General features: G+C 43.5%; 80 protein-coding genes and 1 tRNA gene (2 of these 81 cut by a window edge). 76 read left to right on the top strand and 5 right to left on the bottom strand.

Annotated elements, in window-relative coordinates:
- From L1028_RS00660 to L1028_RS00675, 4 genes are all read left to right on the top strand, one after another.
- A protein-coding gene (locus L1028_RS00660) for a sugar ABC transporter substrate-binding protein (RefSeq protein WP_234529963.1) crosses the window boundary here: on the top strand, positions 1 to 725 show its 3' portion. Its footprint begins 610 nt before the window's first position; the window shows 725 of its 1,335 coding nt (coding positions 611–1,335); its start codon lies beyond the left edge, outside the window; the stop codon is at positions 723 to 725.
- Between the two features lie 107 nt (positions 726 to 832).
- Positions 833 to 2,146, top strand: a complete 1,314-nt coding sequence (locus L1028_RS00665) for a sugar ABC transporter permease (RefSeq protein ID WP_042125830.1) — start codon at positions 833 to 835, stop codon at positions 2,144 to 2,146.
- Positions 2,143 to 2,985, top strand: coding sequence for a sugar ABC transporter permease (locus tag L1028_RS00670; protein ID WP_234529966.1), 843 nt, complete (start codon positions 2,143 to 2,145; stop codon positions 2,983 to 2,985). The genes L1028_RS00665 and L1028_RS00670 overlap by 4 nt, the downstream gene beginning before the upstream one ends.
- Positions 2,986 to 3,078: 93 nt before the next feature.
- The gene (locus L1028_RS00675) at positions 3,079 to 5,133 is read left to right on the top strand and encodes a methyl-accepting chemotaxis protein (protein WP_234529968.1); all 2,055 of its coding nucleotides are present in this window, start codon (positions 3,079 to 3,081) and stop codon (positions 5,131 to 5,133) included.
- Positions 5,134 to 5,297: 164 nt separating this feature from the next.
- Here the strand turns inward: L1028_RS00675 and L1028_RS00680 are convergent, their stop codons facing one another.
- Positions 5,298 to 5,867 (bottom strand): DUF444 family protein, encoded by a 570-nt coding sequence (locus L1028_RS00680; protein ID WP_279306819.1) that lies wholly within the window; start codon positions 5,865 to 5,867, stop codon positions 5,298 to 5,300.
- 64 nt (positions 5,868 to 5,931) lie between these two features.
- Between L1028_RS00680 and L1028_RS00685 the strand changes: the two genes are divergently transcribed.
- The 39 genes from L1028_RS00685 (at position 5,932) to L1028_RS00865 (ending at position 32,980) form a co-directional block, all read left to right on the top strand.
- Positions 5,932 to 6,270 (top strand): hypothetical protein, encoded by a 339-nt coding sequence (locus L1028_RS00685; protein ID WP_234529972.1) that lies wholly within the window; start codon positions 5,932 to 5,934, stop codon positions 6,268 to 6,270.
- 373 nt (positions 6,271 to 6,643) lie between these two features.
- Positions 6,644 to 6,715 (top strand) — tRNA-Thr (locus L1028_RS00690).
- A gap of 145 nt (positions 6,716 to 6,860) precedes the next feature.
- Positions 6,861 to 6,962 carry an Acb2/Tad1 domain-containing protein gene (locus tag L1028_RS31580; protein ID WP_423802993.1) on the top strand — a complete coding sequence of 34 codons (102 nt, stop codon included), beginning with the start codon at positions 6,861 to 6,863 and terminating at the stop codon, positions 6,960 to 6,962.
- Between the two features lie 78 nt (positions 6,963 to 7,040).
- Positions 7,041 to 7,439 carry a hypothetical protein gene (locus tag L1028_RS00695; RefSeq protein WP_234529974.1) on the top strand — a complete coding sequence of 133 codons (399 nt, stop codon included), beginning with the start codon at positions 7,041 to 7,043 and terminating at the stop codon, positions 7,437 to 7,439.
- A 58-nt stretch (positions 7,440 to 7,497) separates the two neighbouring features.
- Positions 7,498 to 7,716 (top strand): hypothetical protein, encoded by a 219-nt coding sequence (locus tag L1028_RS00700; RefSeq protein ID WP_234529976.1) that lies wholly within the window; start codon positions 7,498 to 7,500, stop codon positions 7,714 to 7,716.
- A gap of 109 nt (positions 7,717 to 7,825) precedes the next feature.
- Positions 7,826 to 8,176: a hypothetical protein gene (locus L1028_RS00705; protein WP_234529977.1), complete on the top strand. Its 351-nt coding sequence runs from the start codon at positions 7,826 to 7,828 to the stop codon at positions 8,174 to 8,176.
- 89 nt (positions 8,177 to 8,265) lie between these two features.
- The gene (locus L1028_RS00710) at positions 8,266 to 8,628 is read left to right on the top strand and encodes a hypothetical protein (protein ID WP_234529979.1); all 363 of its coding nucleotides are present in this window, start codon (positions 8,266 to 8,268) and stop codon (positions 8,626 to 8,628) included.
- A gap of 19 nt (positions 8,629 to 8,647) precedes the next feature.
- Positions 8,648 to 8,974, top strand: coding sequence for a hypothetical protein (locus tag L1028_RS00715; RefSeq protein WP_234529980.1), 327 nt, complete (start codon positions 8,648 to 8,650; stop codon positions 8,972 to 8,974).
- 6 nt (positions 8,975 to 8,980) lie between these two features.
- Entirely contained in the window at positions 8,981 to 9,625 is a 645-nt protein-coding gene (locus L1028_RS00720) for a hypothetical protein (protein WP_234529982.1), read from the top strand.
- Positions 9,626 to 9,747: 122 nt separating this feature from the next.
- Positions 9,748 to 10,107: an HNH endonuclease gene (locus tag L1028_RS00725; RefSeq protein WP_234529984.1), complete on the top strand. Its 360-nt coding sequence runs from the start codon at positions 9,748 to 9,750 to the stop codon at positions 10,105 to 10,107.
- Positions 10,108 to 10,401: 294 nt separating this feature from the next.
- Positions 10,402 to 10,776, top strand: a complete 375-nt coding sequence (locus tag L1028_RS00730) for a P27 family phage terminase small subunit (RefSeq protein WP_234529987.1) — start codon at positions 10,402 to 10,404, stop codon at positions 10,774 to 10,776.
- The gene (locus L1028_RS00735) at positions 10,754 to 12,460 is read left to right on the top strand and encodes a terminase large subunit (RefSeq protein ID WP_423802994.1); all 1,707 of its coding nucleotides are present in this window, start codon (positions 10,754 to 10,756) and stop codon (positions 12,458 to 12,460) included. The genes L1028_RS00730 and L1028_RS00735 overlap by 23 nt, the downstream gene beginning before the upstream one ends.
- A gap of 9 nt (positions 12,461 to 12,469) precedes the next feature.
- Positions 12,470 to 13,687 (top strand): phage portal protein, encoded by a 1,218-nt coding sequence (locus L1028_RS00740; RefSeq protein WP_234529991.1) that lies wholly within the window; start codon positions 12,470 to 12,472, stop codon positions 13,685 to 13,687.
- On the top strand, positions 13,680 to 14,429 hold the full coding sequence (locus tag L1028_RS00745; RefSeq protein WP_234529993.1) for a head maturation protease, ClpP-related: 750 nt from the start codon (positions 13,680 to 13,682) through the stop codon (positions 14,427 to 14,429). Before L1028_RS00740 ends, L1028_RS00745 begins: the two co-directional genes overlap by 8 nt.
- The gene (locus L1028_RS00750; protein WP_234529995.1) at positions 14,422 to 15,561 is read left to right on the top strand and encodes a phage major capsid protein; all 1,140 of its coding nucleotides are present in this window, start codon (positions 14,422 to 14,424) and stop codon (positions 15,559 to 15,561) included. The genes L1028_RS00745 and L1028_RS00750 overlap by 8 nt, the downstream gene beginning before the upstream one ends.
- Entirely contained in the window at positions 15,504 to 15,839 is a 336-nt protein-coding gene (locus L1028_RS00755) for a hypothetical protein (protein ID WP_234529997.1), read from the top strand. The genes L1028_RS00750 and L1028_RS00755 overlap by 58 nt, the downstream gene beginning before the upstream one ends.
- A gap of 18 nt (positions 15,840 to 15,857) precedes the next feature.
- Positions 15,858 to 16,124 (top strand): head-tail connector protein, encoded by a 267-nt coding sequence (locus L1028_RS00760; protein WP_234529999.1) that lies wholly within the window; start codon positions 15,858 to 15,860, stop codon positions 16,122 to 16,124.
- A gap of 6 nt (positions 16,125 to 16,130) precedes the next feature.
- A complete protein-coding gene (locus tag L1028_RS00765) occupies positions 16,131 to 16,343 on the top strand; it encodes a hypothetical protein (RefSeq protein ID WP_234530001.1) in 213 nt (70 codons plus the stop codon).
- Positions 16,340 to 16,669 (top strand): phage head closure protein, encoded by a 330-nt coding sequence (locus L1028_RS00770; RefSeq protein WP_234530003.1) that lies wholly within the window; start codon positions 16,340 to 16,342, stop codon positions 16,667 to 16,669. The genes L1028_RS00765 and L1028_RS00770 overlap by 4 nt, the downstream gene beginning before the upstream one ends.
- Positions 16,669 to 17,094, top strand: a complete 426-nt coding sequence (locus tag L1028_RS00775) for an HK97-gp10 family putative phage morphogenesis protein (RefSeq protein WP_234530005.1) — start codon at positions 16,669 to 16,671, stop codon at positions 17,092 to 17,094. The genes L1028_RS00770 and L1028_RS00775 overlap by 1 nt, the downstream gene beginning before the upstream one ends.
- Positions 17,094 to 17,474 (top strand): tail completion protein gp17, encoded by a 381-nt coding sequence (gene gp17 / locus L1028_RS00780; RefSeq protein WP_234530006.1) that lies wholly within the window; start codon positions 17,094 to 17,096, stop codon positions 17,472 to 17,474. Before L1028_RS00775 ends, gp17 begins: the two co-directional genes overlap by 1 nt.
- A gap of 5 nt (positions 17,475 to 17,479) precedes the next feature.
- Positions 17,480 to 18,274 (top strand): hypothetical protein, encoded by a 795-nt coding sequence (locus tag L1028_RS00785; protein WP_234530008.1) that lies wholly within the window; start codon positions 17,480 to 17,482, stop codon positions 18,272 to 18,274.
- Between the two features lie 5 nt (positions 18,275 to 18,279).
- Positions 18,280 to 18,627 (top strand): hypothetical protein, encoded by a 348-nt coding sequence (locus L1028_RS00790; protein ID WP_234530010.1) that lies wholly within the window; start codon positions 18,280 to 18,282, stop codon positions 18,625 to 18,627.
- Between the two features lie 23 nt (positions 18,628 to 18,650).
- Positions 18,651 to 18,923 (top strand): hypothetical protein, encoded by a 273-nt coding sequence (locus L1028_RS00795; protein WP_076275385.1) that lies wholly within the window; start codon positions 18,651 to 18,653, stop codon positions 18,921 to 18,923.
- The gene (locus L1028_RS00800) at positions 18,920 to 23,383 is read left to right on the top strand and encodes a phage tail tape measure protein (protein ID WP_234530012.1); all 4,464 of its coding nucleotides are present in this window, start codon (positions 18,920 to 18,922) and stop codon (positions 23,381 to 23,383) included. Before L1028_RS00795 ends, L1028_RS00800 begins: the two co-directional genes overlap by 4 nt.
- On the top strand, positions 23,380 to 23,973 hold the full coding sequence (locus tag L1028_RS00805) for a phage tail domain-containing protein (protein WP_234530014.1): 594 nt from the start codon (positions 23,380 to 23,382) through the stop codon (positions 23,971 to 23,973). Before L1028_RS00800 ends, L1028_RS00805 begins: the two co-directional genes overlap by 4 nt.
- Positions 23,974 to 23,986: 13 nt before the next feature.
- A complete protein-coding gene (locus tag L1028_RS00810) occupies positions 23,987 to 24,385 on the top strand; it encodes a phage tail fiber protein (protein WP_234530016.1) in 399 nt (132 codons plus the stop codon).
- A gap of 15 nt (positions 24,386 to 24,400) precedes the next feature.
- Positions 24,401 to 24,805, top strand: a complete 405-nt coding sequence (locus L1028_RS00815; RefSeq protein WP_234530017.1) for a hypothetical protein — start codon at positions 24,401 to 24,403, stop codon at positions 24,803 to 24,805.
- A 15-nt stretch (positions 24,806 to 24,820) separates the two neighbouring features.
- On the top strand, positions 24,821 to 25,714 hold the full coding sequence (locus L1028_RS00820) for a hyaluronate lyase N-terminal domain-containing protein (protein ID WP_234530020.1): 894 nt from the start codon (positions 24,821 to 24,823) through the stop codon (positions 25,712 to 25,714).
- Between the two features lie 11 nt (positions 25,715 to 25,725).
- Positions 25,726 to 26,925 carry a hyaluronate lyase N-terminal domain-containing protein gene (locus tag L1028_RS00825; RefSeq protein ID WP_234530022.1) on the top strand — a complete coding sequence of 400 codons (1,200 nt, stop codon included), beginning with the start codon at positions 25,726 to 25,728 and terminating at the stop codon, positions 26,923 to 26,925.
- A 14-nt stretch (positions 26,926 to 26,939) separates the two neighbouring features.
- Entirely contained in the window at positions 26,940 to 27,332 is a 393-nt protein-coding gene (locus L1028_RS00830) for a hypothetical protein (RefSeq protein WP_234530024.1), read from the top strand.
- 1 nt (position 27,333) lies between these two features.
- Positions 27,334 to 27,441 (top strand): CD1375 family protein, encoded by a 108-nt coding sequence (locus L1028_RS31170; RefSeq protein ID WP_253074700.1) that lies wholly within the window; start codon positions 27,334 to 27,336, stop codon positions 27,439 to 27,441.
- 299 nt (positions 27,442 to 27,740) lie between these two features.
- Complete coding sequence (locus L1028_RS00835; protein WP_234530026.1) at positions 27,741 to 27,947, top strand: hypothetical protein; 207 nt, start codon at positions 27,741 to 27,743, stop codon at positions 27,945 to 27,947.
- Positions 27,934 to 28,815: an LPO_1073/Vpar_1526 family protein gene (locus L1028_RS00840; protein ID WP_234530027.1), complete on the top strand. Its 882-nt coding sequence runs from the start codon at positions 27,934 to 27,936 to the stop codon at positions 28,813 to 28,815. The genes L1028_RS00835 and L1028_RS00840 overlap by 14 nt, the downstream gene beginning before the upstream one ends.
- Positions 28,816 to 29,092: 277 nt before the next feature.
- On the top strand, positions 29,093 to 29,338 hold the full coding sequence (locus tag L1028_RS00845; RefSeq protein WP_234530029.1) for a hemolysin XhlA family protein: 246 nt from the start codon (positions 29,093 to 29,095) through the stop codon (positions 29,336 to 29,338).
- 1 nt (position 29,339) lies between these two features.
- Positions 29,340 to 29,615, top strand: a complete 276-nt coding sequence (locus tag L1028_RS00850) for a phage holin family protein (RefSeq protein ID WP_234530032.1) — start codon at positions 29,340 to 29,342, stop codon at positions 29,613 to 29,615.
- Positions 29,612 to 30,346, top strand: a complete 735-nt coding sequence (locus tag L1028_RS00855; RefSeq protein WP_234530034.1) for an N-acetylmuramoyl-L-alanine amidase — start codon at positions 29,612 to 29,614, stop codon at positions 30,344 to 30,346. Before L1028_RS00850 ends, L1028_RS00855 begins: the two co-directional genes overlap by 4 nt.
- 73 nt (positions 30,347 to 30,419) lie before the next feature.
- On the top strand, positions 30,420 to 30,938 hold the full coding sequence (locus L1028_RS00860; RefSeq protein WP_234530035.1) for a phage distal tail protein: 519 nt from the start codon (positions 30,420 to 30,422) through the stop codon (positions 30,936 to 30,938).
- Between the two features lie 11 nt (positions 30,939 to 30,949).
- Positions 30,950 to 32,980, top strand: a complete 2,031-nt coding sequence (locus tag L1028_RS00865) for a phage tail spike protein (RefSeq protein WP_234530037.1) — start codon at positions 30,950 to 30,952, stop codon at positions 32,978 to 32,980.
- Here the strand turns inward: L1028_RS00865 and L1028_RS00870 are convergent.
- Positions 32,974 to 33,558 (bottom strand): stalk domain-containing protein, encoded by a 585-nt coding sequence (locus L1028_RS00870; RefSeq protein ID WP_234530039.1) that lies wholly within the window; start codon positions 33,556 to 33,558, stop codon positions 32,974 to 32,976. The genes L1028_RS00865 and L1028_RS00870 overlap by 7 nt on opposite strands.
- A 112-nt stretch (positions 33,559 to 33,670) precedes the next feature.
- Here L1028_RS00870 and L1028_RS00875 point away from each other — a divergent pair, with 112 nt between their 5' ends.
- Complete coding sequence (locus L1028_RS00875; RefSeq protein ID WP_234530041.1) at positions 33,671 to 33,889, top strand: hypothetical protein; 219 nt, start codon at positions 33,671 to 33,673, stop codon at positions 33,887 to 33,889.
- A 35-nt stretch (positions 33,890 to 33,924) separates the two neighbouring features.
- Here the strand turns inward: L1028_RS00875 and L1028_RS00880 are convergent, their stop codons facing one another.
- Positions 33,925 to 34,788: an ATP-dependent DNA ligase gene (locus L1028_RS00880; protein ID WP_234530043.1), complete on the bottom strand. Its 864-nt coding sequence runs from the start codon at positions 34,786 to 34,788 to the stop codon at positions 33,925 to 33,927.
- Positions 34,789 to 34,954: 166 nt separating this feature from the next.
- Here L1028_RS00880 and L1028_RS00885 point away from each other — a divergent pair, with 166 nt between their 5' ends.
- Positions 34,955 to 35,428 carry a YhjD family protein gene (locus L1028_RS00885; RefSeq protein WP_234530046.1) on the top strand — a complete coding sequence of 158 codons (474 nt, stop codon included), beginning with the start codon at positions 34,955 to 34,957 and terminating at the stop codon, positions 35,426 to 35,428.
- Between the two features lie 39 nt (positions 35,429 to 35,467).
- Here the strand turns inward: L1028_RS00885 and L1028_RS00890 are convergent, their stop codons facing one another.
- Complete coding sequence (locus L1028_RS00890; RefSeq protein ID WP_234530048.1) at positions 35,468 to 35,692, bottom strand: transcriptional regulator; 225 nt, start codon at positions 35,690 to 35,692, stop codon at positions 35,468 to 35,470.
- Between the two features lie 185 nt (positions 35,693 to 35,877).
- On the opposite strand from L1028_RS00890, the gene L1028_RS00895 reads away from it, so the two are divergent.
- The 10 genes from L1028_RS00895 to L1028_RS00940 all read left to right on the top strand — a co-directional run bounded on the left by L1028_RS00895 (position 35,878) and on the right by L1028_RS00940 (position 41,144).
- Complete coding sequence (locus L1028_RS00895; RefSeq protein WP_234530050.1) at positions 35,878 to 36,675, top strand: ParM/StbA family protein; 798 nt, start codon at positions 35,878 to 35,880, stop codon at positions 36,673 to 36,675.
- Complete coding sequence (locus tag L1028_RS00900; protein WP_234530052.1) at positions 36,668 to 36,901, top strand: hypothetical protein; 234 nt, start codon at positions 36,668 to 36,670, stop codon at positions 36,899 to 36,901. Before L1028_RS00895 ends, L1028_RS00900 begins: the two co-directional genes overlap by 8 nt.
- Positions 36,901 to 37,104: a hypothetical protein gene (locus L1028_RS00905; RefSeq protein ID WP_234530054.1), complete on the top strand. Its 204-nt coding sequence runs from the start codon at positions 36,901 to 36,903 to the stop codon at positions 37,102 to 37,104. The genes L1028_RS00900 and L1028_RS00905 overlap by 1 nt, the downstream gene beginning before the upstream one ends.
- 184 nt (positions 37,105 to 37,288) lie before the next feature.
- Positions 37,289 to 38,389 (top strand): FtsK/SpoIIIE domain-containing protein, encoded by a 1,101-nt coding sequence (locus L1028_RS00910; RefSeq protein WP_234530056.1) that lies wholly within the window; start codon positions 37,289 to 37,291, stop codon positions 38,387 to 38,389.
- Positions 38,390 to 38,995, top strand: a complete 606-nt coding sequence (locus tag L1028_RS00915) for a replication-relaxation family protein (RefSeq protein WP_234530058.1) — start codon at positions 38,390 to 38,392, stop codon at positions 38,993 to 38,995.
- Positions 38,996 to 39,157: 162 nt separating this feature from the next.
- The gene (locus L1028_RS00920) at positions 39,158 to 39,469 is read left to right on the top strand and encodes a hypothetical protein (protein ID WP_234530060.1); all 312 of its coding nucleotides are present in this window, start codon (positions 39,158 to 39,160) and stop codon (positions 39,467 to 39,469) included.
- Positions 39,470 to 39,493: 24 nt separating this feature from the next.
- Positions 39,494 to 40,117, top strand: a complete 624-nt coding sequence (locus L1028_RS00925; protein ID WP_234530061.1) for a hypothetical protein — start codon at positions 39,494 to 39,496, stop codon at positions 40,115 to 40,117.
- On the top strand, positions 40,114 to 40,641 hold the full coding sequence (locus tag L1028_RS00930; RefSeq protein WP_234530063.1) for an accessory gene regulator ArgB-like protein: 528 nt from the start codon (positions 40,114 to 40,116) through the stop codon (positions 40,639 to 40,641). The genes L1028_RS00925 and L1028_RS00930 overlap by 4 nt, the downstream gene beginning before the upstream one ends.
- On the top strand, positions 40,638 to 40,754 hold the full coding sequence (locus tag L1028_RS00935; protein WP_234530065.1) for an AgrD family cyclic lactone autoinducer peptide: 117 nt from the start codon (positions 40,638 to 40,640) through the stop codon (positions 40,752 to 40,754). Before L1028_RS00930 ends, L1028_RS00935 begins: the two co-directional genes overlap by 4 nt.
- Before the next feature lie 18 nt (positions 40,755 to 40,772).
- Positions 40,773 to 41,144 carry a LytTR family DNA-binding domain-containing protein gene (locus tag L1028_RS00940; RefSeq protein WP_234530067.1) on the top strand — a complete coding sequence of 124 codons (372 nt, stop codon included), beginning with the start codon at positions 40,773 to 40,775 and terminating at the stop codon, positions 41,142 to 41,144.
- 671 nt (positions 41,145 to 41,815) lie between these two features.
- On the opposite strand, the gene L1028_RS00945 is transcribed toward L1028_RS00940, so the two are convergent.
- A complete protein-coding gene (locus tag L1028_RS00945) occupies positions 41,816 to 42,193 on the bottom strand; it encodes a helix-turn-helix domain-containing protein (RefSeq protein WP_234530069.1) in 378 nt (125 codons plus the stop codon).
- Positions 42,194 to 42,373: 180 nt separating this feature from the next.
- On the opposite strand from L1028_RS00945, the gene L1028_RS00950 reads away from it, so the two are divergent.
- The 21 genes from L1028_RS00950 to L1028_RS01050 all read left to right on the top strand — a co-directional run.
- Positions 42,374 to 42,610: a hypothetical protein gene (locus tag L1028_RS00950; RefSeq protein ID WP_234530071.1), complete on the top strand. Its 237-nt coding sequence runs from the start codon at positions 42,374 to 42,376 to the stop codon at positions 42,608 to 42,610.
- A 319-nt stretch (positions 42,611 to 42,929) separates the two neighbouring features.
- Positions 42,930 to 43,574, top strand: a complete 645-nt coding sequence (locus L1028_RS00955; RefSeq protein ID WP_234530073.1) for a Rha family transcriptional regulator — start codon at positions 42,930 to 42,932, stop codon at positions 43,572 to 43,574.
- 14 nt (positions 43,575 to 43,588) lie between these two features.
- Positions 43,589 to 43,759 (top strand): hypothetical protein, encoded by a 171-nt coding sequence (locus L1028_RS00960; protein ID WP_234530075.1) that lies wholly within the window; start codon positions 43,589 to 43,591, stop codon positions 43,757 to 43,759.
- The gene (locus L1028_RS00965) at positions 43,756 to 43,947 is read left to right on the top strand and encodes a hypothetical protein (protein WP_234530077.1); all 192 of its coding nucleotides are present in this window, start codon (positions 43,756 to 43,758) and stop codon (positions 43,945 to 43,947) included. The genes L1028_RS00960 and L1028_RS00965 overlap by 4 nt, the downstream gene beginning before the upstream one ends.
- Positions 43,944 to 44,219 (top strand): hypothetical protein, encoded by a 276-nt coding sequence (locus L1028_RS00970; protein ID WP_234530079.1) that lies wholly within the window; start codon positions 43,944 to 43,946, stop codon positions 44,217 to 44,219. The genes L1028_RS00965 and L1028_RS00970 overlap by 4 nt, the downstream gene beginning before the upstream one ends.
- A gap of 186 nt (positions 44,220 to 44,405) precedes the next feature.
- Positions 44,406 to 44,681 (top strand): hypothetical protein, encoded by a 276-nt coding sequence (locus L1028_RS00975; RefSeq protein WP_234530082.1) that lies wholly within the window; start codon positions 44,406 to 44,408, stop codon positions 44,679 to 44,681.
- A gap of 31 nt (positions 44,682 to 44,712) precedes the next feature.
- Positions 44,713 to 44,985, top strand: coding sequence for a hypothetical protein (locus L1028_RS00980; RefSeq protein WP_234530084.1), 273 nt, complete (start codon positions 44,713 to 44,715; stop codon positions 44,983 to 44,985).
- A 90-nt stretch (positions 44,986 to 45,075) separates the two neighbouring features.
- Positions 45,076 to 46,707 carry an AAA family ATPase gene (locus tag L1028_RS00985; RefSeq protein WP_234530086.1) on the top strand — a complete coding sequence of 544 codons (1,632 nt, stop codon included), beginning with the start codon at positions 45,076 to 45,078 and terminating at the stop codon, positions 46,705 to 46,707.
- A 3-nt stretch (positions 46,708 to 46,710) separates the two neighbouring features.
- On the top strand, positions 46,711 to 47,520 hold the full coding sequence (locus tag L1028_RS00990) for a RecT family recombinase (RefSeq protein ID WP_234530089.1): 810 nt from the start codon (positions 46,711 to 46,713) through the stop codon (positions 47,518 to 47,520).
- The gene (locus L1028_RS00995) at positions 47,501 to 48,319 is read left to right on the top strand and encodes a PD-(D/E)XK nuclease-like domain-containing protein (protein WP_234530091.1); all 819 of its coding nucleotides are present in this window, start codon (positions 47,501 to 47,503) and stop codon (positions 48,317 to 48,319) included. The genes L1028_RS00990 and L1028_RS00995 overlap by 20 nt, the downstream gene beginning before the upstream one ends.
- Positions 48,319 to 48,648 (top strand): hypothetical protein, encoded by a 330-nt coding sequence (locus tag L1028_RS01000; RefSeq protein WP_234530094.1) that lies wholly within the window; start codon positions 48,319 to 48,321, stop codon positions 48,646 to 48,648. The genes L1028_RS00995 and L1028_RS01000 overlap by 1 nt, the downstream gene beginning before the upstream one ends.
- 194 nt (positions 48,649 to 48,842) lie before the next feature.
- Entirely contained in the window at positions 48,843 to 49,736 is an 894-nt protein-coding gene (locus L1028_RS01005; RefSeq protein WP_234530096.1) for a hypothetical protein, read from the top strand.
- 20 nt (positions 49,737 to 49,756) lie between these two features.
- A complete protein-coding gene (locus L1028_RS01010) occupies positions 49,757 to 50,704 on the top strand; it encodes a hypothetical protein (protein ID WP_234530097.1) in 948 nt (315 codons plus the stop codon).
- Positions 50,705 to 50,759: 55 nt separating this feature from the next.
- Entirely contained in the window at positions 50,760 to 50,999 is a 240-nt protein-coding gene (locus L1028_RS01015; protein WP_234530099.1) for a hypothetical protein, read from the top strand.
- The gene (locus tag L1028_RS01020; RefSeq protein WP_234530101.1) at positions 50,980 to 52,332 is read left to right on the top strand and encodes a replicative DNA helicase; all 1,353 of its coding nucleotides are present in this window, start codon (positions 50,980 to 50,982) and stop codon (positions 52,330 to 52,332) included. The genes L1028_RS01015 and L1028_RS01020 overlap by 20 nt, the downstream gene beginning before the upstream one ends.
- Positions 52,329 to 52,571, top strand: a complete 243-nt coding sequence (locus L1028_RS01025; protein ID WP_234530103.1) for a hypothetical protein — start codon at positions 52,329 to 52,331, stop codon at positions 52,569 to 52,571. Before L1028_RS01020 ends, L1028_RS01025 begins: the two co-directional genes overlap by 4 nt.
- Before the next feature lie 12 nt (positions 52,572 to 52,583).
- Positions 52,584 to 52,808 carry a hypothetical protein gene (locus tag L1028_RS01030; protein WP_234530105.1) on the top strand — a complete coding sequence of 75 codons (225 nt, stop codon included), beginning with the start codon at positions 52,584 to 52,586 and terminating at the stop codon, positions 52,806 to 52,808.
- Complete coding sequence (locus L1028_RS01035) at positions 52,789 to 53,472, top strand: hypothetical protein (RefSeq protein WP_234530107.1); 684 nt, start codon at positions 52,789 to 52,791, stop codon at positions 53,470 to 53,472. Before L1028_RS01030 ends, L1028_RS01035 begins: the two co-directional genes overlap by 20 nt.
- Before the next feature lie 12 nt (positions 53,473 to 53,484).
- The gene (locus L1028_RS01040; RefSeq protein ID WP_234530109.1) at positions 53,485 to 53,757 is read left to right on the top strand and encodes a hypothetical protein; all 273 of its coding nucleotides are present in this window, start codon (positions 53,485 to 53,487) and stop codon (positions 53,755 to 53,757) included.
- Positions 53,758 to 53,769: 12 nt separating this feature from the next.
- The gene (locus tag L1028_RS01045; RefSeq protein WP_234530111.1) at positions 53,770 to 53,934 is read left to right on the top strand and encodes a hypothetical protein; all 165 of its coding nucleotides are present in this window, start codon (positions 53,770 to 53,772) and stop codon (positions 53,932 to 53,934) included.
- Positions 53,931 to 54,180, top strand: partial view of a hypothetical protein gene (locus L1028_RS01050; protein WP_234530113.1) — the 5' portion only. Its footprint extends 224 nt past the window's final position; 250 of the gene's 474 nt are visible here — the first part of the coding sequence; the start codon lies at positions 53,931 to 53,933; its stop codon lies beyond the right edge, outside the window. The genes L1028_RS01045 and L1028_RS01050 overlap by 4 nt, the downstream gene beginning before the upstream one ends.

The raw sequence follows: 54,180 nt of genomic DNA on the forward strand, positions 1-54,180 counted from the left end.
TCACAGATAAATCCAAGAACAGATACGGAATTATGTGGGAAGTAGGAAACCTGTACTTCAACTACATGTTTATCGCTTCCGATGGTGGATATCTGTTTGGTAAGGACGGTACAGATAAAAATGATATCGGACTTGCTAATGACGGAGCTGTTGCAGGACTTAAAGAATTCGCGAAAATGAAAGAAGCATTGCCAATTAAGAGCGGTGATATCAATAGTGATATCAAACGCAGCTTGTTCAACTCAGGTGATGTAGCGATGGATATCACAGGTCCTTGGGAGCTTGGAGGATACAAAGCAGCTCTTGGAGATAACCTTGGTATCGCACCGATCCCTACAGTAAATGGCAAAACAGCTATCACATTCTCTGGTATCAAAATTTTCGCAGTTAACTCGTTTACTCAATATCCGAATGCTGCTAAATTGTACGCTCATTTTGCTTCAAGTAAAGATGCTCAATTGCTACTGAACAAAACGATCGGTTCTGTTCCTACAAACAACGAAGCGCTTCTTGATCCGCAAATTGTAAATGATCCATTCGTATCCGCTTTTGCAGCACAAGCTAAGAGCTCCCAGCCTATGCCTTCCATTCCTGAAATGGGCAACGTATGGAGCCCTGTAAACGCAGCACTTCCAGAAATTTGGGATAAGAATGCAGATCCAAAAGCTGCAATGGACAAAGCCGTACAACAAATCAAAGATTTGAATAACGGTGCAGCTCAATAAGGATCATAATTTACAGTCTTAACAGCATACAGTGAATCAAGCTGCCCGTCGCATGATTAGCGGTGGGCAGCTTCTTATTTTCACTCGGAGAGGAGAACGGAAGCGAAATGCAGCGACATCGCACGAGGGCCGCAGTACTGTCGACGATTTTCATGGGATTGGGACAAATATATAACCGCCAATTCATCAAAGGAATCATGTTTTTAGTTGTAGAAGCCGCCGCTGTTTATTATTTTATTCAGAATCTTGCTACTGCTTTATGGGGGTTTGTCACACTAGGAGAAAACCCTAGCCGTTTGGTAAAAGTAAAAGGCATCGCTAAGATGGTAGCTGGGGATCACTCGATCTATATTTTGATTCAAAGCTTGATCACCATTCTAATGCTTATCATCATAATCCTCGCTTGGTATTTGAACATTAAAGATGCTTATAAGACTGGAGAGAAACGCGATAACGGTCTTCAGGCAAACACCTTTAAACAAAGTGTTCGCTATATACTGGATTATAAGTTCGCTCAGACGTTCTTGGTCTTGCCGGGTATTGGTGTTCTATTCTTTACGATCATGCCAATCATCTTCATGATCCTGCTAGCGTTTACGAACTATTCCGCACCTGATCATCTTCCACCCGCTAAATTGGTTGACTGGGTTGGATTTCAGACCTTCCGAAATTTATTAGTTCTCAAAACATGGAGCCACACCTTTTATGGTGTATTAACATGGACGATTATATGGGCAGTTCTTTCAACGATTACTACATATTTCGGAGGACTATTGGTAGCCTTATTGGTGAGCCAAAAAGGTATTCGTTTCAAAGGAATGTGGAGAGTTATTCTGATTGTGCCTTACGCAGTACCACAGTTAATCTCTTTGCTGCTCATGCGCAATTTATTTAACGGTCAATTCGGTCCGATCAACCAATACCTTGGGTATTTTGGAATGGGCGGATTACCATGGCTGACTGATCCATTCTGGGCTAAGGTTACCGTAATTATTGTTAACATGTGGGTTGGTATTCCAGTCTCGATGTTACTTATTATGGGCGTACTGACTACAATCCCTCGGGATATGTATGAAGCCGCTGAGGTGGATGGAGCATCAGGTTATCAGAAGTTCCGTATTGTTACGTTACCGATGGTATTGTTCTCCACAGCGCCTACTTTAATTACGCAATTCGCAGGTAACATTAACAACTTTAATGCGATCTTCCTATTAACAGGTGGTAGTCCTGTAAATGGTGATTATCAATATGCCGGTTCCACGGACTTGCTAGTAACCTGGCTATACAAATTAACACTTGATCAGAATAAAAACAACATGGCTTCGGCAATAGGGATTATTATCTTTATCATTGTTGCTTCATTCTCCCTGTACAATTACCGCCGGACAAAATCATTCAAAGAGGAGGATATGATCCAATGAGCAGAAAGATCGCGAACTTTATTCGCTTAAGTGGTAGTTACATCATCTTGATTGCTTTGTCGTTAGCGGCCCTCTATCCGGCCCTTTGGATTCTGTTTGCTTCCTTCCGGCCTGGTAAGTCCCTGTACAGTAAAACGTTTATCCCTGAGCAATTTACCTTCGATCACTACAGAGAATTGTTCACATCACCGAGCTATATGTTTGGAACTTGGTATGCGAATACATTGAAGATAGCCATATTCTCCATGCTTATCGGTGTAGTTCTTACCTTGTTAACCAGTTACGCTGTATCCAGATTCCGTTTTAAAGCGCGTAAAACAGCGTTATCTACGGTTCTGATCCTTGGGATGTTCCCTGGTTTTATGAGTATGATTGCCATTTATATGCTCCTTAAAGAGTTTAATTTGCTAGATACACATATTGCCTTGATTATCGTTTATGCAGCTGGAGCGCCACTTGGGGGAACCTTTATCGCCAAAGGCTTCCTCGACACGATTCCTCGTTCTTTGGATGAGGCAGCTAGAATAGACGGGGCGAGCAATTTCGGGATATTTATGCGAGTGATTCTTCCCTTGTCACGCCCTATGATCACTTACATGGCACTGACTCAGTTTGTCGGTCCTTGGGTGGATTTCATTTTTGCCAGACTTATTTTACGGACGAAGGAAAACTGGACCGTCGCAGTTGGAATGTGGGATATGGTTAATACGAACCAAAACACGAACTTTACCTTGTTCTCTGCCGGTGCTGTTCTGATCTCTATTCCGATTATGATTTTGTTTGTATTCTTGCAACGTCTGCTTGTAGATGGATTAACCGCAGGAGCTAGTAAAGGGTAAACGAATTTACTTCATACTAAAGAATGAACAGGGTACAGCCTTTGTACAGAAATGGAAGGCTGTACCCTTATTCCATCATAGGGAGTGAACATAATGAAAAAGCTATGGACTATACAATTTAGATCCGTTGGAATAAAATTGTTCGTTATTCTATTTAGCTCCATAGTGCTTTTATCCTCTGTACTAGGATTGACTTCATATTATGCTGCCAAAGATATCATTACAGACGAGGTTGCCTCGGCCTCCTCACAGTCTGTAGTTCAAGCGGCGGACAAGCTGGATTTTGTACTAAATGAATATGAAGCACTTTCGAGACAATTTGCCCTCGACTCCGCATTAAAAGGTGATTTGGAAAAAATAAATAGTGGAGAACTTACAACGGTAGCCAAAGTTTCCGCAGAAGATCGGATTCGTAGAAAGCTAGACTTAGTTAAAGGATCAGATGAGCGGATGTATGGCGTCAGACTGGTATCTAAGAGCTTGGAAGAAACGGAATCGTATAAATCTACTGGCATTAGTGGCCTTCGTAGTGATGAAGGTATTACTGAAAGACTGAAACAAATTGCGGATGCTAAAGGAGAGCCAGTGTGGTTTCCGGTTCGTGAGAAGGGCTTCTTTGATGCTTATACTGAGCCTTCTTTAACTATGGGGAGATTGCTTCGCAATCTTGTACATCCTGAAGCAGAGTATTACATGCTGATTGAAGTTAAAGGGAAGGCCATGACCGAAATGTTGTCTAATCTTCAGATTGGAATTACGGGTGAGATTAGAATTTTAAGCACAGAAGGTAACATAGTTTATGGTGCGAATAATGCTAAATTGGGTCAACCCTCTTACATAAAAGTATCAGATGAGCAAGATGTAGAGAAGAAACATTCATTTACAGCAGCCGATGAGAACGGAAGTCCGCAGCTTGTCGTGTATCAGCCTTTAAAGACTGCAAAGTGGACACTCATGGGATATGCACCGGTCAGTGATTTTACGAAGTCGGCGGACAAGCTCCTTTATATTACGTTCTCTGTGGTGCTTGCAGCTGCCGTGATAGCCCTGTTAATTGGGTATATTCTGGTTCGTTTGGTTGGGCGTCCTCTGGGTAAGCTGGCGACCTTAATGGAAGATGGCGAGCAAGGAAATCTTCGTGTACGAACGAATTTTAAGGGTAAGGATGAGATTGGCCGACTTGGGCATAGCTTCAACAAAATGATGGAGCAAATTTCTCTGCTTGCAAGCCAGAGTGAGATGTCAGCGGATGAAGTGCTCGGTACTTCGGAACAATTAGTCAAAGCATCAGGTACAACCTCACTTCATGCCAGAGAGGTGGCATCTGCTACAGGTGAGATTGCACTTGGAGCAGCCAGCCTTGCTGTCGAAGCAGAAAAAAGCCATTCCAATGTCGAGATCATAGGCAGCAAGATGAATGGAGTGACTGAACTAAATACAGTAATGGACGCTTCGGCGGAGCGAGTGATTGAGGTTAGTGATCAGGGGACAGAGCTGATGAAGCTGCTAGTAGAGCAGAGTGAATCTACGGTGGAGATGTTCAATCGAATACAAGAGAACTCCAATAAGCTAAGAGAGAGTACTCATTTAATTCGTAGTATTCTTAGTCCTATGATTGCTGTAAATAAGCAGACCAATATTTTGGCGCTAAATGCCACTATAGAGGCGGTAAGAGCTGGTGCAGCAGGCAGAGGTTTTATAGTGATTGCTGATGAAATCAGACAGCTTGCTAACCAATCGAATGAGTCGATCCAATCGGTTTCCAAGATTACGGAAGAAATTGGTCTACACATTGAGAACACGGTTAAAGATATCAATGAGACCGCTCCAAAGTTCCGTGAACAGATTTCTTCCGTGCGTGAGTCGTCAACGATCTTTGCGAGTGTCAAAGAGGAAATGGAACACTTCATGGGGCACCTTAGTGAATCCTCTGCTTCTATTCATGAACTGATAGAGTTTCAGCGTCAATTAGGTGAATCCATGGCGAGTGTCAGTTCCATTGTGCAGCAGACGACGGCTTCGACGCAGGAGGTAGCTTCTATGTCTTCACAGCAATTTACTGTTAGTGAGGAGCTTGTTGCCTTATCCCAAAAGCTAGAGGGCTTAGCAGCAGATCTTAAGCAATCTATGGTTTCTTTTCAAGTATAAGAATCAAATCTCAATAGTAAAAACAAAAAAACGAGCAACGCTCCTGTGTATTGGAGTTTTGCTCGTTTTTTTCTAACTTAATGACTTAAAGGAGCGCTACTTGTCTTTGATCTTTTTCAGCAGGCTTGATTAGGGCGTTTCTATTGTACCTCACTGAAGGATGTTTATGAATTAACAGCACCCTTTTGACTGAAGAAGGTCTTTAGCGCCTGGTACACTTCTTTTTTGTCTTTAATGACATAATGCATGAATTGTTCGTGCTTCAGATGACGATAAGCTGACATCAGCGTGCTGCTGCGGTTGTACTGATTTACTTCGCCGTAGCCAAACATATTGCTCCGTTTCAGCAGTTCTCCGATTAGCTTCACACAACGTTCGTTGTCGGAGGTGAGGTTATCCCCATCGGAGAAGTGAAACGGATAAATATTGTACTGCGCTGGCGGGTATCGGCTGTCGATAATCTCAATCGCTTTTTGATAAGCTGAGGAACAGATGGTTCCCCCACTCTCCCCGCGAGTGAAGAAATCATGCTCGCTGACCTCTTTAGCCTCTGTGTGGTGGGCGAGAAAGACAATCTCCACCTTCTCATACTGGCGGCGCAGAAAACGGGTCATCCAGAAGAAGAAGCTGCGAGCGCAGTATTTTTCAAAAGAACCCATCGAAACGGGTATTTCATAAATAACCATGAATAAGAGTCTACTATTAACAGTATATTTAAGATAGCAAACAAGCATACGGAGGAAGATAAGGCATTTGTGAAGTACATGAACCAAATGATCTAAAGGAGGAACAAGGAAAATGAGAGAAGAGATACTATTAACTGATTGCCCTCAGGTATTACAAGATCGGATCAACCAGATACAACAAAAGCATTCCTACGATATTATTTCTGTTCAAAAGTGGGAAACTACACCGTTTAAGGATAAAACCATAGTGATGTCAGATTTTCGGGTGTTCCTACAATACGGGTATGAAGTTGCCATTTATAAAAGCTATGTAACAACTGGTGGCAGTCCTCTTGATGGAGAGGTTTATTTTTCATCGATGAATGCAGCCGAGATTATAACAATTGCAACTAAAGCGAAATGGATTGGAGATGATTTGAGAAATGTACTTAACCAGCCTATTAAAAACTGAGGCGCCTTGTACTGAATATCGCAATAAAAATTTGAAAATAAAATGTGAAATTATTATCCAAAAAATGCGAATACCTTGTGAACCATTTCCTATTTTACGTGTTATATTAGTAGCATAGGAAATCAAGAAAGAGCAGCACCCGACACAAACCAGTACCTGTTTGACGGCGGTAGGTAGCCAAGAGCGTAAAGCCTACAGAGAGTCGCAAGGGTATCATTTGCGGGATAGCTGTTCTTTTTGCTTCCTATGCTTCACAAATCAAGACCTTCTGAGGGGCGCGTTCAGCGTGTCTCTTATACTAGGAAGGTAAAACATCGCCCTGTGAGTACAGGCTGTACGAGAGGACTTCGTGCGGTCTGTCAGGGGTATCTATGTGGGGTTGGTGTAACGGTAGCACCTCGGCTGGTAACGGTCGATAGTGGAGGTTCGAATCCTCTTCTCCGCTTTGATTAGAAAATAGAGAGAGGATGTTTACCGTGTCAAATCAAAAGAATCCGCAAATAGAGAACAATTTTAAGTACCGCGCTCCGAAGGAAGGACAGCCTGAAATCTATGAGGAGATTCGTAATAAGGCGAAAGAGTTGGCGTAATTGATTGATGAGAAAGTACCGAACAGCCGCGAGAAAGCGTCAGCTCTGACCAAAGTAGAAGAAGCAGTGTTCTGGGCAAATGCTGGAGTAGCGCGCAATTAAGCAAGCGCGCCGTCTGGGAATAGAGGTAACGATCCCTTCCTGTCGAATAGAGTCTTATTACGATTAGGAGGAGTTTACTTGAGACTACCACGCGATAGAGTTTCTATATCTGAAGTGCTAGCAACAGATTCGGCAATACTTGATAAGTTATTTGAGTTCTACGATTATTCAGCTGGAGAATACTTTTTCATCAAAGACCAGCCGGACAAGGAATGGATAATCGAAGCAGAAGACAGAGAAGGAGATAATTTTAACGCGATTTATGACGGTGGAAAAGTAATTGATTATTATAAGAATTGTCTACCGCTCATTTCAACTGCAGCGATTATTGACATGATCACCTATTACGGATCGCTTGAATTAAGAGCGTGGGGTGAAGGTTGGTTGCTCATACACGAAGGACTCATTGAATCCGCTGAAGGCGATGATCTAGTAGGCTTCTTGTGGAAAACCTTAGTACACATGGTTGCCAAATAATTAATGCAGGATTTATCTTCCAAGCATCGAATTGATGGTGTGAGGGAGATGATTATTAATGGCACAATCAAAATGTTTAGGCTGTGGTGGAACAAGGTTTGAAATGGTGGAAAATAGCCCTACTGGTTCGCAGTACAAATTAATGTTCGTACAGTGCGCTTCTTGTGGAGGTGTTGTAGGAGTTATGGACTACTATAATGTAGGACAACAAAACGAGAAGATAAAAGAAGGGTTGAAAAAGTTTGCTGGAGCACAAGGAGTTCGGTTGGACTTATAGTATCAAGCGCCCTAACCGGTTCTTTTTCTATGATAACAATTTCATAGTCAGTACATAAAGCCATCCATAACCTGGGTGGCTTTTTCTATGTCCAGAAAGGGTGGTCATTATGGATTTTCGAATGAACTTCAATCAGACGGTCAAAGTAAAGCTTACTGAAAAAGGGATGAACATCCTACGGGAGCAGCATGAGGAATTAGAAAGGCATTACCAAGAGCGAACAGGTAAAGACACGGTAGAGCCATTTGTTCATAAGACGGACGAAGAAGGTTATTCATCGTTTCCTATATGGCAGTTAATGAAGAAGTTCGGTCCTCACATCGCATTGGGAAAGCTGGAGCCGTTTAAAGGAACAATGATTTTTTTGAATGGAGAACCAACGGAATTCTCTAACAGAACTGAATCCGATAAGGAGTTTATTAGGGCATTTAATGAGGCACATTCGAAAAACAGCCCATAATCTAAACCCCAAAAGCTCAGAGGTGAGAGCGAACTAAGGTACATGGGAAATCAAACTTTGAAAGGGTGAGGGCGATGGAGGAAGTCGGTGTGAGCAGAGAACGAGAGTCTTACCTTGTTGAAGTAGTACTGATCCAACACCAAGACGGACAAACCATACCAGAAGAACAATGGTCACTGGAGGATGTCTGTTCTTATCTCGGTGTGCCGGCAGGAATGATTAAGACTATCAAAGCCAATGAGCGCGAGAGTCATGAGATGTATAGGGAATTTATCAAAACCAATTTCCCATTCCGCATCAGCGTGAATAAACTCCCTGTTGAATTGGCAGAAAGATGTGCAGAATGCGAATTGCTTCAGGACACAACATTACCTTTTCGATGTGAGTTGTTTGATAGTGCGATTATTGAGGACATGGCAGAGAAGCATTGTAAGGATAGCGACACTTATTAAAACAGAAAGGATGAATGAAGTGAGCCCTAAAAGCAATAACAAAGCCATGCCAGCCATTTGTAACGAAGGCTGTAATAAACAGTTCGAGGTGAACGGCTTCCAGACAGCAAGACTACCAGGAGCTATAGAGAAGACGTACTTCATATGCCCACATTGCAAGCATGAGTATGTTGCTTTCTATACAGATCTGGAAGTAAGGGAGCTACAGGCAAAGATCAGACTGGTACAGACTAAGCTTCAGAACCCAAGAGTTGATCAGGCTGCAACGTTGAAGCAGGTCAAAGATATACAAGCGCAGATCAAGGCAGGAATGGACAGGGTGAGAGCAAACATTGAGGGAGGATGACATAGATTGGAGACTAAAGCAAAGCAAGTAATGAAATACAGATGTATTGAGTGCAGGCTGATTCATTATGATACAGGCAAGAAAGACGGCATTACGTGCAAGTGTGGAGGAATGCTTGAACCGCTCGGCTGGGTAGACCTGAGTGGGCTTGATAAAAGCAGTAATCCAAAAGAAAGGGTGAAGGCAATGTTAAGAGTACAGACCACAGTAAGTATGGGAGAGCACTACATTGAGCGTGTGCTGGAGGTAGATGACATCAGCACACTAACGGATGAGGAAAGAGCTTCCATTATTGATGGAGCAATTTCTCCAGTCTTTTATGAACATGAAGATACTGGACCGGATATCTTCATGTTTGATGGTGAACAGGCAGAACATCAGAGTGGAGTGCCTACTGCTGTAGGTGACATCAAGGTCAAGCTAAACATCGACACATCAGAGGTGCAAGAAGCACTGAAGGGCGTTGAGAAACTATCTGATGGGCTGGGCGGCCTTGAGAGAAACAGCGGTTTAGACGATAAGCTTGCGTGCCTGGATAGACTCATCGCCTTAGCGCATGAAGTCGGTCAAGGCAACTTGCACATAGATTTGATCGGACGAACGCGCTTAGTGCTCAATAGTGTTCAGGAAGACCTGGAGATTAAGAAGTGAGGGAAGGATGAGAACCATTAAAGAGATACTTCAGTATTACTTCCATAGCCGCGCAGCATGGGTAGGGATTGTCATTGGCACAGCAGTGCCGATAATTGAGCTAAGATGAAAGGCTGATAAGTATGACAAGCAGCAGGCGTGACCAGAACCGTTACTATGACCGCTACAAGCGAGACAAGGGATCAAAGGCGTTCTATAAGTCCACAGCATGGGAGCTTGCCAGAGAGCAGGCACTCATAAGAGACAACTATCTATGTCAGCACTGCATAAAGCGTAAAAGATTGACTCCAGCTGACATGGTCCATCACATCAAGCCTCTGAGTGAGTACCCTGATCTTGCTTTAGTACTAGAGAATCTATTAAGCCTCTGTAATAGCTGCCATAACAAAGAGCATGGGGTTGCAGGGGAGAAGGTAGAGAAACCTGTAACAAACCGAAGGGCGAGATTCATTGTCTCGAAAGGAAATAGTGAAGTGTTCTGATGCCAATAGATTGTGAGATGTAGATAAGTCATCAAAGCTAATTGAGATGGTATTACAGGAGTATTCCGGTAAAACTCTAACAAGTGTTCGTGTGAATGTTATAACGGCTCTGTGAGTCTCAGAGAAGCTGTGACAATGTATCGATAAATAGATGTGGAAATGAATGGGGTGAAAAAATGGAACAAAATAAGACCAGCCCCCCCTCCCTTAAAAGTTAAAAGCAAAGGCACAGGGGACCGCGCCCCCAGTTTCGTTTTCGGCGTATGACCATTTCATATATGAGGGGGGGGTGTCATGGAACACAAACCAAAACGGGAGATCAAGGATAGAGCAGCTAAGAAATTATTTGATATTGTGATACGAGAATTAGAGATTGATGATAATCTTTCTGATCGGACCATCATGATTACAGATAACTTGGCCTTGCTTGAACAGTTAAAACAGCAGCATTTGGCAGACATAAAAGCTCGTGGTGTGGTCGAGCTTTTTATCAATGGATCACAGCAAATGTATAGACAGAACAAGTCAGTGGACTCGGTAATCAAAATTATTGAACACCAGCGGAAGCTACAGGCCGAGTTGAAATTGACCCCCGCCTCGGACAGAAAGGTCTCCGGTGTAGTTGATCCGGAAGGTGGCGATAAAGGTGACGAATTTACTGGCTATTGAAGCTTCTAAACTTCAAACCACACAATATGCAACTGCGGTCACAGCGCACCTCATTATTACGTCGAAAAAGGTTTATCAAGCTTGTAAACGTCATTTAAATGATCTAAAAAGGCAAGGAACTCGTGAATTTCCGTTTGTTTTTGATGAGGAAAAGGGATACCGTCCAGTAGGTTATATTGAAAAGTTCTGTAAGCCCTCGATGGGTGACTTTGATCGACTGGAGCTGCAACCGTGGCAACATTTCATAATCGGCTCACTCTATGGGTGGGTGCATAAAGATACTGGGCTACGTCGCTTTCGCGAGGGGCTTATTTTTATGGGCAGAAAAAACGGTAAAACAGCAGTGGTGTCTGGTCTATCTCTATATGGAGCATCGAAGGACGGGGAGAACGGCGCTCGGGTATATCAGCTGGCAAACTCCAAAGAACAAGCTAAAGATATGTTCGATGAATGTAAGGCAATGATTAAGGCATCCCCTTTACTGAGAAAACACTTTGACGAGACGCTACATGAGATTCGATTTCGGAAAACAATGTCCAAGATCCTACCGTTGGCAACCGACAGTAAAAAGCTTGATGGTAAGAACTGCAGCATGGGTGCTTTTGACGAGATCCATGAGTACAAGACGTACAAGCTGATCAACGTCATCAAGAACTCCACTGGTGCCCGTTCGCAACCAATGATCCTTTACATCACAACAGCTGGATATCAGTTGGATGGCCCACTGATGGATTACTACGACAAGGCAGCTGACGTTCTGGATGGTGTCATACCAGCAGAACACGCCTTTTACTTCATGGCCGAGCTTGATCCAGGAGACGACATTGAGAATCCGGACAATTGGATTAAGGCTAATCCAAACTTGGGAGTAACTATCAAGCTTGAAGAGATGATTAAGGAATGGGAAGACCGCAAGCATATACCAGCCGAGCGGAATGACTTCATAACCAAACGGTTAAACATATTCGTCAGATCAGATGCTGAGTCATTCTTATCCTTTGAGGTTTTGAAGCGAAACAACAAGGAACGGGACCCGAAACAGTTCGAGGGTAAAGGATGTATCGGAGCATTCGACCTATCTGATAGTGAGGACTTCACTAGTGCCTGCCTTGAGTTCCCGATCGCAGAGACGGGTGAAGTGTTTACCATCTCTCATTCATGGATTCCGGCAGAGAAAGTAAAGCAAGCTAACGAGGATTTACCGTACAAAGAATACGAAGAAATGGGACTTTTAACGATTATTCCGGGCGAATACGTTAAAAAAGAGTTCATTTTTGATTGGTTTGTGGAACAATCAAAAAAATATGGTATTGAAAAGATTATGTATGACCCAGCTAAAGCCTTTGGGCTTGTAGAGGCGCTGAAGGCCTATGGATTCGAATGTGAAGTTGTCCGACAAGGACACCTAACTCTTGGACCAGCTATGGATGATTTGAAGGAATTGTTTATTGACGGAAAAGTCATTTACAACAACAACCGACTATTCAGATGGTATATCAACAACGTCAAACTGGTTGAGGACAGAAACCGGAATAAAATACCTACTAAACAAGGTCGCTACCGTAAAATTGACGGGTTTGCGGCCTTTTTGAATGCCCATGTAGAGGTAATGAAACGGCTTGCTGTAGCTCCACCAACTGGTGAAGTATCCTTTGTTTCAATCAGCGATCTGTTAAGGGGGTGATGATAAAAAATGAACTTAGGGCAACGAATGAAGCTGGCTTGGAATGTGGTCCGTAATAAGGCGCCAACAGGAACAGAAAATTTCACAAGTTGGTTTAGAAATGGTCTTTCGATCTTCAGAGGCAAAGTAGGCGGCGAACTAGCTTCGAACGAAACGATATTCGCGGCTGTTTCCAGGCTTTCAAATTCTTTGGCTGTTCTTCCAATTAAGCTGTATCAGGAATACAAGCCAGTTTACACAGAATTGAATGACCTAGTAGCAAATGCTCCAAACCGAAATATGACCTCATTTGGATTCATTCGACTGCTGGAGACCCATCGGAATGTATATGGTAATGGTTATGCACTGAAGAAGTATAACCGTTTCTATGAAGTCGAAGCACTCCTTGTACTTGACCCGACAAAAGTTGAGCCTGTTGTTGAACAAGATACTGATGAGTTATGGTACATGGTTCGGGGAGACAAGGGAACCTACTACGTCCATAACATGGACATGGTGCATGTAAACCATGTGCAGACCTCTCAGAACGGATACAAAGGGATTAGCCCGATTGATGTCCTCCGGAACACAATCGACTTTGACGCTGCTGTCCGCAAGTTCACACTGGATCAATTAGACTCTTCTATCAAGGCGTCTTTTATCCTAAAGCTGAATGCTCATGTTGGAGAAGAGAAGAAAAAAGAGATTTGGAGCAACTTCGCCCAATTTTACAAAGAAAACGGCGGAGTAATTATTCAGGAGTCCGGGACAGAAATCAAGGAGATCAACCGTAACTTCATTGACTCCAAGGTATTCGAGGTTGAAAAAATCACTCGTTCTCGTGTCGCCACGGTTTTCAATATGCCAGTAACAATGGTCGGAGAAACGGACGGTGCCAGTTATAGTAGCATGGAGCAAATGAGTCTTGAATTTGTTACTTACACGCTACTACCTATTGTCCGTCAATATGAACAAGAATTTAACCGGAAGCTTCTCACAGCACAACAGCGACAAAGGGGACTGTACTTTAAGTTCACTCTTGGCGCTCTTTTGCGTGGAGATATGGCAACCAGAGGAGAGTTCTATTTCAAGATGATCCGTTCAGGCGTATTTAAGCCAAACGAGGCACGTGCTTGGGAAGAACTACCGCCAGAAGATGGTGGAGGAAAGCTTTATATTAGCGGCGATCTTTATCCAATAGATACGCCAGTTGAGCAAAGAAAGGGGGTGAGTACAAAGAATGAGTAAAAAGTTTTGGGAATTCAAAAACCAAGCCACTGACGAAGCGGATTTGTATATGTATCTTGAAATCGCATCATGGGGTGGTGGATATTACGCCCATTCGGCTAAGAGCTTCAAGTCTGAACTAGATGCACTTGGCGACATCAAGACACTAAATGTCTATATCAATTCTCCTGGTGGAGATGTCTTCGAGGGTGTGGCTATCTATAACATGCTGAAGCGCCATAAGGCCACTGTGAACATGCATGTGGATGGCTTGGCTGCTTCAATCGCATCTGTAATTGCTATGGCCGGTGACACAATAACCATTCCAAGCAATGCGATGCTGATGATCCACAATGCATGGGTCTACACGGCAGGCAATGCAAAGGATCTCAGAGAAGCTGCTGATATGTTGGATAAGGTCGATGAGGGTCCTATTCGGCAAGCGTACCTTGCTAAGGCTGGTGACAAATTGGCTGAGGATGACTTGATTGCGCTTATGGAAGCTGAGACTTGGCTTACGGCGCAGGAAGCTTTTGATTATGGCCTCTGTGATGTGGTTGGTCAGTCCAAGCAGATAGCCGCGCTGGCGGGAAAGGAACTGCTTGCTAAGTATCGGAATGTCCCTGCAGCCATTGCTCCGAAAGAAGAACCTCCAGAACCTGAAAATGGGTTGTCTGAGGAAAGACGTAATGAGATCGCACGAAATGCTCAATTAGAATTACAAAATCTGCAATCATACCTGGGAGGTATTATTAATGGCTAAAACACTATTCGACGTAAAAAATGATTTGGTAACTATCGGTGCGGCTTACGCTGCAGCAAAGCAAGATAAATTGGTTGAGGCATCTAAGCCTGATGCAAGCATTGAGGACATTAAGGCGCTCGAAACCAAAGAAGCAAATCTGAAAGCACGTTTTGACATTCTTCAAAAAGAGCACGACGAAATGGAAGCAGCTCAGGCCGCCTTGCTCGCTTCTAAAACTCCAGCCCCAGGCTCTGACCTTTCTGACCCTAAAGCCAAGAAAACTGCTGCAAAAGCGGGGCTTATCCGGGCAGTTATTGGTGGGAATAGTGTTTCTCCTGAGATTAAGGCTGCCTTGGGAGACGGCAACTCTACTGGTGGAGAAAAGATTTTGCCGTCTACAATGACAACGGAGTTGTTGCATGAGCCGTTTGTCAAAAACCCATTGCGAGAAGTATCGACCGTCACCAGTGTTACGAACCTCGAAATTCCGAAGGTCACCTTCACTCTGGATGATGATGACTTCATTTTAGACACGGAAACTGCAAAGGAATTGAAGGCAGAAGGGGACGTTGTTACCTTTGGTCGACACAAGTTTAAAATCTACGTTCCAGTCTCTGAGACAATCTTGGCAGCCACAGATACAAACCTTGTTCAAACCGTGGATCAGGCACTTGAAAGTGGCCTTGCTGGCAAGGAGAAGAAAGTAGCATTTGCTACCACTCCAAAGGCGGGGGAAGAGCATATGTCCTTCTATTCGACGCAGAACAACATCACAGTTGTCACTGGGGTAGACCTCTTCAAGGCGATTAAATCAGCGATCGGTGCTCTGCACGAGGATTACCGTGACAACGCAAAGATTGTAATGCGGTATGCGGATTACCTTGACATCATTGAGACTTTGGCAAACGGCAATGCCACACTATACAGTGCGCAACCGGAGCAGGTGCTTGGTAAGCCGGTTGTATTCAGCGATTCAGCAATCAACCCTATCGTGGGCGATTTCCGTTACTCGCACTTTAACTACGACCCGCAGGTACTGTATGACCGCGACAAGGATGTAAAAACAGGTGTTGAATTGTTCGTTCTTACCGCATGGTTGGATCACAAAATCAAGCTGAAATCTGCATTCCGCATCGCAAAAAAGTCTTAACTCCTTCACCAGCAACATTCAAGCCAACAGGCCAAGAGGGTGAACATGAAGGTGTGAATCATACCGAGTTCGAACTGTTGGATGGTGACGGAGTGAGGATTTCCCTCAAAGCTGGAGCGGCCACTTACATCAAGAAAAATGGAGTGAACCTAACTCCGGATGATCAAGAGACGTTGTGGTTCAGTGACAATAATGCAGCTGGACAGTACAGTTTCGAAGTAAAAACAACCGCTGGAACGGTGTATACTGCCGTTCTGGATTGGGTGCCGACCGTATAGGGCGGAAAGGAGCCCATTATGTTTGAGTTACAGCTTGATGAATTGAAGGAATATTTGCGAATAGATGGGAGCGAGGAGGATGTTACCCTCGCTCTTTTTGTTGCAGCAGCAGAGGAATATCTTGCTGAAGCAGGAGTTCCAGAGGACAAGCATGGAACGGCCAGATATAAACTGGCCGTAATGCTCTACTGTTCAATTAACTACGAACATCGAGATCCATCTGAGAAGATTGAGAAATTCAATTTCTCGCTGGAAAGCTTGATTTTACAACTGAAAACGGGGTGATATGGCATGGAATATCCCGTATTGAAGAAGTTCAGGGATAAGGGATCAGGCGAAATTTACGAGGTTGGGTCGAAGTACAAAGCAGAAGCTGAACGAGCTGCTGATTTACAAAGGCGTGGATTCATCGGTACGAACGATGATGAAAAATCAAATAAGCGAACTGCTCGCAGTACCTCACGATCCACTGAGAAGAATGACAAGGGAAATGATGAAGCATGACTGTTCTAGTCAATCGACTTGATAAGCGAGTGGCCATCTTTCGTCCTCCTGGTGAAGATGATTTAGATGATTGGGGGCAACCAACAGATGATTGGATTGAAGTAGCAAAACTATGGGCTAGTATAGAGCCCCTTAGAGGGCAGGACCGAGCTGCTGCTGCACAGGTCACCGCCGATGTTACTACACGTATCCGAGTAAGGTACCGTGAAGGGATTGATCGTACAATGGTTGTTCGCTACAAAAGCATTGAGTTTGAGATCCTTTACATCATCCATCCATCTTTTAACATGCAGGAGCTACAACTCATGTGTAAGGAGCGTCAATAATGGCACGGCGGAACACAAGGTCAAATATTCGGGTGGATGGCGCGGATGAAGTGATAAGACAGCTTAAGCGAGCAAATGCCGAGATCACCAAAGAGATTCGAGATCTTATATCTAAGGCAGCTGAAATCGTATTTCGTGAGGCTGATTCAAGAGTTCCAATCGGTGAGACCAGCAAAACTCGCTTCTCTCTGCAGATGAATATAGGGATATCGAAAAAAGGTAACTATTACGCAAATGTATCTGTAGGGGCACGCAATGGAGATATCTCCGCGTATGCCCCTTTTTACGTTACCTTTTACGAGTATGGAAGCAGTCATCAGCCTCCACGTCCATTCATGAGACCTGCAATGGACAAGAGCAGGGCGAAGGTCAGGAAGCTGCTGATAGAGGGCGTCAAGGCTGTGGTTGAGAGAGTAGGTGCTTAATGGCTATAGAAACAAAATTGAGAGATTACTTGCTATCCATCAAAGAGATTCAATCGGTTGTCGGTAATCGAATTCATCCTGGTTGGCTGCCTGAGAAACCGACTTATCCGGCCATAGCTTATCTGCAAATATCAGGGGTGGCTCATCATAACATTGCTGTTGCCTACCCTCGATTTCAGTTCTCTGTGTTCTCAACTAAATATGGTGAGGCAAAGGAACTGGCAGAGGAGATCCGTAGTGCCCTCCAACGTTACAAAGGTAACATGGGTGGGGTTAGGGTTTTGCAAGGCGTATGGGAAGGAAGCAGGGACATGTACGAGAGTGACACTAAGCTCTATCATATCGCAACAGATTTCAAAATCATTTACAGGGAGGAATAACAAATATGGGACGTAATATGACGACAGTGCAAGCAGGGAATACTATCCGGTTTGGCTCTGCAAAATTCGAGGTTGGGCCTGACATTAACAGTCTTATTGACCTCGGAGCGATGAACAGTATCGTTTTTGAGGAAACATGGGATGAAATGACTGTAACTAGTGATAATGCCGGGGTAATCAAAACAGGAATGAGCAATCACGTCGCTGGCATTGAGGGGGATCTGATGGAAATTAATCTCGCTACTCTGGCTACAATCCGTGGCGGTATCGATAAGATTGAGGACATTGCTGGTACACCGAAAACTATAACCAATGAAGCGGTGACCCTATCCGGACAAACGCAGAAGCGCCTCTTGAATAAGAATGGAGCTGGGACAGTTGTTACAGCGGTCACTGTAAAGAAGGGTGCAACCACATTGGTGGCTGGAACAGACTATATCTTAGCCGTAGATAGCGCTGGATTCACAGCCATTGCTAGGGTTGAGGGTGGGGGTATCACCTCTGGGGATGCCGTGACAGTTAACTATACCTATACACCTCTATCAGCAAAACGATTCCTTTCTGGAGGTATTGGTACTTTCCAGCCAAGGGTAGCGCGAATTACGAACTATGATGACGCAGGAAAAAGGTTCCAAATTACCATTTACAAAGCGACACCGGAAAGTGGTTTGAATATCACATTCCCTGAAGCTGATGCAGAGGATCCTGCAATGACACCAATCCGTATGAACGGTACCTTGGATGCAAACCGCGCTGTCGGCGAACAACTTTTCGAAATCTACGATGAACAGGGAGTGTAATAATAATGTCAAAACAACCAACAATTCTTGACTTAGATAAAGTTGTCCCTGCCGAACGTATCGTTATTCTGAGCGGGAAGAGCATTGATGTATCTCGTATTCCTTCCCGAGTAACTCTGGATATCGCAAAAGATCAAGACAAATTAAAGAATGGTGGGGATGATAGCTTTTCCGCCGTTCTCAAACAAATCATTTGTATCTGTAAACCATCTTTTCCCGAAATCACTGAGGAATGGATTGCAGACAATACAGATTTTGAGCAATTAATGCAATTGATTGAGTTCGTCTTAGCTCCACTGAAAGAGAGAGCAGGCGCTGAACCAGGAAAAAACGAGGGGAGCCCCAGCCTATAGAGCTGGGGCGTATTTTTGCGCGAATGGGTGCAATGTACTCCTGGGCAACACCTGAATATATGTTGGATCACATGTCCTTTCCCCAGATCATGATGTACTACGATTACGGAATGGAGCATGAAGAGAATAAATCGAACATCTTGGTCGGCCGCATTGGGGTCGGCCTTTTTGGTGCGAAAGAACAGCCTAAAAAGGAGCGGAGAGTTCGCGGTGATGGCAATCAAACGCCAGATCGAGCGGCATTCCGTGAGAAATATGGTAACCGCATCAAGCGGCCGGAAGGAGGGGAATCATGAGTTTACTTGGCAATCTTGTCATTAACATCTTGGGGAATAACACTGGATTAGATGATGCAATGAAACAAGCACAGAAGTCAGTAGATAAGTTCGGCAAGGGCATGGCTGATGTAGGTAAATCTTTGACGTCACTCGTGACTGTTCCCCTCGTTGCGGTCGGCGGTGCTTCACTTAAAGTCGCATCAGACTTTGAATCTGCCTTTGCTGGTGTGAGAAAGACTGTTGATGCTACCGAGGCCGAGTTTGCTCAGTTACGTGATGGCATCAGGAACATGGCGAAAGAGATGCCGCAATCTGCATCAGATATCGCTAGAGTAGCCGAAGCAGCTGGACAGTTGGGTATCAAAACTAGCTCGATCCTAGGCTTTACTAAGACAATGGTTGACTTAGGCGTCGCCACTAATATGACGAGCGATGAGGCCGCTAGTGCTTTGGCACGACTGGCGAACATCACTAAGATGCCGCAGGATCAATTTGACCGACTGGGCAGCTCAATCGTTGCGTTAGGTAATAACTTTGCAACTACGGAATCTGAGATCACGGATATGGCTTTACGGCTGGCTGGTGCGGGATCGCAAGTTGGTATGTCTGAGGCTGATATCTTAGGTTTAGCGGCTGCTCTATCATCCGTAGGTATTGAGGCGGAAATGGGAGGTTCGGCAATATCTCGGGTTATGGTCCGTATGCAGGTTGCAGCCTCTGGCATGGATAAAATGGATACTCTCACACAAGCGACAGGCATGTCACTCCGAGATCTGCAATTACTAGCAGACAATAACAGTAAGGAGTTTAAAGCCTTAGCGGATGCATTAGGAATGACGCAGACCCAAATGGGTAACATCGTCGATGGCGGAGTAGATTTACAAAACTTCGGTAAAATTGCGGGGATGACTTCTGAACAATTCAGCAAAGCGTTCAAAGATGATGCTGTAGGCGCTCTTGGTGCATTTATAAACGGACTTGGTGATGCAGACTCAGCAGGAACCTCCGCTATTAATATGCTAGAGGAAATGGGCATCTCTGAAATCCGACTACGAGACAGTTTACTACGTGCTGGTAATGCTAGTGAGTTATTCGCAGGTGCTGTTGATGTTTCGAATAAAGCTTGGGATGATAATTCAGCACTGACAAATGAAGCAACTGAACGTTATAAGACTTTTGCAAGTCAAATGACGATACTTAAAAACAAGCTTAACGATATTGCTATAACGATTGGTGATGCCATTATGCCAGTCGTTTTAGATGCAGTTAACTCTATGCAACCATTGATTGATAAAATCACAAACGTTGCAGAAAAATTCGGGTCACTCAGTCCGTCATCTCAGAAGATGATTATCACGATAGCGGGAATTGCTGCTGCAATCGGTCCGTTGCTTGTTATCTTAGGACATGTCGTTAGTTCGGTTTCTGCTTTAATGCCAGTGTTCGCCGCGCTAACAGGTCCGGTCGGGCTGATAATCGCAGGAGTCGCAGGGTTGGTAGCCGGGCTCACATATCTATACAACACAAATGAAACCGTGCGAAATGCTATAAATTCTGCATGGGAGTCTATAAAAAGTGTAGCCCTTTCTGTATGGGGAGTTATTAGTGAATTCATCATGGGTCAGATTGATAAGATAAAGAAATTCTGGGATGAGAACGGTACGCAGATTTTACAGGCAGTGACAAACGCCTTTAATGGAATAAAGAAAGTTATTGAATTTATCATGCCAGCTATCAAGTTCATCATCGAAATGGTATGGACAGCCATTAAGAACATTATCAGCGGCGCTTTAGACATAATCATGGGTCTCATTAAAATCTTTACCGGGCTCTTCACAGGTGACTGGTCCAAGATGTGGGAAGGAATCAAGCAACTTCTTGGTGGAGCAATTGATTTCGTTATGGGATTAATGACACTGAACTTCCTTGGTGGACTGAAAACATTGTTTACTAACCTTCTAAAGTCTGGTGTCGGCTTAATGAAGAGCATGGGTGAAGGGATAGTAAATGCATTTAAGGGATTACAGTCATCTGCGAATGGTCTAATTTCTAAAATGGTCAGCGGCGTTATCAATTTCTTCAAAAATTTGTTTACCGAAGGGATTGGAATATTCACTCGCTTGAGAACGCTTGGCGCCTCAATATGGAATTCTCTTACCCAAGCTGTAACAGGTGCTGCACGGTCGATATGGACGAAGTCAGTCGAGAATTTTAATAGTATGTTATCTTCAATTAAAAATGTATTTGGAACCATCAAAAGTGTGATTGTTGATATCTGGGAAGGTGTAATGAAGTTTTTTAAAGGTATCGACCTCTCAAAAATCGGTAAACAAATCATGCAAGGGCTCGTAAATGGTATTGGCAGTATGGCAAGTGCTGCGGTTGATAAAACCAAAGAAGTAGCCAACAAGATTAGTGATTCAATCAAGAATTTCTTTGGTATTCATTCACCTTCTCGACTGACAACGGGATACGGGGAAAACATATCCGAGGGATTAGCCGTAGGTATAAATAACTCTAAGGGCAAGGCAAAAGCTGCAATTGAACAGTTGACTGGTGAAGCTGGAGCAGCTGCTGCCAAAGGTGCAGAGAAAGCTTCGGAAAAAGCACAGAAGGCTGCTGCGGCAGCTGCAACAAAAGCTCAGAAAGCAGCTGCTGCTGCCGCATCCAAAGCAGCAACGGAAGCAAACAAAGCATTCAACGCCGCCTTAGATACAGCCCAGTATAAATTCAAGATGGGTGAGATTGATGAAGCGGCTTATATTGCGTCACTCGAAAAGGTTAAGGGTGCGTACGCCAAGACTAGCGCTCAAATTCAGACAATCAATCTTGAAATCAAAAAAGCGAATGAACAGATTTCCAAAGATGCTGCGGCCGAGGCTAAAAAACAGTTTGAAGCCTCCAAGACGTACATCGAGGCTAAGAAACAGGCTAATGAGATATCTCTTCAACAGGAGCTCGCGGCATGGGAGAAGCTTCAAACTCGCTATAAAGTCGGTACCACTGAGCGTATTGCCATTGATAAGCAGGTCAATAAGATCCGGACCGATCTTGCCAAAGAAGCAGCGGCTGAAGCAAAGAAGCTGTATGACGAGCAAGTCAAATCAATTGAAACGCTCAACACGGCTGCTGTATCTGCACTAAAAGCTCGTTACGCGAAAGAGGAGAAGGTCGCTACAGACGCTTTGCAAAAGCGTGTTGACCAGCACAAGGCGGCTTCAGATGCTATTATCGCAGGATATGACGCTGAGTACCAAGCAATGATCAAGACGCTTGACGCTCAGACTCAGGCACAGTTACTGGGCTTGCAAGATCAGATTGACAGCATAGAGGGCTTGACCAAAGCCGAGGACAAAGCAGCTGAAGAAGCAGCATATCAGAAGAAGCTAACTGATAAACAAAAGGAATTGGCTGACGCCGACACTGCTGAATCAAGAGCGAAGATACAGGATGAACTCAACGACATGCTTGCCGAGCGGGAACGGAAACACCTGCTTGAGCAACGACAAGCACAAATCGATGATCTCAAAAGCGAAATGAGCCGTATCAAGACTCAAGCCGAACAGAAGGCTGAAATCTTAAAGCAAGAATACGAAACCAAAAAGAGCAACGAAGAAAAGAAGAATCAGGCAACTATTGACGGGCTTAACAAGGAAATGGATGCTACTAAGACCCATTTCACTACACTGAGCTCTGAGGAGTCTCTGCAAGCTGAAGTAAGACGTCTTATGCTGGACAGTAACAACAAAGAGCTAATAGACCTACTTACTGAGTACAACCCCAGATGGCAGGACGCAGGGCAATCATTTGGGGAAGCATTGCTTAGTGGTCTTAACAGCACCAAGAGCAGCATCAAGGCAGCAGTGGATGATATCCTCGCTATGGTAGGTAAAACAACCAAAGCGGCAGCCACATCGCCGAATATGTCCAATGAGATTGGCTATCTTAACAGCCTACTTGCTAACGGCACCGCCGCACAAAAGAAATGGGCGGAAACTCAAGCTAAGGAGTACGGTCTGCAGATCGTCAATGGCGTTATCAAAGGCATGCAGTCCGGAACAAATGCTATCTCGAACGCTGCAGCAGCAACGGCTCAAGCGGCAACGGATGGCATAAAGGACAAGTTAAAGATCAAATCACCAAGCCGTGTAATGATTGCGATTGGGGAGTTCATCGGTAAAGGATTAGCGCTAGGTATGGAACGTCAGATGTCAGCAGTCGAAGGCGCTGCTCAAGACATGGCAGATGCCGCCGCTATGGATCTCAGCTCGCCAAGCCTCAGTGCAATTGACAGCCGTATTCAGCCGTTAGCGAATGACGCTAGGGCTTCCAGTGGAACGCAGGGAGGGTTGCTAGGTGACCAGGATATGGTCTTACACAATAACATTTATCTTGATGGCAAGCAGATAGAGACCAATGTATCCCGCCGTCAAATGAGTTTGCTCACTCGGGCAACAAGGGGGCTTGGATTAACATGACAAGTAGTATCACTCTTGGAGGTATTAGGGACGTAGATTTAGGATTTAGAGTGCTTGAAGAGACCAAAGATCCTTTGCTCCCTAGCACCAGAGATATGAATGTAACAATAGCGGGTAAACACGGACAATATGACTTTGGCGCGGACCTAACGGAACGCGTCTTTTCTTTTTCTTGTGCATTTGTTGCCGATGGTACTAATTACGATTTGCCAAGCGCAGCAAGTTTGCAGCAACGTGTAAGGGATCTTGCAAGGCATCTGACTGATGCTAATGGTAGGCCCAGAACATTGGAACTAAGACGTGCTTTTGAACCGGATAAGTTCTATCTGGTCAGATATGCTGGATCAGCATCACTAGAAAGGTTGATCTATAACAGCATAGGAATGTTTGAATTGGAGTTGGTAGCCTTCGACCCGTTTGCTTATTCGGTTCAAGAGCATATCACCGAGCAAGTAATCACCAGTTCACCGACACAGTTACAAATCCAATCTCAGGGTAATATCCGATCCGAGGCAGTGATCATCCTGACCAATAATGGGACGAGTACACTCCCGAAGTTTCGCATAACGAACGAATACAAAATTGATTAAGGGGGGATTTTTCATGAACAACCTTTCCAGTTATTTAGAAACAGCACTCTTGAACCATGTATTTCGAGGTGTGCCATATACTCCACCATCTGCGATCTATGTAGCTCTATATACAAGCAATCCCACTAAAATGGATACAGGCCAAGAGGTAGTTGGTGGCAGTTACGTGAGACGTACTGTTATTTTTAATGTCCCAGCACTAGAAAGTAACATAAAGACAATTAAAAACAACGCTGATTTAGTATTTCCTACAGCAACCGCAAACTGGAACGCAGTTACTCATATTGGTTTGAGAGATGCTGCATCAGGAGGAAACTTGCTTATGTTTGGAGACTTGCAAGACGTCCGGAGTATTTTAACTAATGACATTTTTAAATTCTTGGTAGGCCAACTTCAATTGAGCCTGAGCTAAAGGAGGGCGAATCTATTGGCACAACAAACTATGTATCCAGCGATAGCCAATTCGCCGGGTACTGAGCTATCAGTGGCACTCACGGCAGTAGCGACAACTGTAACTGTGACAGATGCAACAAAGCTGCCAGCGGCTCCGAATCTCCTAACAATCGGATCTGACGAGAGTGCGGAGACGGTCTTTTATACAGGTAAAACCGGAAATAATCTAACAGGATGTACGAGGGGATTTGATGGTACGACTGCAAAAGCATGGGTTATCGGCTCAAAGGTGGCACGATACTATACTGCGTATGACCATAATACTGTTCGAGCCAACATTCTTGATCTGATTGATTTTTTGGCATACATGCCGATTAACGGCGGCACATTTGACGGTAATGATCCGGCTGGGCCCGTTATAGATGGTGGAATATATTAAAGGGGGAAATGATCAATGCCAATTATTAAAATTAAACGCGGATTATCCGCAAATATACCAAGCTTAACATTGGAAGCTGGGGAACTCGCGCTTGCTACTGATACAGGTAAAGTGTATGTCGGTAACGGCTCAGATAAAGTTATTGTAAATCCAGACCAAGCAAATGCAACAACAGCGACTAAGCTTCAAACACCTCGTACGATTAGCATCACAGGAGACGGTACTGGCACAAGCGGTGGTTTTGATGGATCAGCGAATGCCTCTATTACACTAGTGCTTGCTAATACTGGAGTTGCCGCAGGAACTTACACTAAATTAACTGTTGATGCCAAGGGACGTATCACATCAGCGGTACAACTCACGGCAGCGGACATCCCAAACTTGTCGCTTACAAAAATTACAGATGCAGGCACAGCTGCTAGTAAAAATACCGGAACAGCTGCGGGGAATGTCCCAGTATTGGACGGTGGTGGCAAGCTTGATACGAGCGTACTACCTGCACTATCCATTACAGAACCATTTGCGGTGGCTTCACAAGCGGCAATGTTGGCTTTGGACGCTCAAACTGGGGATATTGCCATTCGTTCTGACCTCAATAAAACTTTTGTGCTAAAGGCTTCCCCTGCCTCCACACTAGCAAATTGGCTGGAAATTTTAACTCCGACGGCAGCGGTGTCCAGTGTGGCAGGTAAGACAGGGGCTGTAGTGCTAGCTGCTGCGGACGTAGGGCTAGGCAACGTAACCAATGAGAGTAAGGCCACAATGTTCACAAGTCCTAACTTTACTGGCAATCCAACAGTGACTACACAAGCTACTGCGGATAATAGTACAAAGGCAGCATCCACGGCGTTTGTGAAGGCACAAGGTTACTTATCGGCATCTGACACCATTGACGGCGGTACATTTTAAGGAGGTATACTATGGCAAATAAGATACAACTTATGCGAGGTACTAAAGCGCAATTGACCGCGAAAGGCGGTTTGAGCCTTGCGGAGCCAGGTTATTGCACGGATACCAAGGACTTGTATATCGGCAATACATCTGGTGGGGATTCATTGTTTCTAGCGGCGGCTAACATTCCTTATAACGCATATCGGCAGGCTATCATTAACGGTAATTTCGATGTTTGGCAGCGTGGGTATGTTTTCGTTAACCCTGCAAGCATGAGTTATATAGCAGATCGTTTTTTCGCAGCGTTCTCTATTTTTGGTGGAGGGTCATTGCCATCTATTACTCATTCACGTCAAATCGCATCTCCAGGCGATATTCCAGGTGCGTTCTGGCACTACCGATTAAATACAAATGGCGCAGGCAGCGGATTTGGTGTCTCAGCTTTCTACGGCCTATTTCAACGCATTGAAAGTGGAGCAAAATATTTATGCGGTTCTGGGAAAAAGTTCACTGTTTCATTTTTCGCGAGGTCGAGTATTCCAGGGAAACGTCTTGGAGTCGGGGCGCAAGTGTCATACGGCACGGGAGGAACTCCCACAGCGGTGGAGGATTTGGCTGGAAAGGTAGTAACACTCAACACTGCATGGACTAAGTATGAGGTTCCGATTGAAGCCAGTACTCTCGTTGGGAAAATTTTCGGGACCAATAATGACGATTACTTGCAGTTGTCATTGTATTCGATGTGGGGGTCTACTACTGGATCAATCAATCTGGGAGGTGCCACCGCAGAAACATTTAGAGCTGCGGGAAATATTGATATCGCTCAAATCCAAATAAATATCGGAGAGTCAGCGCTGCCGTTTCAACCGCGATTTGTCTCAGAGGAGCTATCCTTGTGTCAACGATACTTTGAGAAGAGCTATGACCAGCACGTTGATCCTGGTAGTTCCGTTGGCATACCTGGTCACTATCAAATGTACGGATCAACAGCGGCAAATACCTATGGAGGGCGCGTATTATTTAGTAAGCCAAAACGAATGCCACCGACTGTAATTGTGTACGATATGTCGGGTGTTGCAGGAAAAGCAAGTGCTTGGAATGGAGGTACTCTATCGAGCTTTGTTACGGCAATAGATTCTATTAATCAAACAGGATTCCGCGTAATCCCGTCTCTGACAGCAGGGTACTATGAATCCTTTGGACATTATACAGCAGACGCTGAATTATAGGGAGGTTACTATGTATGGTTGGCTATAGTCATTATATTCGTGTTGATACCGACGGAAACGTGATCCACGCTTTTTCTGATGCCTTTGAACAGGCAAAAGACGGAGATATTCTTGTAACTGAGGGCGGTAGTAGGCATTTTAATTTAGACCTGTGGTACAACGGCGTCATACCACGCTGGTATGTAACTGGAGACGAAATGATCGAGCGTACAGATGCGGAACTCTCCATACAATGGCACCAGTACCAAGTAGCGCATCCACCGGAACAGTCCGAACTCGAAAAATTACGCGCAGAGAACACAGAACTCAAGCTAGCTCTAACAGAACTGGCAGAAGCTCAAGAAGCTGACAAGACTGAAGTACAACTTGCACTCGCTGAAATCGCTGGATTGATTGGAGGTGAGTAATGTGGCTAAAGTTTATTTTGATTTGATACAAAAAGACTTGAAGACAATTGATGATGTACCGTTGCGTTGGAAAAGCGCAGTACAAGAGTTATTAGATAGCGCCGTATAGTAGGCGTTTTTATTTTGCCCGAAATGGAGGTTTTTAAATGGAAGAGACATTTCCAGTGAAACAGGTTGGAGTTAAGTATAAGTGTGACCTTTGCAAAAACGGTGAGATGAGACCAACAGGTAAAATGAAAATGCATGAAACACATGCAACTTTTGTTCATAGATGTGACAACTGCGAATCCGAGATTGACCTTAAAGAAAAATACCCATTAATTCGGTACGAACAAATATAGACAATAAACGATTTCGCCCTTAACATGTATTATAATTACAAATATTACATGCTAGGGGTGAAGATTATTGAATTGGATTGCTGATAATAAAGATTGGATTTTTAGCGGTGTGGGAGTAATGGCACTTGGTATAATTGGTTTCTTTGTCAAACGTTTTTTGGACAAGGAGAAAAAACAGTCAGGCCAATCTATTTCCTCAGGAAACAATTCCAATAATATTCAAGGTGGTAACGATGTGAATGTTACGATCGGTGATATGAATGTTAGGAGATAAGAAGGAAATAACTGCTGGTGATAACTCAACAAATATTCAAGGAAAGACTGTGACGATATATAACGGAATTAGTTATATGGATGCAAGAGAGATAGCGCTTCAGACATTTAAAGATAATTTCTACGAACTTAGTGAAGTAGCTAAAAATACCGCGTTGGAAAGAGCAGAATATTTAATTAATAGGTTTTTGGAAAAGTTACAGAAAGAATCTCCTGAGTTAATTAGAAAAATTATCGAGCCAGATATCCAATATGCTGTTATAAATGCTCAAAAACAATATGCAAGAAATGAAAAGTATGAAACCTTAGAGATACTATCGGACTTATTAAAAACCAGATTTCAAGTTGAAGACGAGGACTCTTTAAAAAAGATAACCATTAATGAATCGATTATCGCCATGGAAAAAATAACTATTACTCATATTAAGTACATTACAGCTTTATTTTTGATTAAACATAGTATTTTACATCCTATCGACAGACTTTTTAATTTGCTAGAACTGATTATTACAGATGATTGGAGTAAATATGCTTCAGATGAAATTTACTTTGATCATTTAGAAGTTGCCGGAGTTGCAAAAAAAGAAATGATAAATGGTTATCATGAGCATTTAGAGCCAATAATAAGAGCGATCTATGATAAAATAGAACTTGACGGTATGGCCCCGTACGAAGAAGATATTTCCGCTAATGAATTGACTAGACAAAAATATTTTCAAACCACTGAAAGATTAGCATTATCAAAAAAGTGGAATGAATCAACAATAAAAAAATTCACTTTAACTGGTGTTGGAAAAGTCTTAGCTATTAGCTATTTAAACTCAGTGTTGAATACTGATTTTGATATTAATATATGGATTAGAAATTAACGGAAATGAATCACGCTCGTCAAATGCATGATTTATTCTTTATTAGGAAAGGAGCTGCTACAATTTTTCGACCGCAATCGATCTTCAACTGGCTTGTAGTCCAATAGACCGATGCCTAGCGCCGCGAGTGGGATTTACAGTTTATTTGATAGGGTATCAAGGAAGTGATACTCCAGAATGACTAAGTTGAACAGCAATTAGAACACGTTCTTATAGAGCGTGTTTTATTTTGCCCTCGGATCCCCGGGGGCTATTTATATTGAGGGGGGGAATGGGGATGGGCGTAGAACAATCCGAGGTTTTGCAACGGATAACGAGAGTAGAAACGAAAGTAAATGAAATGGACAAAAAATTAGATCGTGCGATTACGGCTAACGAAACAGCTGTAGAGGCATTATCTTCTGCAAGGTCAGCCCACCACAGATTAGACAAAATCGACAAAACAATCTTTTGGTTAGGGACGACTATAGTCGGAGCCGTTATATTGGCAATCATAAAATTTACTATGGAAGGTGGAAATTAATATGGAATGGAATGCAGTTGCGAATTTTATTAAACCGGAATTGTTGATGGTTGTCGCAGTGTGCTGGGTGATTGGGTATATCCTTAAACAAACGCCAAAGGTACCTGATTGGACAATCATTTACGTAGTTACTTTATCCGCAATCATCCTAGTTGTACTGACTACTGGATTAAACGTGGATAGTGTGCTGCAAGCGATTTTATGTAGTGCAGTAGCTGTGTACAGTAACCAACTGGTTAAACAAACTGCTAAAGCGAAGGAGGGAAATGAACAATGAAAAAGGTTTTGATCGATGCAGGACATGGTGGTAAGGATCCAGGAGCAGTTGCGAATGGTTTAAAAGAGAAAGACATCGCACTGGCAGTGTCGTTAGAGATAAAAAAACGGCTTGAAGCCAATTATGATGGAGTGCAGGTGTTACTGTCCCGTAGCTCAGATGTGTATTTGGAATTAAAGGAACGTACAGATTTAGCCAACAAAGCAGGAGTTGACGCCACTGTATCCATCCACTGCAATGCTGGGGGCGGCTCTGGCGGCTTTGAGACCTTTAGATATACCAAAGCCTCAGCCGCATCGGCAGCACTGCAAAACGTTCTACACAAGGAGATTATGGACACGCTCAATAAGGTCGCTGTTGGCATGATCGACCGAGGACAAAAGGCAGATAACCTGCACATGGTGCGGGAGAGTAAAATGCCAGCAGTACTCACGGAGAATTTGTTTTTGGATGTGGCAACCGACGCTGCCAAACTCAAAAAAAATGTGGTTATCCAAGCAATCATTGATGGTCATGTAAACGGGATCGCAAAGTATTTGGGCCTGAAGAAGAAAGAAGGGAACCAGGTGAACAATAACAATAGAGTCACAGTAAAAGTAAACGGAAAGAAGGTAGCTGACGGAGTACTAGATAACGGCACTACCTATACTCCTGCACGAGCTGTAGCAGAAGCGCTAGGGGCTACAGTTGTATATGACGCAGTAACTAAGACTGTAAACATCACAAAGTAGATACTTGAGAACTTATGATATCGCCCTGCCTTTGGTGGGGCTTATTTTACTTTCAGGGAAAGGAAGCGTGTCTATGTTTAATCGAGGATCATTTAACCGCATTGCCTTTAACCGTGAGTTTTCAGTGTTTGTGTTCGGTAGTGCTGTCCTGCGTGGTGATGGCAATCTGAAAGCTGGAGCAAACGTTGTTGCAACTGGATCAGCGGCTCTACATGGTGAGGGAGGAATGAAAGCATCATTTGTACGGGAGATCAGTTTTGCTGCCAAAATGACCGGGGAGGGTAGCATGAAGGCTGCATTTATACGTGAACGACTACACCAAGCCATTATGCACGGTATCGGAACCCTTACTGCAAACGGCAGCCGATACCACTTGGACGAAATTGTGTTCACGGGTTCTTTTGCTCCGGGCGATCGCATAGTTATCGATTCCAAAAACCTTACTTTCACCAAAAACGGACAGAACGCCCTGCACATGATGGATGGAGATTTCTTCGATCTCAACCTTGGCAACAACAACATCGTTTACACGGATCCGGCTACTGGCCGTGAGATATTAATCCGGATTACACACCGGGATAAATTCATATAGGGGGAACCAAGATGCCTAAAGCACCAGTAACAATTTACGACGCTCAAATGCGGCGCGTGGCTTTGCTTGAGAATGCGTTTAACATCGAATACAGCATGCCGCTTAACTCGTTATGGACGGCAGCGTTCAGCCTGCCGGGAGACGATCCGAAGAACGCAGAGTGCAAGCCGTTTTGCTTTGTAGAGTTGTATGACAACAACGAACGAGTAGAATTATTCCGCATCGTACCAAATACCATGAACCGGAACCAGAGTGGGCCTGTCATCAAATACGAGTGTGAGCATGTGCTTGCTACCTTGCTGAATGATGTACTGTTTCAATCTCATACAGTCGGCAACCTTGGCGTATACACAAATCAAGTAATTCAGTACATTTTATCGAAGCAAGTTGTAACACGCTGGAAACTTGGAACAGTCGGATTCGGTCGGCAGTTTGAATACAATTGGGAAAACGACACGTTGCTCGGGGCTTTGTTCTCAGTGCCGAAGCCTTTCGACTCTGAATATCAGTGGACTTGGGACACCACATCTTTTCCGTGGACTCTGAACCTTGTGGAGCCAAACGAAGAGGTTACGGCTTACATCCGGTATGGGGTTAACATGACCGAGATCGAGAAGGTAGTGGATCCGACTAATCTTTGCACGCGATTATATGGTCTCGGATTTGGTGAAGGAGTTAATCAACTGACATTCGCAGATATCAACGGCGGATTGCCGTATATCGAAGATGCAGATGCTCAGGCGAAGTATGGCATTCTATCATCCATTTTTGTAGATCGTCGCTTTGAATATCCTGAGACGCTATTGGCTCGTTGCCGGACGTTGTACAACGAACTAAAGGACCCGCGTATCTCCTATAGTGTCGGTGCTTCTGAAATCCACCGACTGACTGGACAACAAATATATAAGTTTAAGACTGGTGCAAGAATCAGAGTGAAGGATGATGAACTGGGAGAGGACTTTATTGCTCGGGTTGTTAATGTAGATAAAGGGGATATGATCGGTTCACCGGGTGACGTACAGATTGAGATTGCTAATCGGACAGAGGATATTGCGGGATCTATTGCTGATCTTCAGAACAGACAGCACATTAATGATTCGTATGCTCAAGGGGCTACAAATCTTGATACAAGAGATGTTGCGGACAATGCAGATCCTACCCATCCTGCTATATTAAAATTTTATATTCCAGAGGAAACAGCGCGAATAAATAAAGTAATGCTGTCATTTCAAGTTGAGGCATTCCGGGCATATAGCAAGGCGATAGAGTCAGCACCAGCCATAACATCGGGCTCAAGTTCAAAGGATACATCTGGACCCAGCAGTAGGGAGACAGCTGGACCAAGCACAAGAAACACAGCGGGACCGAGTAGTACAGAGACAACAGCAGCTGGAGGACAGACGACTTCAGGACCAAGTAGCAGGAATACAACTGTGTCTGGTGGAGGTGCAGTTGGAACCAATACAAGTGTACAAGTTATGGTATCTGGAATTTCTGGTGATCCTGTAGTTCCTAACGGTGGTCATAATCATGGTATCCCGAGTGGCACCGTTCTTCTGACGCCAACTGGACAGGTGACATTTATTCCGGTAAGCGATCATTACCATGATGTATATAATCATGGACATTTAATAGATCTACCTAATCATACCCATAGCATGGATCATACTCATGATATTAAGTCACATGTCCACAATATGGAGCACACTCATGATATGGATCATACTCATGAGATGAGTCATATACACAATATGGAGCATACGCATAATATACCAGCTCACACACATGGGATTCAGTATGGCATTTATTTAGGTCCAACGCCATCAAGTTTGAATATTCAGGTAGATGGAAATGTGGTTCCTTATTCTGAAACAAGTGGCAATGATATAGACATCATTCCATTTCTGAGTAAGGATGATAGTGGGAGAGTGGAACGGGGAAAGTGGCATGAAATAAAAATAACGCCCGATACACTCGGGCGTATTGTAGGAAGCGTAGTTACACAATTGTTTGTTCAAAGTCGCGGAGGAGGTAACTATTGAACATCGTCCTGCGAGATAATACCAGCATCAATAAGCGGAGTAATGTCGATATTTGAGTTTGCATCTGAGGATAATTTAAATGATTGGTCACCAAAACGAAGTTCTCCGTCCTGAGTTAGAGCTATAGCCATAGAACTTTGCTTTGCTATGTCAGGATACTTTTTAGCTAATAGTTCAACTAGTTGGCGTCCTTTTATCGTGTAAGCAGTACTTGTTAATTGATCATTTTTCACAACAGTTCCTCCTTTCGACTTAAGATCAATGGACTTCTTCGTGTTGTCATACTCCAGTCCGTAACCTGTCATTTCAGCTACTTCGCGGACTGGTAGATATGTAGTGCCCTTATATACAAGTGGATCATTCTTAAGTGTTTGCTTTTGACCATCGACTGAAAACGTAAATTTTGCAAGGGCAGCCTGAACAGTCTGAGTGGTCGCAGCTGCGGCCATTCCTGCCGAACCGATTAACATACCGGCCACTAATCCGATGATTGCTTTCTTCAAGATACTCAGCTCCTTTAATTTCATATTACCATATATTACGGTAAATGATGGAAGTGGTTTTATAGTTTTAAGCACCGTAATATTTTTAATTTACAGTTTACTCGATGCCCATCTATAATAGAATCAACGGAAGCACCGTACCCTGCCATAACTGGTGGGGTATTTTGTTGTTTAAGGAGTTGATTATTTGAGTGCTACATACAAAGTATTAGAGAGCGATGCTGAATTCCTGACAGCAGCCCTAGCTCAATCGAAGGTATCCGTATGGCTTCGGCTGGAACCTGATCCAATAGGTCATCTTATGGATTATGGTGGAATTGTAGAGGGGTATACACCAGATTCTATTAAGCTTGATGGTTCTCATTTTGTTCGGGAGCGATTTGAATTTAGGGCATACATAAAATAACCCGCCGGGCTTGTGCCTGACGGGTCTGTTTTTGGTTATACGATAAACTCTGTAAACACTGGACTTCTAAGCATCCCTGATTTAGTCCAGTTCCTCATACGCACCTTCGCTCGTAATCTTGGTTCAAGATGTACAAACTCCTTATCTTCGCCTTTAATCAGTTGTGGGGCTACACCTCTAAACGCTTGCTTATGAATCGGTGACGCACCGAGTTCGATGATTCCTGCAGGACGTAGTTTACCGGAAGTACCCGATGGAACAGCAGCCAACCAACCAAATTCTTGTTTGCGATATCCGGTTATGAAAACATCTGCATAGGTCCAATTGATAACCTTTTGCCATGCATGAGATCGGCGGCCAGTCTCGTATATGCTGTTCTTACGCTTACCTACTACGCCCTCCATCCCACGTGTTTCGATCTGTTCAAATAATGCCTCTCCAGCACCTTCCACGTGCGGTACTACTCCAAAGCTATTAGACGGTAGGGTTAATCCCGCCAGTATCTCCTTACGACTCATCAGGGACAAACCACGCAGATCCTGACCTTTGTACATCAAGATATCAAAGATGGCATAATACGCTGGGAGTGTCCCAGTGAGTTGTAATATTTTCTCTGCTCGCCTTGTCTGAAATCGGCTCATAACTGATTCAAAGTCTGAAACACCAGTTGTAGGATCGACACAGGCAACCTCGCCATCCAAAACAACATTATCCGCAAATAGGAGATGTAGTTCAGGGTACTGTTGAGTACAATCATTATCGTGTCTTGTATATAACCGGATCTTGCCGGATTCTTGAGAGTAAATAAGTCGATGGCCATCTATCTTTGGTTCAAATATATAATCGCTGTGCGAAAATGGCCCGGGAGCCGTTTGCAACAACATTGGGGATATAAACATAGTTTCACCTCTCCACAATTATAATCTTTTGATGGGCAGTGGAGGGTAGGTAAGTCTTGGATATTTAGACATGCTGTTTCTTTTTTCCATTGCTTAAATTTCCCTAACGTGGTTATAATACAAACAAATGTTCTTATTTTCGGAAGCAGTTAATGGAGGGGTATGCATGAGTAAACTTGAGGGTAATGAACGATGGAAAACGAAGATGATCATGACTGAGCATGTTGAGCAGTACGAGGAACAGCAGCGTGAGAACCCAAATAAAATGATAACTACGGAGGAACTCACGATGGTGCGAGACCTCATTTTGCTTCCCTACATAGACACGATGGTTGGCAAGAGCCTGAAGGAGCTCGAACACTCCAGCAACATTCTTAAACGTACTTTTTTGATGGCTGGCGAAGCCATACGGCGCCGGATCATGCAGGATACCTATCAACTGCAGAAAGAGCTGAAGCAGCGGAATATCAAAATGCTGGCAGATGAGCAAGATGAATTTATCACGTATTACAAAATCTTTTGCCGGGGATATCAGGAGCGCTTTGGAATAACACGAGACGTGATGCGGACAGAAATAAGCTTAAGGTTGACTAAATACACATCGGAACTGGGAAACATCTTAAAAGACCACCTGAAATAATGGACCACTTAATGGCTCAGGCTTATGCTCTGGGCTTTTTTATTGCCAGAAGTCCTCATTCCTCACGTTTTTCCCTGATATTTTTTTTGCTGCTGCAGTTAATGACTTCTTAGTGATCTCCCGCAATTTAGGATCATCCTCAGTACATGCTTTGGTAATCGTGTCCTTGTTTCGTTTTGAAACCTTCCTTACTTCCTCCTGACTTACACCGTGCTTATCTAAAAACTTTCCGAATTTACTCCTGCTTTTTCCTAATCCAAACATTACACCACACCTCGTCCTATTTTCCGATTTCTACAATTTTGGACGAGTCTCGCAAATTTTATACAACGATTTGATATAAATCGGAAAGTTGAACAAGCGGCGCTGAATAGATATAGAAGCAGATACGAAACCACAGGCTCCGGAGCTAAGTGTTTACGTAACCAGACACGTAAGGAGTGGTGCAGATGATAGCAGCCATAGATGCAGGAAACTACAAAACCATGTACTACGATGGGCATGAGTTTAAACAGTTCCCCTCAATGATCGGTGAGTATCGTGAGCGCAATATAAGACAACAACATGGGCAATCAGACTTTGAATGGGAATATGAAGGACAACGAGGATTTGCTGGAACGTTAGCGCAATTTGAGAGTGAGTGTGCGGAAAGCCAGAAAGGAGAAACCAAGGCACATCCAGATGCAAGGCTTCGAATCCTGTTGGCATTACATCAGTTTTCAAAGCAGACAGAGAACAAGATAGTGGTGGGCCAGCCGATTAGCACTCATACACCTGATGAAAAGATGGCCATCAAGAAAATGATGCAAGGCCGGCACGAATTGACGGTCAATGGGAACAGAAGATTGATTGTCATACAACAATGCGAGGTAGCTGCTGAAGGGGTTACTGCAGGCTTATTGATACCAGGAGGCGGCACGGTAAGGATCATCGACATAGGCAGCGGCACGGTTAACTTCGGAACACTTATTGATCGGAGATTCAGCGATAAGGGGAGTTTTACTTTAGGTGCAGGGATGGAAAGTAATCGGAACGTCCATCCTTCAGCGTTCGGACGGCAGATCGCACTTCGAGCACTTGCAGCTGGCTGGAAAGCAGGGGATGCAGTTTATCTTTGCGGCGGTGGAGCTGAAGAGTTACTTCAGCATTTATTACCGTACTTTCCTGCTGTGAAGTTAATGCCAGGCGATCCATCCAGCGCAAACGCCCGAGCATTCTTTTTGATCGCGAGGAAGTTATATGTCTAAGAACATCGAGATTAAAGCGATACAAGTCACCTTTAATGTGTTGGACCCAGAACAACGCAGAGCTTACGAGCATGCATATAGCAAGACTAATTCATCTGGGTACATCAAGCGCTTGATAGATAGAGACATGACGGGTATAGCTCCAACGGTAGCTACAGTGCAGTCATCAATTCCTCTGGAGCAGGTGGGCAACGATTTTGAATTTGACGTAGGAGGTTTTGTTTGATGATTGAGCCATTTATCAAGCTTGGAGTTGTAGGGATTGCAGGACACGCAGTGGAGATGTATTTGGAACGATCCGGTCGCCCCGGTGCTGTCCTGTACGTCAAGATTGGTACTTATGTAGTTTGCGGTCTTATTGCAGCAGTAGAATGGCGTCACTTTTTCAGGGTACTTGGGGGTATGTTCGGGTTTTATTTACCTTGGTAATTACAAGGGTATCTACTGATGTTTTACTACAACGGTAGTACATGTCTAATCGGATTTACTACGCTTATTTCTATCTTGAAACAATAGGGAGCGTGATCTTATTTTGATTTCTTCCTCGTTATTATCAGCCGGGGCGTGTGTGGCTGGCGCGATTGCTGTTCATCAGTCATTCCCCGAAAAGGTCATGAGACGTAAACTAGGAGCGCTTTTAAGGACTAACGACTTTCACTCTAACCTAACAGGGTACAAGGGGCGAGTAAGCCGCATACAGCCTGTGGTGAAGTCTGTGAGGATGTATCTGGATCGGAAGGAAGCGATATTCATGCTACCGGTTGGAAGTGACCCACAAGAAGTATTTAAAAAATCGTGGATATTTCAGCAAGTCTTCGGGTTAGAAGCTGAGTTAAGTATGATTGACGCTCGTACTATAATGATCTCGATTTACACAACATCCATACAATCATTTATATATAACGCCGAGGAAATAGATCAAAGCTTAGGTATGAACAGGCTACCCGTATATGTTGGTAAGGACCGACATGGTGATGTAGTTTATGACATGGTAAAGCATCCACATCTGTTGGTAGCCGGAGAAACGGGAAGTGGTAAGAGCGCGGCTCTAAGAGCAATCCTCACAACACTAATTCGTAATGTGGATAACCTTGATCTGTATTGCGCTGACCTTAAGAGATCAGAGTTTCATTTATTTAAAGGTATAGCTCAAGCTGTTGTGTATGAGACCCACGAAGTCCTAGCGCTTGTCACAATGTTAAGACTCGAGATGAAACGCCGTGGAGACATCCTAGAAGCCGCAGGAGTGGCACATGTGGATGATTTAGAGGAGCCCTTAAACTATATTATTTTAGCTGTTGACGAGGTGGCTTTACTCAAAAAAGAAAAGGATATTATGCAGGGTATTGAAGAGATTAGTACGATCGGTAGAGCACTAGGAGTGTATCTTGTACTCTCTATGCAGCGTCCAGACGCGCAGGTATTGGACGGTAAACTAAAGCAGAACTTAACGGTAAGAATGGCTTTAAAACACGCTGATGGGATCAACTCCCGTATAACAATAGACAGTGTAGACGCAGCAAATATACAGGACAGCGAGAAAGGCCGTATGGTGTTGAAACTGGATGGATTAAAGTATGTTCAAGGACCAAATCTGGGGTTATCTGAGGCGAAGGAGTTACTAAAAGGATATAAGTATCCACTGGAAATTAGACAGCCGCAAAGAGCCTCACAGGAGTCGCAGGACGACATCATTGAGCTGGGAGTGTTGTGAGTGAACGCACGTGATAAAGCTATCGTCGAGGATATTCAAAGGTTCAGAGTGCTTAGTAGAGACCTAATTGCAGATCTGCATTTTCAAAATGTGAAGAACAAGGTAACGGCAGCTAATTATGTACTCAAAAGATTACGGAGGGACAACTATATCACTTCATCTGATGACCGTAGACAATACATTTACTTTCCAGTTAATGGGGCAATTAAAAAGGATTCGACAAAGATCCCACACTTTCTGATGATTGCGGATTTTTACAAACAGATAGCGCAGATCGAAAAGCCACGCGTGTTTTTTGTAGAGCCAAAGTACAGCAAAGGGATGCCTGAACCGGATGTGTTCATGATATGGAAAGGGATGCCGTGGCATATTGAGATCCAACGTAGCAACTACAGTGATAGGCAGATGAAGGAGAAACTGACTCGTTATGACCATTACTTTTTAAGCAACGAATGGCACAACGAGGAGTGGCAGCGACCAGACAAAAAGATATTTCCGTATCTCTGGATTAGTGGAGTGGGTAAGTACGCTATTGGAACAAGATCATATAGAGTATTTCAGACCGATGTTGTAGGTATGTCAGAGATTATAAATAAAAAAAGATGATGAACCTTGTCAGCTAATCATGCTGGCGAGGTTTCTTTTCGTTTGTAATTAAGGGAAAACATACCTTCGTAGGAAAAAATTAAAATAGTCATTGCAATATATACGACTTTGTCGTATATTCTTCGTATCAAAGAATTTCAAGGTTAAGCGGAGGTGTTAAAGTTGACCTTGGAAAATTATAGAGAATGGGCAGATAACGTCGGAGGCGAGGTAGGCAAAAAGATACAAGAGATACTTAATGAACTTGAAGAAGCTCAGAACATTGCACGGGGAAATAGTTTACCTCCTTTGTTGGGTAACAAAGAAGTTGCTGAATTACTGGAGATAGACCCAAAGAACATGCATCATACACGAAGAACAAAATTGTTTCCTGATCCAGATTTGGTAGTAGGGAATCGACCGTTTTGGTTTAAAACTTCAATTCAAAAGTATCAGGAACGAATCGAAGAATGGAGATCAGGCAAGGAAAAGTGACTTTCATAAAAAGGCGGTGCTGGCGTGTTTCTTGAGTCATTTAATTTCATGTTTTTCTCTACAATTGAAGTTTTCGCTTGGTGTGCATTAAGTATGTCAATCTTTAGATTTAAAGTTACAGACTATCTATGGCAAGCACTTGTTGTAATTTTAATAATGAACTTGCAAAGCTTTGTGTTAAGAAATGAACTATCTCTTGCGTATCTGGCCCCACTCATAAATATTTTATTTTTCACATTGCTTTATTCCACAATCGTCAAGATATCATTGATAGGTTCTTTTAGTATTACGATCGTTGGTCTTGCTGGGTTTGGAATTGTACAAGCGGTACTAGCTCTAGTATTTTTTGGATCAATAGATGCCGCACAATCTAATTTAGTTTACGGATACATACTACAAGCAACTACAGCGATTATTGTAATTCCTCTTTCGTGGTTCTTATACCGATTCGGCTATGGGTTTTCATTCGATTTTGATAAATTCCGACTGAAGTTTGAACAAGTGGCCGTAGTTACTACAATATTATTTTTCTTAATTGCTATTACAGCAGTACTTTATGTAAATGAAACTTGGATTGCGATTTTCTTCTTTATTGCTTCTTTATTATTCTTTTTGAGATACGCCATGAGAAAGGAGAGAGAAATTTGATTGAGTTTGTGGCGGGTAGAATGGCTGAGGGGATTAAGCATAGAGCACCTGATCATCCTGCATCACTAGCCGTGCTTAAGCACGCACTAGCTGTTTTGATAAATACGGTGTCGATAATTACTTTTTCATTGGTGGCTGCAGCTGTAACGGGGCATTTAAAGGAAACCGTTACGATACTTATAGCTTTCGCCATGCTTAGGATGGTGTCAGGTGGGTTGCATTTAAAAACAGGATCTATGTGTGTACTCGTGACGACATCCTTATTTTTTGCAATCTCACATGTTGATTTCAATGCTAGAGGGATTTTAGTCCTTAATGTTGTTAGTGTGATTCTTGCCCTGTTATTTGCACCATCCGGAATAGAGAAGCAGTCCCGTATTCCTCCGAAGTATTACCCACTGTTGAAAGTTGTATCGGTATTAATGATTTCCAGTAATTTTTTGATTGGATCGTCAACAATAGCAGCGTGCTTCTTTGTTCAAGCACTTACATTGATATCACGAAAGGAGGTGAAATCTCAATGAAAAAATGGAACGTAATCTCTTCAGCACTGGCTTTTGTAGCAGTTCTTACTGTCACTCCTGCAAGCGCCCTGTTCATCTACGGTGGAGAAACTCCGAAAGAACTTTTAAAGTAAATATTGGAGATGGTACAAATGGTTTGTATAACTGTAAGCAGGGACGCTGACGCTACTACGGGGATTATCTCTCTACCGATACAAGACATAGCTTTTTTGGAATATGCTCGAAAAATCGATAGAGTTATCGTGCATACTATTGATGAGATGTACTATATGACGGGTACGCTTAAATACTGGCAAAGCGCTCTAGATAATAGCGGATTTAACTTTGTTATGGTTGATCGTACAAACGTCGTTAATATGGACAAGATCGTTCTGTTGGATGAAGTTCATCATGTTGCATACTTTGAAAAGGATGTAACGAACACATCTAAGCGATGTACGTTTACTAATATTAATTTTGAGAAAGTCCAACGAAAGTATTCATCTGTACCAGCATATAATTAATAAAAAGTTTAAAGAAGCCTTCGTATGTGAGGCTTCTTTTTTTATAGTCGGACATTGTAACACAAGTCATTTGTAAAATGTTGTCGAATTTAGGAAGCGGATAGAACGAATTTCGTCGGGATGAAATTGAATTTACATAACGTGTAATATAGGTTTAAATGGGAACAAATAGATCGGGCGAATTTTTCTTGACAAACGCAGAGGTTAACGAGCTCGTTAGCTTCTTTCCGTCGGGAGAGTAGTTATTAACTACTCCAGCCCATTGCGTTACAGGGGCCATTCATATAGATCTGCTTCTGTACATTTGAGTACGATACAAACAGCTCGCATCTGTTCTGGAGACATTGGCCGTTTGGTATTCTCGAATTGTGAAAGCATGACTGTTGATATTGATAGCCCGGTCTTATCTAAGACTCGACTACACAACGTTTCTTGGGTGAGACCCTTAGACTGACGGATGTAACGCAACAGGCACTTCCCGCGGGAAAGTGCCATAATAGTCCTCCGTTATGAAATATTTGGATTGTACGGGAACGATTGTTCGTATATAATTACATCAAACAAACTGGGGGTTTTACATATGAAAAAAACTAATAGTGTTGATGCAGCTAAATTTCTTAAATTAATCGCAAAAGATACTCCTGAAAACAAAGAGCTTGTACAAAAATTCCTTAACGGTCTTTCTTCAAAATAAGGCGAGCTAGTTCCTGTAGTTGTTTCTTCTCTTCAGTTGTGAGTTCATGTCCTTCAAAGCTAATATCTTGATCAACAAAGGACTCATCTCCTAAGTCAATCTTCTTCACTAACTCTTTCTCTGTGTCATTTAACTGGGCAATAGGATTGTTCGTATGCCCTAATACCCAGTCCGTTGTAACCCCGTAAAAATCGCAAAGTACCTTTAGAGTTTCATAATCCGGTTCGTTTCTCCCAGATTCATAACCACTTAATGTTTTATTGTTGATCCCCGTTGCTTCAGTTACTTGCAATTGAGTTAATTTTCCCGCTTTTAATCGAGCCTCTTTAAGGCGCTTCGCATAAATTGGTAACATTTTACCTCAACTCCTCCATTGTGATACTACCATAATATCCAGGATACAAAGAAATTATTCTCTAAAACAAAGAATTATTTTTAAATAACCTGTTGACATCTCTAAAACGAAGAATTATAGTAAGGGTACAAATTCTCTGAAACGGAGAATAATACCCAAAACAGAGAAAGGAGGTGCAACATGCCCGGTACCGTAACTGTTCCTATCTATCGCCGTATTCGCGTATTCATTCAATCAAAGGATTATGTATTTAAAGACATTGCTGTTAAGGCGGGGATTAATCCGAAGCGGTTTTATAAGCTGCTAGACGGAAGCTATCCGATTGAAGCTGAAGAACTTGAATCGATCTGTGTAAAGGGACTGGGTGTTAATCCAGCGGTTTTTTTTGAAGGAGAATTCTCTAAAACAGAGAAATGACCTAAGGAGATTATACGGTAAAACCGTATGATTCGTCAATACGTTTGGTTAAAAATTCCTGCGAGGAGGAATGAGCTTGAAAAGAGTTACTGAGGCGTTGAACGATTGTCAGGTCGCATTGTGTGTTGTGAGGGGTGGTAGTTTTCAGTTAACCCTCTTACAGGAAGAAACAACGGGCGACGAAAGTACTATAGTGGCTCAAGCCAAGTCGTTCACAGTGATGGGTAGGGATGAGGCAATTAGGCTACGTGACCTACTGAATAACGCCTTAATAGTGGACTAGCTGTAAGGCAAATGAAAAACAGAAAGGATGATCATCATGTACAACTTAGTAAGTGTCGATAACGGCCGTCCGGTAACAGATAGCTTGACAGTGGCTGAGGTATTTGGAAAAGATCACAAGCGTGTTTTGCAAGACATTCGGGGATTGGAGTGTAGCGAAGAATTTAATCAGCACAATTTCGTGCCGATTGATTACACAGATTCTCGAAAGCGAACTTATCCCAAGTACATCATAACTCAAGATGGATTTTCATTCCTAGTAATGGGTTACACCGGAAAAGAAGCAGCACGCTTTAAAGAAATGTACATCAAGCAATTCAATGAAATGCGTGATCAGTTAAATAACAAACCGATCGATCCTCTTAAATTGCTGATGCAAGCAACTCATAACTTACTAGCGAGTCAAGAGTTGATCGTAGGACGTGTAGATGAAATTGAACAAAAAGTAGAAAAGCAGATCACCTTAGATAGCGGACAACAGCGGAGATTGCAGCAGGGGATTAACAAAAAGGTATGCAGCATTGAACCAGATAAAACGGAACGCAGCGAATTGTTTCGGCAACTCCACAAGGAAATAAAAGATCGTTGGGAGGTACCGAGTTATAAAGATATTCTCAAGCAGGATCTGCAAAATGTACTGAATTACATTTCTGCTTGGAAGCCAATAAGACGTACAGAGTAGGGAGGGATAATGAAATGAGCACACCAACTGATTTATCAAATGTTTTACAGGATTGCAAACGGCGGGGCTGCACTAGGGAACAAATGCAGGGGTTTATCGACCGAGCTCGGATATATTGGTCTGGAAATTCAGGAATGTTAGTGGTGGTTGAGTCAATGCAATCAGAACTGGAGGGAATGGCATGAATGCAAAGAAAGACACTCTCAGATTTCACCGCCAAGAAATGGCTTACTGGCTAAGCGTTCAGAAAGATGCTCAATGGCGTGGGGATGTTAAAACTGAACAGCTTGCTATCAAGGAACGCCGCAAACATCGTGACGCTGTACTCGCTATCTGGGCTTCTCCTACGGAGCAACTGGCGGTATGCGTATGACAGTAATCATTTGCAGTACAGTCAGATGTCCTTATCCCAATTGCGGTCATACAGGTGATGTAATCACGGTTAATCATTGTCGCACGGCTCATAACATGGAGCGCAAAGAGTTGTATGGAAAATACGGCAAGCCGCAAAGTATCGGATACGATCCTCAAGCCGCCAATAAAAACTTAGAGGGACATGTGCCAGCTCAGAAGGTAAACATAGGCTACCCTAGTGATTCAAGGTTTGCGAAAGATACGAGATCAAGTAGACGTAAAGGGAGGTGAACAAAACAATGGGGCAAGCAGCTGAAGATATCTTAAATGGTCTAATGTGTGATGTATGTGGCGGGTTGGTTGATGGTAAGGAACCGGGGTATCCGCGTACCTGCAAAGACTGCGAAAACGAGTAGTCCTATTATTTTTTTGCCAAAAACGGGGTTTTGAGCCCAAAACACTAGAAAGCGAGGCTAAATGATGGACAGAAAGACACTGGAGTACATGACGGATCGCACTAAGAAAGCCACTGCAATTGTGAATAAAATTGATGGTCTCACTAAGCAAGCTGAACAACTCATCAATGCTCAAGAAATAAGGTTCAAATGGAATACAACGCAAGTTGATTTGGAATCTCAGGCTTATAACGGTAATCGGGATTCAGCAAGAGTGGTAGCAAAGATAAAGACATTTGCTGTTCAGGCCGTCAACGAAGAAATCCAGCAGCTTGAGGAAGAATTGGCTGCACTGTAACAACAAATAAATCATATCGGAGGAATCATTCATGAAAACAAAATTCCGCATCACCAACAAGAAACACGCTTTTATTGCCGCTGTTCAGTCACAAGCTGCCAAGGATTTTGCACTCTTCAAATCACGCCGTCAATTCAAGCATGAGGCATCCGAGAAGACAGCGTACAAGCCTGGATCACTTGGTCCTTCCGTTGTTGCATCAGCAATCATTAAAGAATATGGCGGTATTATCCCTCGTTCTCTTCGTAAAGCCAAGGCTAAACGCACAGGAAAACCATTCATCAAGTTTTACAGCCATCAGTAAAAACGCCCCTGGCTGCAACCGGGGACGTTAGTCAAACACTTATTCAAAAATTCACGGTCACTATAACACACAAATCAGGAGGCTGTAAAGATGTTGCATATCAAACGGATTAAAATCACGGATTGGCTAGGGATTAGTGAACTAGAAGTATCTCCCGGCAAGATCAATAAAGTTGATGGTGACTCTGGCGCTGGGAAAACCAGTTTAATAGAGGCGCTTGAAAAGACATTGACCAATAATAGTCGGCGTACAGAGGTCATCAGCCACGGACAAGAAGAGGCTGAATTGTTTGTAGAGCTTACGGACGGTCTCCAGATCACCCGAAAGGTTCGGTCGGAAAAGGCGGACTATCTCAAGGTTAAGCATGATAGCAAGGCAGTAAACAGCACGGAGGGATTCTTGCGAAAGCTAATCAACGGCGATATTTTCCGTCCGATTGAATTCGTTCAGAAGGATTCCAAAGAGCAGACTGAGATCATCCTGAATATGCTTCAGATCGATTGGACGGTTGAGAACATCAAGGCTTGGTTTGGCGAGATGCCCGAAGCAGATTATCAATTGCACATCTTACAAATTTTGAAGCAGATAGAATCAGCATATTTCGAAGAACGTTCCAGCATTAACCGTGAGATAAATCTATTACGAGCAAACATCGAAGGAATTAAGCGGGACCTTCCACCGAACTATGATGGCGAAGAGTGGCGCGGGGTTGACCTGCAGAAGCTCTATCGCAAACTGTCTGATGCTCAGGAATCAAATAAGAAGCTAGAAGAGGCTAGATCCTTAATCGACGGGTTGACATTGCGGATCGAGGACATCAAACGGCGCTCTGCTAACGCTACCGAAGAAAAGACTTTAGATTACCGGAGACAACGCGATACACTGCAAGACAGCATCAAGAGGTTAGAGGAGCGTATCGAGCAGGATCAAAAGATCATTGACGATGCTGACCGCCGAATCGCAGATGCATCCCTACAGTTGGACAACGAAATGGAGCAGGCAATTGAACGCCTCAAGCTTCAATATCAACAGAAAAAGCTTAACGTACGGGAAGATGTCCAGCGTGAAGTTGAACTGAATAAAGGATATGTCAGCGAGCACCGTCAATTGATCGCAGAAAAGTCTTCTTCACTTAACAATATCGCGGAACATGAGCGCAAGGATCTGGAGAAGATCAAAGACCACGAAGCCAGTTTGATTGCGGCCGAGAAAGCGAAGTCAGGCGATGCTGAGCAAGTGATTGCTGATGTTGAATGGATTGACCCTGAGCCGTTACAAGCTGCTGCTCATAAAGCGGCTGAGATGAAAGAGTACCTTCGAGAGTGGGAACGGATGAACGATATCATTCGCGAGAAGTTGTCTCCGAAAGAAGCGCGGTCCGCTGACCTAACCGCCAAGATCGAGAAGGCTCGCGATCTGCCGAAAGAATTGCTTAAGACTGCTGCACTGCCAGTGGATGGACTGACAGTAGATGATAAAGGTCGAATTCGGATTGATGGCACACTTATCGACGGATTGTCTGAAGGTGAGGCGTTAGACTTCGCATTTAAGCTCGCTAAGGCTCAGTCAGGTCCGCTAAAGGTAATCTGCATTGATGGTTATCAGAACCTTGGAAGCAAGCAAAAAGCGATACTGGATTCCGCTCAACACGATGATTACCAATACTTCTTGCTCTCCACGGTTGAGGGCAAAGATCTGAATATCGAAATTGTGGAGGGATAAGAAATGACAAACGCACAGCCAAATACTCAGTTAGCCACAATTCATAGCAATCTTGAAAAATTAATTGATGCTAAATCAGAGGCATTGCCCTCCGGTTTTAATAAGACTAGATTTATGCAAAACTGTCTGACCGTTCTGCAGGATACCAATGGAATTGCAGAATGTAACGCCATGAGCGTAGCCAGAACGATGCTCAAAGGAGCATTCTTGGGGCTAGATTTCTTTAATAAGGAATGCTACGCCATTATCTATGGAGGGTCCGTCGAGTTTCAAACAGACTACAAAGGCGAGGTCAAGCTTGCCAAGAAGTACAGCATTAATAAGATCAAGGACATTTATGCCAAATTGGTGCGAATTGGCGATGAGTTTACCGAGACGATTGAAGGCGGCAAGCAGTCAATTTCATTTAAGCCACTCCCGTTTAACGATGGAGAAATATTAGGTGCTTTCGCTATTGTCCTATACGAAGATGGCTCAATGAACTACGACACCATGAGTAAAAAAGAGATCGAGGAAATCAAGGTCAACTTCTCACGGAAGAACAAAAAGACGAATGAATATTCCAAGGCATGGGTGGCAACTCCGGGAGAGATGTATAAGAAAACAATACTCCGCCGTCTTTGCAAGAACATTGAATTGGATTTTGACACAATCGAGCAAAAGAAAGCCTTCGAAGAAGCTGCAGACATGGACTTTAACCAGGAACGGGCGCGTCCGGCACAGGAAAGTCCGCTGAATCCCAAAGCGACTGTGATTGACGGTGAATTCACTGAGGTGAAGGAGGGGGTTTCCGGTGGAACTGAACAAGAGTAATTATTTCAGCCAAGAAGCCAACCGTTACTATATGAGCGTGAGCCAGTTCAAGAGTTTCCTTCCCTCCTATGGGGGTTGTGAGGCTCAGGCAATGGCAAAGATCAGCGGCGAATATGTACAACCTTCTGTCACAGCTTTTATGGAAGGGCATTATGTTCATGCGTGGAACGAAGGAACGCTTGATGAATTCAAAGCTGATAATCCGGAACTATATGCCAGTACCGGAAAGACGGCAGGACAATTAAAAGCTAACTTCAAACATTGCAACAAAATGATTGAGGTGTTAGAAAGCGATCCTTTAGTAATGAAGGCGTTGGCTGGACAGAAGGAAGTCATAATGAGCACGGAAATGTTCGGTATTCCTTGGAAAGTGATGCTAGATAGCTACCAACCAGAGCATAAAATATTCGCTGATTTGAAGGCACTAAAAGAAATAGACGGAAAATGGTGGAACAGTGAATCACAGGCTTATGAGAACTTTCTAGACCACTACGGCTACATCATTCAGATGGCTGTATACGCCGAGGTTGAACGTAAAGTATCTGGACGAAAAGAAGAGGATTGGTTGCTGCCTCATATGGTTGTTGTAACCAAGCAAGATCCACCGGATCATGAAATCATTTATTTCGATTATGACGCAATCGCAGCTCATTTACGGATTGTTGGCAATCACATTGAACGAGTAAAGGCGGTCAAGTCCGGGAAGGTAGAACCAGTACGTTGTGAGAAGTGCGAGTACTGCCGGCAGACGAAGAAGATCAGTAGAATCAAACACTTTCAAGAATTGAGCCTCTACTGATGAGTACCTTTGGTTTCCACCCAGTGAAGAAGCCAAAGCATAAACGCAACAAGCCCACTGCTAAAGAACGCGGAGCAATTAGCAACGAGGTCTACAACGCAGCTATGGAACGATCAGGTGGACGCTGTGAACGCTGCGGGAGTATCAAAGGCTTACAGTGTGCCCATCTAATTCGGCGCTGGCAGATCGACGGCAAAACGACTGTGAAGGATGTGGCAATGCTCTGCGGTCCTAGTGTTAATACTGGGACCTGCCACAACTGGATTGATTACACGAAGGATGGCAAACAGTGGGCGGTAGATTTCAGGGATCAGCTCTATGAGAAATGAACCCATTGTACAAGTAGAGATACACGTCATCAGTCCAGATTGCAAGGTGTGTGGTCAAGAGATCAATCCAGAGCGTGAGGAATACATTGGACGCACTCGGGTATGTCCTCGCTGTTATGGTGAGCTGACGAGCGGTAGGGATCGGAAAGACCGAAAATATAGAATCAAAAAACTATGAAATAGAGGTGCAGCAAATGCCAATTGAAATAAAAATTCTAAACAAAAGAAGCAGTGGGGAAGCACCCGCCGGAAAATATATTGCACGTTTTTTAGATGAAAAGTCACTAGGTCCACTTCAGGCGCTTAATCCATGTAAGAATGCACAAATCATCGAAGGCATTCACTCAGGTCAGATCGTTCCTTATGACAGTTATGTTGTAATAGGTGACCTACCAGCTCAAGCCGATGTGATTGAACACAATGAAGAGCTGACCGAGAGATTAGCTAACGCTGGGATAACTATCAAAAATCTAGAAAAATACGTCAATGAGCGCAGAGAGTCGTGGGATAAGGAACGAAAGGCTCTTGAGAAATCACTTGCAGAAGGCGGCTTGATGGTTGGTGAACTAAAAAAGGAAAATGAAAAGCTTCGTAACGGTGAATACGCCATAAACTTTGCCCCTCATATTGGAGCGCTTAAGGAACGCATTCAACAACTGGAGTGGGAATTGGAATCTTGGCGTAACAGCAAGAAAGTACAACTACCAAGGGAAGTCGCTGCCGAACTTGATGAGTTAATTATTAGAGAAATTTCAAATGCGGATATAGCGAATAGGTTTTTCACGGCAAATGGTGCAAACAAAGAGCATTACGGAGTGAGCAAACTTTTAAAATGGACGGGGTACGGTCAAACAGAGGGAGGGAAAATTCGAGTAATGATTTTCTTATCAGCTCTAGTTAACGGATACACCGAAGAACCTGAACCAGAGAAGGTTGTTCTATCAAATATCCGATCAGAAGTAACTGAAATTATTAAGTGCTGGATGAGCACACCTCCTGTAGCAGACGAGGGAAACGACGCTGAACGTTTGACCAACTGGATTTTTGACCACTTTCAGCGGCACGAGGATCACAAACTGCCCTTTTAAAGTAAAGCAGGTGAGGTAGTATGAGTGGTTACATCCAGATCGGACGAGAGTTGCAAAACCACTGGCTAAGGCGTGATAAAGACTATTGGATGGTCTTCTGCGAAATGTACTTTGTCGCTAGGTTTTCGGATAAGCCTGAAAAGCGAACTATCGAAGGCATTGAGGTAACGATCCATCAAAAAGAGTTCATATTTGGTCGTCCTGCTTGGTGTCGAAGGTTAGATATTTCAGACCAAAGGTTGAAGACACTGGTTAAAAAACTGGTTGCTGAAGGGTTCATTAGGAGGACTCAAAAGTTCAATAAATTCACTGTTTATGCCTTCGAATATACCCCTTCAACTAACCAGCAGAATAACCAGCAGAGCAACCAGCAGAATTATCCAGAGCAACCAGCAGAACCCCTTGCCCCACAAGGCTTTGAGGGTGATAGCAACCAGCAGGATTTTTCTAATCAACCAGCAGAGCAACCAGCAGAACAACCAAAGAAAGAAAAAGGTATTAAAGAAGAAAGTATTAAAGAAGAATGTTTTAAACCTTTAGAGGAGGAACAGGACATGCGGAAGTACTCGGAATCGTTCAATAAATTCTGGTCTTCATATCCGAACAAGAAAGGGAAAGCAAAGGCGTCTGTCCATTGGAACACACATGTAGAGCCTGAGTTGAAGAAAGGCAATGTAACGATGGATGAAATTATCAAAGGCACAGCTTGCTATGTGGAATACTGCCAGAAGTCAGGCAGGGTTATGAAAAGTGGGGATACAGCAGTTAATCATGAGGTCTGGCAAGATGACTGGACTTGGAATGGTGAAACATACGGAGATGCCAGAACAGCTTTAGCTCAAAAAGAACCTTCATTCCTTGAACAGAAGTTAGGAGGGTTGCATGGTGACGGGGGAAGAACTGACGTTACTCCTGGCTATCAGCGAGAAGGTACACGGGCCATCGGTCAAGGATCAATCGACATTTAACGTTTGGTATGAGGTGGTTAAGGAAGTTCCTGTAGAAGAGGCGAGGAGGAACTTAATGACTCACTTACGTACAAGTCCATTTCCTCCAAAGCCATCGGATATTGTGGGCAATTTCTACAATAAGCCTAAGCCATCCATTTACGACATTCAGGCGCTGGAGCAAAAGCAGGAGCAACTTGCGCTACTGGAGTACCACGAAAGCAACGAAGTTATACCGATGCCAGATCACATCCATGAACTGCTGGAGCGATTAGCGAAAAAGCGGTTGATAGGTGGTGACGACAACGTTGAATAATTACAACTACCTGTATGAAGCTGAAATAAACGTTCTTGGAGCAATCATTAAAGATAAGTCTCTCATGGAAGAGTGTGTACTGAGAGAAGACAGCTTCAATCCAGAATGGAACAATGGGCTTATTCTCCAGGTATTGCAAAACGCCTACAAAAGGTTTGCTGATAGAAAAGATCCTTTTTATATCCCTGACATGATTAAGCATTGGGGGGAAGATCTCAATAAGATCGGCGGAGGTATAGCTCTGATAGATATATCAAGGAGTGTACCTGAGTCATCAGCATCAATGTTTAAGCACTACATGGGAATAGTCAACGAGGCACATGTCCAGCGAGAAACAGAGAGGGCAGCGCGTGAAATTTATTCAGGCGGATCTCTGGATGATATGAAAAGTGAAATAGTTCGAATCGAAGAGATTCAGGCTAGAACTTCTGACGGTGGGGAGATAGTACGAATATCCGACCTAATTAAAAGGCATACGTCAGTTATCATCAAACGTTCACAGAACCCTGGTGGGGTAACAGGACGAAAAAGCTGCTCGAATGATCTAAATGATCTGACCAAAGGGCATCAGGATGGAGACTTCATTGTTGTCGGAGCACGGCCATCTGTAGGGAAGACGGCCTATATCTGTAACGAAATTCTTGCTTCTACAGCGGATGGATCAGCAGCGTTGCTTATATCAGGTGAAGATGGAGACATGAACATCTTAGAACGGATGATAGCTGCAGCCAGCCGGTTAGAATTGGCACGCATGAAATCTGGGAAGATGACAAATGGAGATTGGGAGCGTTATGGATATGCCGCTGAAATCATCGAAGGAAGAGAAATATTCATTGATGACACTTCAGCCCCAACAGTCGAATCTATCCGCCGAAAGGTAGCGAAGCTGATTCGTAAGTTCCCGAAACTTACACTTTACGTTGATTATCTACAACATCTACGTAGCGAGAAATCATTTGGTAGCGAGCGTGAAATGTATAAATACATCAGCTACGAGTTGAAGCAAATCGCACGTGATTTTGATATTCCGGTTGTATGCTTGGCAGCATTGAGCCGCAAAGTGGATGAACGCAATGACAAACGTCCAGTTATGTCTGACATACGAGACTGCGGGAACATAGAGAGTGATGCTGATGTGGTGATTTTCTTGTACCGTGACGATTATTACAACGCTGATAGCAGTCGTAAAGGATTGATGGATCTGATTGTAGCTAAAGGAAGGAATGTTGGCACAGGCACTGTAAGTATGGTTTTTGATAAGCCATGCCAGTCTCTCCTCAATATCGACAAAAAAATTAAACAAAAGCGGAAAGACGAAGGACTTGCATCATGAGCAACAAAAAAATCGAAGATGAAGCAGCCTATGAAAAATCGCTCTCATGGATGGTTACAACTTCTATTGATCTGGAAGATCCTTTACTTGATCCAGCAAAGAAGGTAAAGCTGCGGATTACCTATGACTTCGTTGAGCAGCGCATTCTTGAATATAAGCGAGGTCAGATGCTGCTTACAGATCCAGTACGCATCAAGCTTTACAAGGCTGCAGGGGTTGCATATCAAGAATTCAAATAGGAGGGATGATAGATGGAAGAATGCAGATGTCATCATGGCCATCATTGCCATTCAGTAGCTACACATACATGGGCGCTTGTACCATTGTGTCAGGAACACTTTGAAACAGTGAAAAAGGAAACAGAACTCTACTATAAAAAGCGGATCGCTTATGCTGCACGGTTAACTTATTTAAGCATCATACACTTGATTCCTTGGAGCCGGAAGGAGTGGGGGTATGCGATTCGTAGGGATTGACCCTGCTACTCAAACAGCTGTTGTTGCTCTTGATGAAGATGGGAATCCAGTTCTAGAAGTGACCTTTAGAGGAAAAGGGAAAGACGTTAAAGGTGGTATATCTCCAGAACAACGCATGTCGCTTGAGAACCAGCTTTATAACGTGCTAAAACCCGAGGATGTAATCCTGAAAGAAGGGGTAGCGAACGGCTCACAGATGCTCATAACCACTGCTAAAATACACGGCGGGCTGGAAGGGATGATCACCCGGAAGGGGTTAACCTTTGAGGAGATAGCTCCACTGGCGGTGAAAAAATATGTGGATGTCCAAAGCTGGATAGGGGAACCGGGATCGAAGGTGTTGCTTAAAGGTAAAGCCAAAAAGGAAGCAATGGCAGTAGCAGCCCTGAAGCATTTCGGATACGAGAATCCCAGTCATGACATTGTAGATGCCTATATTATCGCAAAGATATGTGAGGCGATATATAGGGTGCGGAACGGAACACCAATGGAGTCATACCCTCTTTACCAACATGAAGTGATCTGGTCCATCATTGATCCAGAGGCATATAAGGAGTACGAAAAAACGAAAAAGAAGAAACCAAAAAAACCGAACAAGCGCCCAGGGAAGCCTGCGGCGGCGGGCAGTCACACCCATTCGAAGGAACAACAGTTCTTATTTTAAGGAGGAACAACCATGAAAGTGCTTATCGAAGGCGGTTTTTATATTGAATCTGATGATCGGGAGTTTGTCCTTAAGGAATATACAGGAGCCATATCTAAACCTGCAAAAGGAGAAACGGAAGGCAAGCCTGTCTTTAAGACTCACGGATATTTCCATGACGTTCAGGGGGCAGCTCAGAAGTTTTTGAAGATGAGGATTAGCTCTAGCCAGGCGACAAACCTACGAGAACTGATTGCGGATGTTGAATCTATCAGGGATTTCATTCGGAGCCGGATTGATTTTTAGGGAGGTGCAGGGGTGAACTGGAAAAAAGCAACGCTAGGACAGCTTTATGAGATTGCCTATAACGATGACGGAGCTGCACCAATTTATAAACGTAATGCCATTGCTGAAATCAAACGGCGACGGAAAAGACCCAAGAACAGGGTCAATCACAAAATCAAGGCGGTGTATCCAAGATGAGCTATTTCGATGACGACTTTTACCGGGAACCTAGCGAATTTGAAGAACAAATTGATCAATTCAAAGAATCTCTGATGAACGCTGTCAAGGATGAACATAAAGCGGAGATCGAGCGGTTGCGGAAGGAGAACGCTGAACTGCAAGAGATTAAACAGAACCTTGAAACGATCAAACGAGATTACAACCAAAAGGTTGTTGAATTGGATATGCAAAAAAGGAACCTAAAAAATGAGGTGCGCCGTGAAC

The organism is Paenibacillus pseudetheri, assembly GCF_924513355.1.
GTDB lineage: Bacteria > Bacillota > Bacilli > Paenibacillales > Paenibacillaceae > Paenibacillus_AQ > Paenibacillus_AQ pseudetheri.

Bases quoted from the DNA above. Each gene is read 5' to 3' on its own strand.
- L1028_RS00665 (WP_042125830.1), top strand. From the start codon at position 833: ATGCAGCGACATCGCACGAGGGCCGCAGTACTGTCGACGATTTTCATG.
- L1028_RS00685 (WP_234529972.1), top strand. From the start codon at position 5,932: ATGAGAGAAGAGATACTATTAACTGATTGCCCTCAGGTATTACAAGAT.
- L1028_RS00910 (WP_234530056.1), top strand. From the start codon at position 37,289: ATGAGACGTAAACTAGGAGCGCTTTTAAGGACTAACGACTTTCACTCT.
- L1028_RS00980 (WP_234530084.1), top strand. From the start codon at position 44,713: ATGAAAACAAAATTCCGCATCACCAACAAGAAACACGCTTTTATTGCC.
- L1028_RS00810 (WP_234530016.1), top strand. From the start codon at position 23,987: ATGAACAACCTTTCCAGTTATTTAGAAACAGCACTCTTGAACCATGTA.
- L1028_RS00790 (WP_234530010.1), top strand. From the start codon at position 18,280: ATGTCAAAACAACCAACAATTCTTGACTTAGATAAAGTTGTCCCTGCC.
- L1028_RS00975 (WP_234530082.1), top strand. From the start codon at position 44,406: ATGATGGACAGAAAGACACTGGAGTACATGACGGATCGCACTAAGAAA.
- L1028_RS00985 (WP_234530086.1), top strand. From the start codon at position 45,076: ATGTTGCATATCAAACGGATTAAAATCACGGATTGGCTAGGGATTAGT.
- L1028_RS00760 (WP_234529999.1), top strand. From the start codon at position 15,858: ATGTTTGAGTTACAGCTTGATGAATTGAAGGAATATTTGCGAATAGAT.
- L1028_RS01000 (WP_234530094.1), top strand. From the start codon at position 48,319: ATGAGTACCTTTGGTTTCCACCCAGTGAAGAAGCCAAAGCATAAACGC.
- L1028_RS00755 (WP_234529997.1), top strand. From the start codon at position 15,504: ATGGTTGGATCACAAAATCAAGCTGAAATCTGCATTCCGCATCGCAAA.
- L1028_RS00885 (WP_234530046.1), top strand. From the start codon at position 34,955: ATGAGTAAACTTGAGGGTAATGAACGATGGAAAACGAAGATGATCATG.
- L1028_RS00945 (WP_234530069.1), bottom strand. From the start codon at position 42,193: ATGTTACCAATTTATGCGAAGCGCCTTAAAGAGGCTCGATTAAAAGCG.
- L1028_RS01035 (WP_234530107.1), top strand. From the start codon at position 52,789: ATGCGATTCGTAGGGATTGACCCTGCTACTCAAACAGCTGTTGTTGCT.
- L1028_RS00955 (WP_234530073.1), top strand. From the start codon at position 42,930: ATGTACAACTTAGTAAGTGTCGATAACGGCCGTCCGGTAACAGATAGC.
- L1028_RS00770 (WP_234530003.1), top strand. From the start codon at position 16,340: ATGACTGTTCTAGTCAATCGACTTGATAAGCGAGTGGCCATCTTTCGT.
- L1028_RS01010 (WP_234530097.1), top strand. From the start codon at position 49,757: ATGAGTGGTTACATCCAGATCGGACGAGAGTTGCAAAACCACTGGCTA.
- L1028_RS00670 (WP_234529966.1), top strand. From the start codon at position 2,143: ATGAGCAGAAAGATCGCGAACTTTATTCGCTTAAGTGGTAGTTACATC.
- L1028_RS00905 (WP_234530054.1), top strand. From the start codon at position 36,901: ATGATTGAGCCATTTATCAAGCTTGGAGTTGTAGGGATTGCAGGACAC.
- L1028_RS00880 (WP_234530043.1), bottom strand. From the start codon at position 34,788: ATGTTTATATCCCCAATGTTGTTGCAAACGGCTCCCGGGCCATTTTCG.
- L1028_RS00990 (WP_234530089.1), top strand. From the start codon at position 46,711: ATGACAAACGCACAGCCAAATACTCAGTTAGCCACAATTCATAGCAAT.
- L1028_RS00940 (WP_234530067.1), top strand. From the start codon at position 40,773: ATGGTTTGTATAACTGTAAGCAGGGACGCTGACGCTACTACGGGGATT.
- L1028_RS00965 (WP_234530077.1), top strand. From the start codon at position 43,756: ATGAATGCAAAGAAAGACACTCTCAGATTTCACCGCCAAGAAATGGCT.
- L1028_RS00950 (WP_234530071.1), top strand. From the start codon at position 42,374: ATGCCCGGTACCGTAACTGTTCCTATCTATCGCCGTATTCGCGTATTC.
- L1028_RS00865 (WP_234530037.1), top strand. From the start codon at position 30,950: ATGCCTAAAGCACCAGTAACAATTTACGACGCTCAAATGCGGCGCGTG.
- L1028_RS00840 (WP_234530027.1), top strand. From the start codon at position 27,934: ATGTTAGGAGATAAGAAGGAAATAACTGCTGGTGATAACTCAACAAAT.
- L1028_RS00805 (WP_234530014.1), top strand. From the start codon at position 23,380: ATGACAAGTAGTATCACTCTTGGAGGTATTAGGGACGTAGATTTAGGA.
- L1028_RS00960 (WP_234530075.1), top strand. From the start codon at position 43,589: ATGAGCACACCAACTGATTTATCAAATGTTTTACAGGATTGCAAACGG.
- L1028_RS01040 (WP_234530109.1), top strand. From the start codon at position 53,485: ATGAAAGTGCTTATCGAAGGCGGTTTTTATATTGAATCTGATGATCGG.
- L1028_RS00860 (WP_234530035.1), top strand. From the start codon at position 30,420: ATGTTTAATCGAGGATCATTTAACCGCATTGCCTTTAACCGTGAGTTT.
- L1028_RS00730 (WP_234529987.1), top strand. From the start codon at position 10,402: ATGGAACACAAACCAAAACGGGAGATCAAGGATAGAGCAGCTAAGAAA.
- L1028_RS00850 (WP_234530032.1), top strand. From the start codon at position 29,340: ATGGAATGGAATGCAGTTGCGAATTTTATTAAACCGGAATTGTTGATG.
- L1028_RS01005 (WP_234530096.1), top strand. From the start codon at position 48,843: ATGCCAATTGAAATAAAAATTCTAAACAAAAGAAGCAGTGGGGAAGCA.
- L1028_RS00750 (WP_234529995.1), top strand. From the start codon at position 14,422: ATGGCTAAAACACTATTCGACGTAAAAAATGATTTGGTAACTATCGGT.
- L1028_RS00775 (WP_234530005.1), top strand. From the start codon at position 16,669: ATGGCACGGCGGAACACAAGGTCAAATATTCGGGTGGATGGCGCGGAT.
- L1028_RS01030 (WP_234530105.1), top strand. From the start codon at position 52,584: ATGGAAGAATGCAGATGTCATCATGGCCATCATTGCCATTCAGTAGCT.
- gp17 (WP_234530006.1), top strand. From the start codon at position 17,094: ATGGCTATAGAAACAAAATTGAGAGATTACTTGCTATCCATCAAAGAG.
- L1028_RS00825 (WP_234530022.1), top strand. From the start codon at position 25,726: ATGGCAAATAAGATACAACTTATGCGAGGTACTAAAGCGCAATTGACC.
- L1028_RS00895 (WP_234530050.1), top strand. From the start codon at position 35,878: ATGATAGCAGCCATAGATGCAGGAAACTACAAAACCATGTACTACGAT.
- L1028_RS00970 (WP_234530079.1), top strand. From the start codon at position 43,944: ATGACAGTAATCATTTGCAGTACAGTCAGATGTCCTTATCCCAATTGC.
- L1028_RS00705 (WP_234529977.1), top strand. From the start codon at position 7,826: ATGGATTTTCGAATGAACTTCAATCAGACGGTCAAAGTAAAGCTTACT.
- L1028_RS00675 (WP_234529968.1), top strand. From the start codon at position 3,079: ATGAAAAAGCTATGGACTATACAATTTAGATCCGTTGGAATAAAATTG.
- L1028_RS00765 (WP_234530001.1), top strand. From the start codon at position 16,131: ATGGAATATCCCGTATTGAAGAAGTTCAGGGATAAGGGATCAGGCGAA.
- L1028_RS00855 (WP_234530034.1), top strand. From the start codon at position 29,612: ATGAAAAAGGTTTTGATCGATGCAGGACATGGTGGTAAGGATCCAGGA.
- L1028_RS00890 (WP_234530048.1), bottom strand. From the start codon at position 35,692: ATGTTTGGATTAGGAAAAAGCAGGAGTAAATTCGGAAAGTTTTTAGAT.
- L1028_RS00935 (WP_234530065.1), top strand. From the start codon at position 40,638: ATGAAAAAATGGAACGTAATCTCTTCAGCACTGGCTTTTGTAGCAGTT.
- L1028_RS01025 (WP_234530103.1), top strand. From the start codon at position 52,329: ATGAGCAACAAAAAAATCGAAGATGAAGCAGCCTATGAAAAATCGCTC.
- L1028_RS00745 (WP_234529993.1), top strand. From the start codon at position 13,680: ATGAGTAAAAAGTTTTGGGAATTCAAAAACCAAGCCACTGACGAAGCG.
- L1028_RS00845 (WP_234530029.1), top strand. From the start codon at position 29,093: ATGGGCGTAGAACAATCCGAGGTTTTGCAACGGATAACGAGAGTAGAA.
- L1028_RS00700 (WP_234529976.1), top strand. From the start codon at position 7,498: ATGGCACAATCAAAATGTTTAGGCTGTGGTGGAACAAGGTTTGAAATG.
- L1028_RS00795 (WP_076275385.1), top strand. From the start codon at position 18,651: ATGGGTGCAATGTACTCCTGGGCAACACCTGAATATATGTTGGATCAC.
- L1028_RS00830 (WP_234530024.1), top strand. From the start codon at position 26,940: ATGGTTGGCTATAGTCATTATATTCGTGTTGATACCGACGGAAACGTG.
- L1028_RS00800 (WP_234530012.1), top strand. From the start codon at position 18,920: ATGAGTTTACTTGGCAATCTTGTCATTAACATCTTGGGGAATAACACT.
- L1028_RS01015 (WP_234530099.1), top strand. From the start codon at position 50,760: ATGACTCACTTACGTACAAGTCCATTTCCTCCAAAGCCATCGGATATT.
- L1028_RS00725 (WP_234529984.1), top strand. From the start codon at position 9,748: ATGACAAGCAGCAGGCGTGACCAGAACCGTTACTATGACCGCTACAAG.
- L1028_RS00820 (WP_234530020.1), top strand. From the start codon at position 24,821: ATGCCAATTATTAAAATTAAACGCGGATTATCCGCAAATATACCAAGC.
- L1028_RS00785 (WP_234530008.1), top strand. From the start codon at position 17,480: ATGGGACGTAATATGACGACAGTGCAAGCAGGGAATACTATCCGGTTT.
- L1028_RS00900 (WP_234530052.1), top strand. From the start codon at position 36,668: ATGTCTAAGAACATCGAGATTAAAGCGATACAAGTCACCTTTAATGTG.
- L1028_RS00740 (WP_234529991.1), top strand. From the start codon at position 12,470: ATGAACTTAGGGCAACGAATGAAGCTGGCTTGGAATGTGGTCCGTAAT.
- L1028_RS00680 (WP_279306819.1), bottom strand. From the start codon at position 5,867: ATGCTTGTTTGCTATCTTAAATATACTGTTAATAGTAGACTCTTATTC.